This window comes from Microbulbifer maximicatervae (SeqCode) (assembly GCF_052467325.1).
The window spans coordinates 925,243-982,913 of the sequence record NZ_CP174310.1 but is presented as its reverse complement, the minus strand read 5'-3'; the positions used below and the strand labels follow the sequence as shown (position 1 = coordinate 982,913).

General features: G+C 45.7%; 52 protein-coding genes and 2 pseudogenes (2 of these 54 only partly in view). 15 read left to right on the top strand and 39 right to left on the bottom strand.

What is annotated here, in order from left to right:
- From ACJJIE_RS04770 to ACJJIE_RS04760, 3 genes are all read right to left on the bottom strand, one after another.
- Nucleotides 1-4,795 carry the 5' portion of an FG-GAP-like repeat-containing protein gene (locus tag ACJJIE_RS04770; protein WP_444893731.1) on the bottom strand. 2,570 nt of this gene lie to the left of the window's left edge, so only the first 4,795 of its 7,365 coding nucleotides appear in the window; its start codon is at nt 4,793-4,795; its stop codon lies beyond the left edge, outside the window.
- Nucleotides 4,796-5,236: 441 nt separating this feature from the next.
- On the bottom strand, nt 5,237-5,602 hold the full coding sequence (locus ACJJIE_RS04765; RefSeq protein WP_282932612.1) for a VOC family protein: 366 nt from the start codon (nt 5,600-5,602) through the stop codon (nt 5,237-5,239).
- A 65-nt stretch (nt 5,603-5,667) separates the two neighbouring features.
- On the bottom strand, nt 5,668-6,891 hold the full coding sequence (locus ACJJIE_RS04760) for a CaiB/BaiF CoA transferase family protein (RefSeq protein ID WP_444893730.1): 1,224 nt from the start codon (nt 6,889-6,891) through the stop codon (nt 5,668-5,670).
- A gap of 276 nt (nt 6,892-7,167) precedes the next feature.
- Here ACJJIE_RS04760 and ACJJIE_RS04755 point away from each other — a divergent pair, with 276 nt between their 5' ends.
- The gene (locus tag ACJJIE_RS04755) at nt 7,168-7,485 is read left to right on the top strand and encodes an Mpo1-like protein (RefSeq protein ID WP_282932610.1); all 318 of its coding nucleotides are present in this window, start codon (nt 7,168-7,170) and stop codon (nt 7,483-7,485) included.
- A 5-nt stretch (nt 7,486-7,490) separates the two neighbouring features.
- On the opposite strand, the gene ACJJIE_RS04750 is transcribed toward ACJJIE_RS04755, so the two are convergent.
- Nucleotides 7,491-8,918 carry a TyrR/PhhR family helix-turn-helix DNA-binding protein gene (locus tag ACJJIE_RS04750; protein WP_444893729.1) on the bottom strand — a complete coding sequence of 476 codons (1,428 nt, stop codon included), beginning with the start codon at nt 8,916-8,918 and terminating at the stop codon, nt 7,491-7,493.
- A gap of 196 nt (nt 8,919-9,114) precedes the next feature.
- On the opposite strand from ACJJIE_RS04750, the gene phhA reads away from it, so the two are divergent.
- The 3 genes from phhA (at nt 9,115) to ACJJIE_RS04735 (ending at nt 11,927) form a co-directional block, all read left to right on the top strand.
- Nucleotides 9,115-9,918, top strand: coding sequence for a phenylalanine 4-monooxygenase (gene phhA, locus ACJJIE_RS04745; RefSeq protein ID WP_444893728.1), 804 nt, complete (start codon nt 9,115-9,117; stop codon nt 9,916-9,918).
- 272 nt (nt 9,919-10,190) lie between these two features.
- Nucleotides 10,191-10,661, top strand: coding sequence for an Lrp/AsnC family transcriptional regulator (locus ACJJIE_RS04740; protein WP_108733441.1), 471 nt, complete (start codon nt 10,191-10,193; stop codon nt 10,659-10,661).
- Nucleotides 10,662-10,757: 96 nt separating this feature from the next.
- Nucleotides 10,758-11,927, top strand: coding sequence for a cation:proton antiporter domain-containing protein (locus tag ACJJIE_RS04735; RefSeq protein WP_282932607.1), 1,170 nt, complete (start codon nt 10,758-10,760; stop codon nt 11,925-11,927).
- Between the two features lie 69 nt (nt 11,928-11,996).
- On the opposite strand, the gene ACJJIE_RS04730 is transcribed toward ACJJIE_RS04735, so the two are convergent.
- Nucleotides 11,997-12,800 (bottom strand): amidohydrolase family protein, encoded by an 804-nt coding sequence (locus ACJJIE_RS04730; RefSeq protein WP_444893727.1) that lies wholly within the window; start codon nt 12,798-12,800, stop codon nt 11,997-11,999.
- Nucleotides 12,801-13,557: 757 nt separating this feature from the next.
- On the opposite strand from ACJJIE_RS04730, the gene ACJJIE_RS04725 reads away from it, so the two are divergent.
- Entirely contained in the window at nt 13,558-13,980 is a 423-nt protein-coding gene (locus ACJJIE_RS04725; protein ID WP_444893726.1) for a hypothetical protein, read from the top strand.
- A 306-nt stretch (nt 13,981-14,286) separates the two neighbouring features.
- Here ACJJIE_RS04725 and ACJJIE_RS04720 read toward each other — a convergent pair whose 3' ends face one another.
- From ACJJIE_RS04720 to ACJJIE_RS04690, 7 genes are all read right to left on the bottom strand, one after another.
- Nucleotides 14,287-14,607: a hypothetical protein gene (locus tag ACJJIE_RS04720; protein ID WP_282932604.1), complete on the bottom strand. Its 321-nt coding sequence runs from the start codon at nt 14,605-14,607 to the stop codon at nt 14,287-14,289.
- Nucleotides 14,608-14,675: 68 nt separating this feature from the next.
- Nucleotides 14,676-15,170 (bottom strand): hypothetical protein, encoded by a 495-nt coding sequence (locus ACJJIE_RS04715; RefSeq protein ID WP_282932603.1) that lies wholly within the window; start codon nt 15,168-15,170, stop codon nt 14,676-14,678.
- A gap of 111 nt (nt 15,171-15,281) precedes the next feature.
- On the bottom strand, nt 15,282-15,731 hold the full coding sequence (locus ACJJIE_RS04710; protein WP_282932602.1) for a hypothetical protein: 450 nt from the start codon (nt 15,729-15,731) through the stop codon (nt 15,282-15,284).
- A gap of 389 nt (nt 15,732-16,120) precedes the next feature.
- A complete protein-coding gene (locus ACJJIE_RS04705; protein WP_282932601.1) occupies nt 16,121-16,318 on the bottom strand; it encodes a hypothetical protein in 198 nt (65 codons plus the stop codon).
- Nucleotides 16,319-16,550: 232 nt separating this feature from the next.
- Entirely contained in the window at nt 16,551-17,015 is a 465-nt protein-coding gene (locus ACJJIE_RS04700; protein ID WP_282932600.1) for a DUF2489 domain-containing protein, read from the bottom strand.
- On the bottom strand, nt 17,015-17,944 hold the full coding sequence (locus ACJJIE_RS04695) for an AEC family transporter (RefSeq protein ID WP_282932599.1): 930 nt from the start codon (nt 17,942-17,944) through the stop codon (nt 17,015-17,017). The genes ACJJIE_RS04700 and ACJJIE_RS04695 overlap by 1 nt, the downstream gene beginning before the upstream one ends.
- A gap of 6 nt (nt 17,945-17,950) precedes the next feature.
- Nucleotides 17,951-19,327, bottom strand: a complete 1,377-nt coding sequence (locus tag ACJJIE_RS04690) for a DNA recombination protein RmuC (RefSeq protein ID WP_444893725.1) — start codon at nt 19,325-19,327, stop codon at nt 17,951-17,953.
- Nucleotides 19,328-19,584: 257 nt separating this feature from the next.
- On the opposite strand from ACJJIE_RS04690, the gene murI reads away from it, so the two are divergent.
- The 3 genes from murI (at nt 19,585) to ACJJIE_RS04675 (ending at nt 26,671) form a co-directional block, all read left to right on the top strand.
- Nucleotides 19,585-20,418 (top strand): glutamate racemase, encoded by an 834-nt coding sequence (gene murI, locus ACJJIE_RS04685; protein WP_444893724.1) that lies wholly within the window; start codon nt 19,585-19,587, stop codon nt 20,416-20,418.
- Nucleotides 20,419-20,516: 98 nt separating this feature from the next.
- Nucleotides 20,517-23,216, top strand: coding sequence for a PD-(D/E)XK nuclease family protein (locus ACJJIE_RS04680; protein WP_444893723.1), 2,700 nt, complete (start codon nt 20,517-20,519; stop codon nt 23,214-23,216).
- Complete coding sequence (locus ACJJIE_RS04675) at nt 23,213-26,671, top strand: UvrD-helicase domain-containing protein (RefSeq protein WP_444893722.1); 3,459 nt, start codon at nt 23,213-23,215, stop codon at nt 26,669-26,671. Before ACJJIE_RS04680 ends, ACJJIE_RS04675 begins: the two co-directional genes overlap by 4 nt.
- A gap of 140 nt (nt 26,672-26,811) precedes the next feature.
- On the opposite strand, the gene ACJJIE_RS04670 is transcribed toward ACJJIE_RS04675, so the two are convergent.
- The 4 genes from ACJJIE_RS04670 to ACJJIE_RS04655 all read right to left on the bottom strand — a co-directional run bounded on the left by ACJJIE_RS04670 (nt 26,812) and on the right by ACJJIE_RS04655 (nt 30,392).
- Nucleotides 26,812-27,744, bottom strand: coding sequence for a hypothetical protein (locus ACJJIE_RS04670; protein ID WP_444893721.1), 933 nt, complete (start codon nt 27,742-27,744; stop codon nt 26,812-26,814).
- Nucleotides 27,732-29,702, bottom strand: coding sequence for a Piwi domain-containing protein (locus ACJJIE_RS04665; RefSeq protein ID WP_444894749.1), 1,971 nt, complete (start codon nt 29,700-29,702; stop codon nt 27,732-27,734). The genes ACJJIE_RS04670 and ACJJIE_RS04665 overlap by 13 nt, the downstream gene beginning before the upstream one ends.
- A gap of 143 nt (nt 29,703-29,845) precedes the next feature.
- Nucleotides 29,846-30,094 carry a DUF2442 domain-containing protein gene (locus ACJJIE_RS04660; protein WP_444893720.1) on the bottom strand — a complete coding sequence of 83 codons (249 nt, stop codon included), beginning with the start codon at nt 30,092-30,094 and terminating at the stop codon, nt 29,846-29,848.
- Nucleotides 30,075-30,392, bottom strand: a complete 318-nt coding sequence (locus ACJJIE_RS04655) for a DUF4160 domain-containing protein (protein WP_444893719.1) — start codon at nt 30,390-30,392, stop codon at nt 30,075-30,077. Before ACJJIE_RS04655 ends, ACJJIE_RS04660 begins: the two co-directional genes overlap by 20 nt.
- 719 nt (nt 30,393-31,111) lie before the next feature.
- Here ACJJIE_RS04655 and csrA (ACJJIE_RS04650) point away from each other — a divergent pair.
- Nucleotides 31,112-31,273: a carbon storage regulator CsrA gene (gene csrA / locus ACJJIE_RS04650; RefSeq protein WP_444893718.1), complete on the top strand. Its 162-nt coding sequence runs from the start codon at nt 31,112-31,114 to the stop codon at nt 31,271-31,273.
- Nucleotides 31,274-31,471: 198 nt separating this feature from the next.
- Here the strand turns inward: csrA (ACJJIE_RS04650) and ACJJIE_RS04645 are convergent, their stop codons facing one another.
- Both ACJJIE_RS04645 and ACJJIE_RS04640 read right to left on the bottom strand, forming a co-directional pair.
- On the bottom strand, nt 31,472-31,993 hold the full coding sequence (locus tag ACJJIE_RS04645; protein ID WP_444893717.1) for a hypothetical protein: 522 nt from the start codon (nt 31,991-31,993) through the stop codon (nt 31,472-31,474).
- Nucleotides 31,994-32,489: 496 nt separating this feature from the next.
- Nucleotides 32,490-33,176, bottom strand: coding sequence for a hypothetical protein (locus tag ACJJIE_RS04640; RefSeq protein WP_444893716.1), 687 nt, complete (start codon nt 33,174-33,176; stop codon nt 32,490-32,492).
- Between the two features lie 396 nt (nt 33,177-33,572).
- Here ACJJIE_RS04640 and csrA (ACJJIE_RS04635) point away from each other — a divergent pair, with 396 nt between their 5' ends.
- The gene (gene csrA, locus ACJJIE_RS04635; RefSeq protein ID WP_444893715.1) at nt 33,573-33,752 is read left to right on the top strand and encodes a carbon storage regulator CsrA; all 180 of its coding nucleotides are present in this window, start codon (nt 33,573-33,575) and stop codon (nt 33,750-33,752) included.
- A gap of 175 nt (nt 33,753-33,927) precedes the next feature.
- Here the strand turns inward: csrA (ACJJIE_RS04635) and ACJJIE_RS04630 are convergent, their stop codons facing one another.
- Nucleotides 33,928-34,197 (bottom strand): hypothetical protein, encoded by a 270-nt coding sequence (locus tag ACJJIE_RS04630; protein WP_444893714.1) that lies wholly within the window; start codon nt 34,195-34,197, stop codon nt 33,928-33,930.
- On the bottom strand, nt 34,161-34,349 hold the full coding sequence (locus tag ACJJIE_RS04625; protein ID WP_444893713.1) for a Tse2 family ADP-ribosyltransferase toxin: 189 nt from the start codon (nt 34,347-34,349) through the stop codon (nt 34,161-34,163). The genes ACJJIE_RS04630 and ACJJIE_RS04625 overlap by 37 nt, the downstream gene beginning before the upstream one ends.
- A 157-nt stretch (nt 34,350-34,506) precedes the next feature.
- Here ACJJIE_RS04625 and ACJJIE_RS04620 point away from each other — a divergent pair.
- From ACJJIE_RS04620 to ACJJIE_RS04610, 3 genes and pseudogenes are all read left to right on the top strand, one after another.
- Nucleotides 34,507-34,785 (top strand): annotated as a pseudogene (locus tag ACJJIE_RS04620) (transposase); the annotation flags it as partial.
- 70 nt (nt 34,786-34,855) lie between these two features.
- A complete protein-coding gene (locus tag ACJJIE_RS04615) occupies nt 34,856-35,275 on the top strand; it encodes a hypothetical protein (protein WP_444893712.1) in 420 nt (139 codons plus the stop codon).
- A 593-nt stretch (nt 35,276-35,868) separates the two neighbouring features.
- Nucleotides 35,869-35,991 (top strand): annotated as a pseudogene (locus tag ACJJIE_RS04610) (carbon storage regulator); the annotation flags it as partial.
- A 163-nt stretch (nt 35,992-36,154) separates the two neighbouring features.
- On the opposite strand, the gene ACJJIE_RS04605 reads toward ACJJIE_RS04610, so the two are convergent.
- Nucleotides 36,155-36,730, bottom strand: a complete 576-nt coding sequence (locus ACJJIE_RS04605) for an imm11 family protein (RefSeq protein WP_444893711.1) — start codon at nt 36,728-36,730, stop codon at nt 36,155-36,157.
- 188 nt (nt 36,731-36,918) lie between these two features.
- Nucleotides 36,919-37,323: a hypothetical protein gene (locus ACJJIE_RS04600; RefSeq protein WP_444893710.1), complete on the bottom strand. Its 405-nt coding sequence runs from the start codon at nt 37,321-37,323 to the stop codon at nt 36,919-36,921.
- A gap of 415 nt (nt 37,324-37,738) precedes the next feature.
- On the opposite strand from ACJJIE_RS04600, the gene ACJJIE_RS04595 reads away from it, so the two are divergent.
- Both ACJJIE_RS04595 and ACJJIE_RS04590 read left to right on the top strand, forming a co-directional pair.
- Nucleotides 37,739-38,932 (top strand): hypothetical protein, encoded by a 1,194-nt coding sequence (locus ACJJIE_RS04595; protein WP_444893709.1) that lies wholly within the window; start codon nt 37,739-37,741, stop codon nt 38,930-38,932.
- 130 nt (nt 38,933-39,062) lie between these two features.
- Nucleotides 39,063-40,256, top strand: a complete 1,194-nt coding sequence (locus tag ACJJIE_RS04590) for a hypothetical protein (RefSeq protein ID WP_444893708.1) — start codon at nt 39,063-39,065, stop codon at nt 40,254-40,256.
- Between the two features lie 598 nt (nt 40,257-40,854).
- Here ACJJIE_RS04590 and ACJJIE_RS04585 read toward each other — a convergent pair.
- The 17 genes from ACJJIE_RS04585 to ACJJIE_RS04505 all read right to left on the bottom strand — a co-directional run.
- Nucleotides 40,855-41,103: a hypothetical protein gene (locus ACJJIE_RS04585; RefSeq protein ID WP_444893707.1), complete on the bottom strand. Its 249-nt coding sequence runs from the start codon at nt 41,101-41,103 to the stop codon at nt 40,855-40,857.
- Between the two features lie 91 nt (nt 41,104-41,194).
- Nucleotides 41,195-41,479, bottom strand: coding sequence for a YrhB domain-containing protein (locus tag ACJJIE_RS04580; protein ID WP_444893706.1), 285 nt, complete (start codon nt 41,477-41,479; stop codon nt 41,195-41,197).
- A 1,160-nt stretch (nt 41,480-42,639) separates the two neighbouring features.
- Complete coding sequence (locus ACJJIE_RS04575) at nt 42,640-42,834, bottom strand: hypothetical protein (protein ID WP_444893705.1); 195 nt, start codon at nt 42,832-42,834, stop codon at nt 42,640-42,642.
- A gap of 82 nt (nt 42,835-42,916) precedes the next feature.
- Nucleotides 42,917-43,222: a hypothetical protein gene (locus ACJJIE_RS04570; RefSeq protein WP_444893704.1), complete on the bottom strand. Its 306-nt coding sequence runs from the start codon at nt 43,220-43,222 to the stop codon at nt 42,917-42,919.
- Nucleotides 43,223-43,313: 91 nt separating this feature from the next.
- Nucleotides 43,314-44,324, bottom strand: a complete 1,011-nt coding sequence (locus ACJJIE_RS04565) for a hypothetical protein (RefSeq protein ID WP_444894748.1) — start codon at nt 44,322-44,324, stop codon at nt 43,314-43,316.
- Between the two features lie 140 nt (nt 44,325-44,464).
- Entirely contained in the window at nt 44,465-45,754 is a 1,290-nt protein-coding gene (ltrA, locus tag ACJJIE_RS04560) for a group II intron reverse transcriptase/maturase (RefSeq protein WP_444893703.1), read from the bottom strand.
- 597 nt (nt 45,755-46,351) lie between these two features.
- On the bottom strand, nt 46,352-46,993 hold the full coding sequence (locus tag ACJJIE_RS04555) for a hypothetical protein (RefSeq protein ID WP_444893702.1): 642 nt from the start codon (nt 46,991-46,993) through the stop codon (nt 46,352-46,354).
- A gap of 386 nt (nt 46,994-47,379) precedes the next feature.
- Nucleotides 47,380-47,940, bottom strand: coding sequence for a YbhB/YbcL family Raf kinase inhibitor-like protein (locus tag ACJJIE_RS04550; RefSeq protein WP_444893701.1), 561 nt, complete (start codon nt 47,938-47,940; stop codon nt 47,380-47,382).
- 86 nt (nt 47,941-48,026) lie between these two features.
- The gene (locus ACJJIE_RS04545) at nt 48,027-48,833 is read right to left on the bottom strand and encodes a helix-turn-helix transcriptional regulator (RefSeq protein WP_444893700.1); all 807 of its coding nucleotides are present in this window, start codon (nt 48,831-48,833) and stop codon (nt 48,027-48,029) included.
- A gap of 1,039 nt (nt 48,834-49,872) precedes the next feature.
- Nucleotides 49,873-50,670: a hypothetical protein gene (locus ACJJIE_RS04540; RefSeq protein WP_444893699.1), complete on the bottom strand. Its 798-nt coding sequence runs from the start codon at nt 50,668-50,670 to the stop codon at nt 49,873-49,875.
- A gap of 1,005 nt (nt 50,671-51,675) precedes the next feature.
- A complete protein-coding gene (locus ACJJIE_RS04535; protein WP_282932572.1) occupies nt 51,676-51,891 on the bottom strand; it encodes a hypothetical protein in 216 nt (71 codons plus the stop codon).
- A gap of 646 nt (nt 51,892-52,537) precedes the next feature.
- Nucleotides 52,538-53,032: a gamma-glutamylcyclotransferase family protein gene (locus ACJJIE_RS04530; RefSeq protein WP_444893698.1), complete on the bottom strand. Its 495-nt coding sequence runs from the start codon at nt 53,030-53,032 to the stop codon at nt 52,538-52,540.
- A gap of 492 nt (nt 53,033-53,524) precedes the next feature.
- Nucleotides 53,525-54,019 (bottom strand): hypothetical protein, encoded by a 495-nt coding sequence (locus tag ACJJIE_RS04525; RefSeq protein ID WP_282932570.1) that lies wholly within the window; start codon nt 54,017-54,019, stop codon nt 53,525-53,527.
- Between the two features lie 592 nt (nt 54,020-54,611).
- Nucleotides 54,612-54,944 carry a hypothetical protein gene (locus ACJJIE_RS04520; RefSeq protein ID WP_444893697.1) on the bottom strand — a complete coding sequence of 111 codons (333 nt, stop codon included), beginning with the start codon at nt 54,942-54,944 and terminating at the stop codon, nt 54,612-54,614.
- A gap of 722 nt (nt 54,945-55,666) precedes the next feature.
- A complete protein-coding gene (locus tag ACJJIE_RS04515; protein ID WP_444893696.1) occupies nt 55,667-56,266 on the bottom strand; it encodes a dihydrofolate reductase family protein in 600 nt (199 codons plus the stop codon).
- 534 nt (nt 56,267-56,800) lie between these two features.
- Complete coding sequence (locus ACJJIE_RS04510) at nt 56,801-57,022, bottom strand: hypothetical protein (RefSeq protein WP_444893695.1); 222 nt, start codon at nt 57,020-57,022, stop codon at nt 56,801-56,803.
- 250 nt (nt 57,023-57,272) lie between these two features.
- A protein-coding gene (locus tag ACJJIE_RS04505) for a hypothetical protein (RefSeq protein WP_444893694.1) crosses the window boundary here: on the bottom strand, nt 57,273-57,671 show its 3' portion. The gene runs 159 nt beyond the window's last position; the window shows 399 of its 558 coding nt (coding positions 160-558); the start codon falls outside the window, past its right edge; its stop codon occupies nt 57,273-57,275.

Below are 57,671 nucleotides of genomic sequence, written 5' to 3'. Positions count from 1 at the left end.
TTGTCTGTTTTTTAAGCTCCCCAAAGCCAGTGTATTTATAAGTCCAGCTTCCCTTATCTGGATCATCCATACTTTCTTTTCGGCCAAGATCGTCATAATTTATCGTAACGGTAATGGGGTAATTGAGGCCATCGCCCTCATCAATATGGCCACCTGAAGCATTTGTCTTACCCCAAGATTTAGCCTTGTGAAGATTGCCTTGACTATCATACTCGTACGTCAGACGACCATCCGCTGCATCAACTACTTCTATCAACTCACCGGCAATATTTTTGATTTCTGTTTTCTGCTGGCCTGCATCATTCGTAGTAACTGTAGTCAGCCCCAAATATTCAACGACAGAAGTAGAGTCATCTGGAGCTGATATCAGTATAGGGCGCCCTAACAAATCATACTCGGTCTCAGTCCACATACGTGTATCGCCAGAAAAATAGGGCTCACTGAAAAATTTAACTCTCCCGAGACTGTCATATTCTTTGTCAGTATAAATTGAGTTGTGTAATCCTTTCACCTCTGCACGAATCGATCTCCCAAGAGAATCGAAATATTCCCTACTCCAGCTACCCGTATTACTACTGGTCGTGACTTTATATTTTGCACCATTCGCACAGCTACTTACGCAGCGTTCATACTGAGTTTTTTTATCTGCTCCCGCATTGTTCCAGCTATACCCTTCACGCCCGAAAGCATCATATGAGAAATAGCTAATCAATCCATTGGCACTTTCCACAATAAGCGGAGCACCAAAGTGATTTCTTGAAACTACTTTTTGCTCCAAGTGACCAAGCGCGTTATAGCTTTCCAATAAGTAGCGGCCAGAGGGATCATAAACAGAACTGGCACTGCGGCTTACTTCACCGGCTGCACTAACAGTCTTCTTCTTGATATTGCCAAAGTCATCATATTCATATGATGTCGTTAGGGTAAATTCAGATTTCCCTGGTTCAATTACTTCAGTTTTTAGCAACCCTTTGTATATTCCCGAGGAGTAATAAGTGAAGGACGACTCTCGCACATGGCTGGACATACCCGGTCGGGAATTGGTGACCGTCGTATTGCTGAGCCGGCCCATTTCTTTATCCCAAGAACTACTGCCGTAAATATTGACTGTTTCTTTTATAAACCGGTCATTTGTCACGGCATCAGTAGTAACCACATCAATTGTCAGCGCATTGCCATATTCGTCATAGCTGCTAGTAGTACTTACAGTACGTAAAAGATCCCCGGGAGCAGTGCCATTATTTTTCAGGTCGTAAGTATCTTCTACGGCATTATAAATGTATGGCTTGTAAGGAACTGCAGGGGTACCACTCCCAGTCCACCCTTGTAAACGCCAGTTATTGGACGCACTCTTAAGAATCTCTCCGCTGGCAGTGCGAGTCTCTGTTAGCAGAGGCATCCCGGTAAATGGGAAGTCCTGCCGATAGGTAGTTTCTGTAACTACTCCTGTCTGGTCATCCGTTGTTCTGATCTTTTGAAATCCCAGCATACCACGACCAGCGGCCTGCAGCTTCATCTGGTGATAGTGATATGAAATTGAGCTAGTGGCCGACTGACTGACTGACCCAGGATTAATACCTGCGGCAGGTGCAGTACTGTCCACTTTGGAGATTAAGAACATTGGAGCAGCAATATCAAGCACTGGCTTGTCTCTGCCAAGAGTATGACTATCCGAGGGAAGTATCCAATCCCCATTCAATGCAGAGTAGAGAGAAGCGGGATCGCTGGTAGTTACGGGAAAACAGATAGTTTCCCTACTTATACTAGAGTACTTTGATATATATAAATCATCAATATAAGTTACACATTCCTCGCTTGTACTAGTAGACATCTCAAGCCGGGAATAAACATCTCCCCCCAACATATTGGCATAGGTAATTTCAGTAACGTTACCTATGCCGTTATCAATTTTTTGAATTACATTTCTGGGGGTATTCTTGTATTCTGGGTATAGGTCATTGGCCAGCTGCGTATATACCTTTCCACTCGAATGATCATATTTATGATAATCGATCTGGCTATCGCCATTTGTATCGACAAACCAAGAGAAGTCCCTATCGTCAGTACCTATATACTTCCAGTTTTTGGTCGTATTAACAAAATTATTTGTATTCTGATCAAAGTATCTAACTTTTACATATCCAGTATCAAAATCTGGCCAAACTAAATCTGGATATCCATCGTTATTAAGATCCGCAAAATTTGCCTTATCACCAACGGTAAACGATCCTAAACTTACGAACTCTGTTCCTGTGCTTAGTTTCACTACTAGCGAGTCTGAATCATCTGACAAGCCGTATATATATGCTATGTCTGTGAGTCCATCGCCATTAATATCCACAGCTATAGGGTCTTTGCTGTGACTACTGTATGACAGTAAACCCATAGAGTTAAAGGTTTGGTCACTATGATTCAGGGTCACCACATGATGCCCCTCATAAGTGGCGCCTAGATAGGTCCAAGTGTAGCCTGAACTACATGTAGAGATTTGCTGTGAAGTATCGTCAAAATTTTCTAATGAGAGTGGCTGATCTTCTCCTATCTCAGCCACAATAGGCTCAATACCACCATCATTTCGAACACAACCCCAACGGTCATCATACGTAGCAATTAATAAATCTATCGCCCCGTCGCCATTAAAATCTCCTAAGCTATTGGGCACTCTTTTATCTGGACTACCAGAGATAGTTCCATCCACATTTAAAGTATAATAATCCGGCGAATTACTGAACTTGTAGTAGTTGTCTGAAGTGATTGCTGCACCATAAGACTCCAAGATTCGAACTGTTATCTTCCCACTGCTAGCAGCAGAGATATAATCCGACAGCCCATCGCCATTAAAATCAGCAAAAATTGCATCTTTATCACCTAACCCAGTACTTATGGGATTTGAACTCAGCTGCCATTTGCTTCCACTATAGCGGCTTAGAAAAACATGCCATTTTTCTGCTGAAAGACCATATGCGCTACGTGAGTTATAGATTGCCAGATCCTGCCTTCCATCTCCGTTATAGTCCAATATACGAATAGCAAAGTCTTTACCTACATTAGTACCTGTAAAATAAGCCAAATCAAAATTTGACCCCGAGAAATATTCCCTTACAAACTTTGTCCCATTGGAAATAGCATATTTGACCCGTGTATCAGTATCATCATCATCCGCATCCCCTTCAATCCATATAATATCCTGCTTTCCGTCACCATTAACGTCCGCATACTTGTAATCGACTAGAAAGCGCGATGACGCAGGAGAAAAGTCAATAGCTTCGTAGGTAGTACCATCATGGTACATAGGTGGTTGTAACCAGTCGAAAGTGACAGCAGGTAAACAGCTCGAACCTACACACTCTTGAATAGTTGAAAGCAGAGAAGTTCTATCAGAGTAACTTTGAGCCGAACCAAACTCTAGTACGGGCTTATATCCCAAACTATATTCCCGAATAGTGTCACCATCAGACTTAGAAACCACTTTTTCTAACCGCTTTGTGGTTTTAAGCTCATAGCCACCGATATAACTACGTAAATACTCTGGCCGAGCGCCGTACTTAAATTCTATTTCAGCCTCATAACTCCCAGAACCATAGGCATATCGCACTTCTTGTATTCGATGTCCGGTAGTCTCATCCCCTTCATAGTGAAATTCAATGTGGTTGCCAACACTATCTTCGAAACGATTCTGTGCCCATGCCAGCGTATTGCCACCGGCTAAAAGCTTTGCATCGTCACTATTGCCGTAGTAACTAATTGAGCCATCTTTGCGCTCGACCGTGAAATATCCTGGCGCACCAAGACTACCCCCCACAGAAGTGATTTTGGCAAAAGAATCCAATTCGGTCTTATAAGTGGCCCCAACAGCACCATACGGATCTCCACCAGAAACTACTAACCGTTGGCCATCCAAGCAAAATCTATCTGACTCAGACCAACTTATAGGAGCTAAATTCTCATCACTCGCTAATGTTTGGCGGCAACGTGAAATCCCGGAGAGGCCGCCAATTGACCATCCACGGCCAAGCAGACCATTTCCACCATTTCCTGTATAGCTCAGGGACATCCCGGGAGTTACGCCCGCAGTGCCCGGCGCTGTTACAATAGGAACAGAATATGTAGCCGCACCAGATTCATTTACCCTAAATTGGCCAGCTGTCATTCCAGCCATATTTGGGTTGCCTGTAACAATAGGAGCATCATAACTATCGAATGTCCCATAAGCATTCGCTACTAAAGATGCATCAATCACCCCTTCTACCAAGATGTCATCACGTCCATCGCCATCGATATCTTCAATAATTACCAGATCTGGATTTGCTCCCGATAAGATAACAGCCACTTCCGTCGTATTACTTCCAATCGGAAAACTTTGTGCTAAATCTGGCAGGCCGTTGCCATCCGCATGTAGGATAAGGGGAATACTAGATAACACCAATAAATCTGATGCTCCATCCCCATTGAAGTCACCGGTCAGAGATATATTTTTATCAAGAAGCTCTAAAGTATTAATCTCAGAATCTGTCAACGTAGACTCAACGGGAGGTGTATAAGCTAGATCATATCCAATAAGGGCCCCAAACATAACAAAACTGGGAAGCTCTGCCATAGCTACAGGCAAGGTTACGTCACCATGAAGCATGATAATGGGACGATGGTATTCAAAATAGAGATCATCCTTACCATCTCCATTTATGTCCCCACTATAAATATGGTACCCATTATCCCAAATACCAGTAAAAGCATAAGTATTAGCCGATAAAAACCCGCTAACAAAAATAAGCAAGCAGATAGAAATAATGCGCATGAGGAGAGCCCCGGAAAGCAGCAATATATAGTTTTAGTTATGGCTATCACTGCTAAAAATCGATGCCACGCGCAAAGCTACAGGCATTTCAGCGAGCTTACAAGCATCGATAAATAAACTTTTCGAAAAAGACCAGCCTAATACTGAAAAAACTGACTAACTCTCACGAATCATTTCAACCGTGCATATTATTTTCAGGTATAGGGAAAGCTAAATGATACTGACGTATAAACTATGCGCAACTAACACTAGTAATATGCATAATATTAAAATCTAAAACCAACCCAAGAGCCCTTTCAGTTCTTATAGTTAACTTAGATAACTCAATCAAAAAAATGGCTAGATTGTTCATAGGAGTGAACTTCAAATAATTCGTACTTACAGGCCTCGACAATTACCAACCTAAATAGTATTGATCTATTTTCCCTCCAAGCTCCATTTTTAAATTAGCGCATTAACTTCAATTTTAGTTCCCACCGGATCAAAGAATACCAATTGCCGAAGATTGCGACCCGGAACATCCATTTGATGGCTAGCAACACCTAGCGCATCCAAACGTTGTTTTATAGGCTCCAAAGCTTCTGTACGAAACGCAATATGATCCAGGTAGGGCTTCTCAGGCTGGTCACCGCTCACCTCACCATCTATTAAATGCAAAATAGCCCTACCATTGCCATAGAGCCAAAAACCATCTCGCTTAAAGTTAGGCCTCTCACCCTCTGTCAGACCGAGAACCTGGACATAGAAGTCCCGTACCCGCTTTAGGGTTTCCATAGGAGCAGTAATATTGACGTGGTCGAGTTCCATCTGTTTTCCCTAAGTTACAAGGCACATCCTTGTGCCTGATTAGCAGTAAGTTATCTATCTATAACTTACACAATACTCTTGTTTCGCAACTCTTCTACTTGCTCGTCACTTTTGCCAAGCAAATCCCGCAATACTTCCTCAGTGTGCTCACCCAATACTGGCGGCGCCTGGGTGTAGTCGAGTGCGGACTCAGAGAAGATTACAGGGTTACGCACGGTCTTCACCTTTCCAGCTTCCGGATGATCCTGCTCAACCACCATACCCCGGGCCTGTACTTGAGGATCAGCAAAAACCTCCTCCAATGTATTAATAGGCCCACAGGGAACATGAGCATCACTAAGATGCTGGAGCCACCAAGCAGAATCGTGCTTACGAGTCGCCGCTTCAATCTGCGGCACCAATTCTTCACGGGCCATTACCCGCGCTGAGTTAGTCCCGTAGGCAGGATTTTCTGCCAGTTCTTCTACACCCGCGATTCCACAGAAGCGTTTAAACTGGTCATCATTACCCACTGCCAACATAAAATAGCCATCTTTTGAGGGGGCTGCCTGGTAGGGGACAATATTGGGATGGCCGGTACCCTGTCGCTCAGGGCTTTTACCAGAAGTAAGGTAATTTTGGGCTTGGTTAGCCAACCATGAAACCTGGGTATCCAATAAGGCGAGGTCGATATGCTGGCCAACACCCGTATGCTGCCGGTGAACAACAGCTGCCAATACAGAAGATACCGCGTACATCCCTGTCATCAGGTCGGCTACGGCCACCCCCACCTTTTGCGGGCCCGCGCCCGGTTGCCCTTCCGGCACACCGGTAATACTCATCAGGCCACCCATCCCCTGGATCATCGCATCATAGCCTGCTCGTTTTTTGTACGGGCCAGTTTGCCCAAAACCTGTAATCGAACAATAGATAACACCAGGATTGATCGCCTTGATGGATTCATAATCCAGGCCGTACTTTTTCAGCCCATCTACTTTGTAGTTTTCAAGGAGGATATCGCATCGGGCTGCCATCTCCTTGATCAGGGCCTGGCCATCTTCAGTAGTGATATCTACGGTTACTGATTTTTTTCCGCGATTGGCACTTAGGTAGTAAGCGGCATCAGCAGTATCATTTCCCTTCTCATCCTTTAGGTAGGGAGGGCCCCAGTGGCGAGTGTCATCCCCTCGCTCCGGGCGCTCTACTTTAATAACCTCAGCCCCAAAGTCAGCAAATACCTGCCCAGCCCAGGGTCCGGCGAGAATACGACTTAAATCGAGTACCTTTAAGTGTGCGAGTGGACCTGCCATAACTTCCTCATATCGCTTACTTGCGGGTTAACCGCATATTTTTGCGGCAGCCTAACAGATAATTTGTGCCCGCGCCCTGATTGGCGGCCGTAGCTATTCGTCTTAAACTTAGGAGTCTCTGAACAAACCCGCGATACGGCTAGCTTACGGAGCGATTCAAAGTTAAGGCGCTGCCTCGTAGCAACGCCTGGACCTTTCAAGAATTCGCAAGGCAGAGATATTACGGTTTTGTTCAGCGGCTCCCCTGATTGTGCAATAAAAATAAGGAGGCACAGCATGGCCGCAATAGAAGCGCAAAAATTTGAATCTTTTCGCGAGTTTTATCCATTCTACTTACAGGAACACAGCAACCTCACCTGTCGTAGGCTGCACTTTTTTGGTACCAGCCTGGTGTTCGCGACAATAATTGCGGCTGTAGTAACTTCCAATATGTTGTGGCTGGCAGTTACTCCTGTCGCAGGCTACGGGTTTGCATGGATCGGGCACTTTTTCTTTGAAAACAATCGCCCGGCAACCTTTAAGTATCCGTTCTACAGCTTTATCGGTGACTTTGTTATGTTTAAAGATATGCTGATCGGACGAATCGACCGCTAAGCAAACTATTTTTTATTGGCCGACAAGCCGTATTTCCGCAATTTGTTGGCCACAGCGGTATGAGAAATACCCAGCTCCTTAGCCAGCTCCCTGGTTGAGGAGTGACCTTTGATAATGTCCGCCAACAACGCCCTCTCCAACTGCTCCATCATTTCCTTATAGGTAAGTCCACGGCCCCAGTCCCGCCAGGGAAGTTCCGCTTTAACCATTAAATCCGGCACGTCCGCACAACTGATCGACGCCGCCCCTCTAATCAAGCATTGACTGGATGCGGCCATTAAATAGTCCCTGAGGCCGTTGAAGTTATCCGGCCAGTCGTGGAGTTTGATTAACTCCATCACCTCGCTATCAAAATTGAGCTCACTAGCCTCTGGGGACTCCTGGCGCATTAAAGTACTGGCATAGCGCGGCAGAGCCGTTCGCATATTTCGCAACGGGGGCAAGGACATCGCTAATGACGAAAAGAGCTGCGCAAGTGGCGGCGCAATAGATTCCCTATCAAGAGCGGTGGCCACCAATCTCAGCGATGCCGGCAAATTGCGGAGTTTTCTCAATAAATCAACTTGAGCTTCTGTTTTGAGAGTATGTATATCCTCAAGAATCAAAGTACCCGTTCGACGAAGATGTGAAGGCAGCTGCATAGTCCCATCACTGGGGATAATTCGATAGCAATCAGCCCTTGAGGCCGACGGGGAGAGGTAATGCACCGCACAGGCAAACGTTGTCTTTCCTGTGCCCCGCTCACCCAGTATCAACAGAGGTGCGCTGAGTTCAGATAAGTCCTGCAACTGGAGGCAACTCCTTCGACGCAAATCAAAATCCCACAACACCATCGGTCTTGGCAGCTCAGTGACAAACTCGCTGCTATCCCAAGGCTGTAAACGCAGTACCGCCCCAGCCAATGAGTCAACCGCTCCAGGATTTCCCTCCAGAGTGATCGGGGACCAGTCCACACGAAAACTCTGCCCCCTTACCACCAGAGGCAGTCCGTAGCGAGGTACTGCAAAATCCCGCAGTAATTCTGCGACCTGCATAAGCGGCAGGAATCTCTGCAGCTGTAGACCTGGCACCTTGTCCAGGCTCACACCGAAAGCCCTTGCCGCTGCCAGATTCGCAGCGACCACTCTGCCCTCGCGATCCACACTAAGAACCGGGTCAGTCACATGACTCAGCAAAGTGTCCAACTCGAAATGACGTCGCTCCAGAGGCAATAGAGAGATCCTCCGCACCCGCTTAACTCCAGGAACCTGGTGCAGGGACTTCTCGATAGTCTGGTATTGAGTGGCAAGCATCCCGGGCGCTATCAGATAGACCTTATCTCCACTGTCACCCCCGAGCTCACCAGAGGTCACATTTATTCGATATTTTCCGAAAATTTGCATTATTTCGTGCAAAATGCCGACACGATTTGCACAAGTAATCTCTACCCGCACAGCTTCACCTGTAAAGAAATGTTTACAGAAAGTGTAATTTGAACTCCCCGGAAGGCGCAATAGCTCGCCGCTACCTCTCCCCACTAAGGGCACGCCTGGCTAAAAATAGAGGTCGAAACATAACAACAACAGGTTCAGCGGCAGGTGCTGGGCACTGGGAATCAGCGAGAGCTACCGAGCCGCAGGAGAGACATTCATGAAGAAAGAAGCAAAGAAGGCAAGTAAGTACGTTGCCCGTGAGCCCAATGAAGACGGCTTTATCGAGTATACCGACCTTGAACACCAAACTTGGCAGCGTCTGATTGAACGTCAGCTGGATGTCTTACCCGGTCGCGCCTGCGACGAATATATGCACGGCCTGGAGTTGCTGGACCTACCGAAAGACCGCATCCCCCAGCTTGAGGAAATCTCCAGTGTGCTACGCAAAGAAACGGGCTGGGAAGTCGCCCGGGTTCCCGCACTGATCGGTTTTGAGACTTTTTTCGGTCTGTTGGCAGACCGAAAATTCCCGGTTGCAACCTTTATTCGCACCCCAGAAGAATTTGACTACCTGCAAGAGCCGGATATCTTCCACGAGATTTTTGGCCATTGCGCCATGCTTACCAACCCAGCATTTGCAAATTTCACCCATAAATACGGGCAACTAGGCCTTAAAGCCTCCCCCAAGGAGCGTGCCTATTTAGCCCGCCTGTACTGGTTTACAGTGGAGTTTGGCCTGCTGAACACAGACGATGGGCTACGTATTTACGGCGGCGGCATCCTGTCCTCACCGAAAGAGACTCTCTATGCATTGAGCCACCAGCCAGAACGCTATGATTTTGACGCAGTTACTGCACTCCGTACCCCATATCGTATCGATATCGTTCAGCCCATTTACTACGTACTGAATAGCTTACAGCAGCTGCAAGACCTTACCGAAATTGACCTGATGGCCAAGGTGCGCGAAGCCATTGAACTAGGCTTATTTGAGCCCCGCTTCCCCCCTAAAGACGCAGCCTAACTTACGGCACGAGATTGGGCAGCCAACATCCGCCCAATCTCAACTACCCAACTAAAAAGCTCCCCCAGAAGCGTTGCATATTTAGGGAAATTCCACTACCAGCACTCTCGCCCGGAGCCTATCGTATCTGCAGTAGGTGTGATGGGAGTTGATGACAACTCATCGAACGGCCCTCTCACCCACTCGCCCAAATACCGTCAGGGGTTGCCAAGGAGGCAACAAAATCAGAGCAAGGACACAGAACCCCTACCTTATAGGGAGCGGATAGCACTATGTCCTCACTTGACGCGATTGATAGAAAACTTCTTGCGATTCTGCAATCTGACGTCAGCCTTTCAATCGAGGAGCTGGCGGAGCGTGTGGGCCTGACAAAAACCCCATGCTGGCGCAGGGTGCAGAAACTGGAAAAGAGCGGCATCATTCGGCGCAAAGTCGCCCTGCTCAATGCAGAGATTCTAGGCCTCCCGGTCTCAGTGTTTGCCCAGGTCAAAACTGACCAGCACACACCGGAGTGGGCAGACAACTTTGCCGAGCATATGGCTCAACTGCCCGAGGTAGTGGCTTGCTACCGCATGGCAGGCGACTACGATTACCTGTTGCGAGTGGTAGTCAGCGATATCACAGCCTACGACCGCTTTTACAAAGAGTTAATCCGGCACGTTGGTATCAGCGATATTGTCTCCAACTTTGCCCTGGAACAGATCAAAAGTACTACCGAGTTACCGATTCCGTCTGGTGAATAAGGTCTCAACAGAAGCACTTGGTAGGCACATAGCTCTTTCAGCTGTTCGCACATCTATGGATAATGGTTAAATCTCGCTCACACATAAGGATGGCCTGTGGCGGACAGCTCCCTTTTCCAATCATTCTTCTTGATCTTTAGTGGCGCAGCAATCGTCGCCTCACTGGCTCTTTTTGGACGGCAACCACTTCTGGTCGCCTACATCGCTCTCGGTGTTCTACTCGGCCCTTCAGGATTCGCGGTAATCGATAACCTGCGGCTGCTATCCGACATGTCCAGTGTTGGAATTATCTTCCTGCTCTTCCTATTGGGGCTGGATATGCAACCACAGGCACTGGTATCTGTATTGCGCAAAGCTACTTTTGTGGGGGTTGTTAGTTGTGCAATCTTCCTCGGCCTCGGTTTTGCCATAGGCTTGCTATTTGGGTTCACTACCGTTGAGTCCTGGGTAATCGGCATGGCGCTGATGTTCTCTAGCACCATTATCGGTATCAAGCTCCTTCCCACGACGGTACTTCACCACAAGCACCTGGGTGAGCTTATGGTGGGGCTTCTTCTCTTTCAGGACTTTGTAGCAATAGTCTGCCTAATGGTACTGCTGAGTGATAACACCGGTGATGAACAGATCTGGCAATTGGCTCTCTCCTTTGGATCGCTGCCTCTGCTACTCCTTTTCGCCTGGCTTATCGTAAAATATATTTTATTGCCACTATTTACCCGCTTTGATCGCTTCCACGAATACGTATTCTTAATGGCACTTGGATGGTGCATGGGAATGGCAGAGCTGGCAGAAGTTGTCGGCCTTTCGAGGGAAATCGGTGCATTTATTGGTGGTATCACGCTGGCCGCCAGCCGGATTTCACAGTACATCGCCCTCAGTCTTAAACCATTGCGAGACTTCTTCTTGATCCTTTTCTTTTTCAGTCTGGGAGCGCAATTCGAACTTGCCATGCTCCCGGAAATCCTAGTTCCGGCACTGGTTACGGCCGCTGCCGTACTGGTGATAAAGCCCGTTGTATTTCACTTCCTACTTGGGAATCGTAGTGAACACAAAGTGCTCTCGTGGGATATTGGGTTTCGGCTCGGGCAGATTAGCGAATTTTCACTATTAATTGCCTTACTCGCTTATACACAAAACCTGATTGGCAGCGAAGCTTCACATCTAATCCAGGCGACAGCAATTCTGACCTTCCTGGTATCATCTTACATTGTGGTAATGAACTTCCCCAATCCCATTGCGATCAAGGATGAACTGCGAAGAGACTAAACCCCTTAGCCTCTTCCAGCAGAGGGGTTTAGCAGAGCGCAGCCATCAACTAACAATGGTGGCAACTCACTAAAGCTTAAACACCTTCTCAGCATTCTTATATAAGAAGAGTTCGGCAACCCCATCCTCCAACTCCAGAAGGTGCAACTCCTTTAAACACATCTCCGGTGTGAGCATCGGATAATTGGTCCCGAACATCACCTTATTTTTACCGTGAGACTTGATAAATGAAACCAACTCACGAGGGTATCGTTTCGGCTTATATGCAGAAGTATCTATATAAACATTGGGGAACTTGGTCGCAAAAGCGATCATTTCATTGTGCCAAGGATACCCAATATGGCCGCAGACAATCTTTAGATCGGGAAAATCGAGAGCAATCCTCTCAATATGAGCCGGTCGGCCAGAATCAGAGCTGCGCAACGGCCCGGTAAGACCCACTTGCAAACAAACTGGCACATCCAGCTCAACACATGCCGTATATAGCGGATAATACAAAGGGTGAGTACAAGGCAACTCCCAGAGCCACTGCACAATACGCAGCCCTTTAAAGTCATGCTCCAAAACATACTTGCGCAGGGTTTGCACAGCCTCTATCGGCTTTCGCAAGTCCACTGATACCAGACCGCAAAACCTGTCAGGATGAGTTAAAGTAAGATCCAGTACTTCATCATTGCTAATCAAGGCCCCGCTCGGTCCATGCCAAGCAGAGATCAATGCCTTGGATACGCCTGCCATATCCATAGCTGACAGGGTCCACTCAAGGGGAACTTCTTTAAAATCCTGCCCCATCCAACGTTTTAAAGTATCAAAGAAAGGTTCAGCAAGAAAACGCTCTGTAGGATGCTGGGCCCAAACATCAATCACCGTCATGTTAGCAACTCCCTGCTCTTAAAGTGCACTTCAAGTTAGAGTTAAGACAAAATGAAAGCCATTCGCTTGTAACCTTGGGACTGCCTCTAAGTGGAATGCAGTACCCGCCACGACCAATCCATTAAGCTAACACTATCAAGGTGCCCCCACTCTTCTTAAACATTATCTTTCAAAAAGCCTAACAAATTAGCTAACCCTGAAGTCACTTCGATATAGAGGGGAATTAAAAGCTCCTACAATCATCAATATTATTTATGCCTAACTCTCCCCAAACATCATGTATTCACACCAACAAAAAATAGACGGATTTATTCAGGCCCAATATCCACATAAAAAATTCGACAATAAAATCAAAAAATTGACCAATAGAACACTTTAATTATTTAATCGTAAACTCCTCTGGAATCTCTCTCGAATATTTAACCCCCCTCCCTTTGAGATCTTCTGAATTTCACTGAAACGCACCGCCCTAAGCTCTACAACATCCTTAATAAGAACGTCGACATAAACCATCAATACATTCCCATCAAATTTTGGAAATTGTAATAGCACCATCACAGCCACCACTAGCAACAAGCATACAGAAGCACTAAACAAAGAAAAACCTTAAGAATTTTACCGGCATAAAATACTGATTCAATAGTGAAAATATTCCCAATTAAAAACAACCGATACAAACAATAGATTGCGATTAGAGGCAAGCATCTACCTCTGCTGCAACAATTAATCTTCAACAGGAAATCAATCGAGTAATATTATGCCACTAGTAAGAATGAAACAAGAAACAGCGATAAAGCACTTTTACGCCATCCCAGCAAATAACAATATGATTGCTGGCGTTTTAAGCGATTCAGGTTTACGTAGAAGTATTGCAATTACACAACATAAAGAAAGACCAGATTCAACAGACAAGAACACCACACTTTTTATAAGACAGTCAACTTTTGATCAAATAGTCCGCGGCGAATATTGCGCTCAGCATGAACGCCCTATTGGTAACAACCCAAATCAAATTGAACGATATGTTTGCAATAGGGACATAGTTGCAAAAGTAACAACAAAAAAACACATAGACGCTTATGAAGTAGAAATTGACCTGATTGACGACGATACGGGTGATGCCACATTTAACTGTCAATTTCAAAATGATGAATGGCTTCTATGGCACATGAACAACTAACAATACCATTTAGATACTAATAAATTCATTTCCTCTAAAAATGTAGCTAAGTATTAAGCTGTTAACTTTAGCTACATTTTTATGATCCAAAGTATAAAGGGATTATAGTTGTTGCTAATAGCCAGGTTATTCATCAACCTATTGAGCACCAATAGGCGGACACAGTTTTTTCTTATGCTCCCTTCAACCCCAGAGCGCCCAAGATCATTCACCATATAAAGGACAAAAACATATCCATTATTATCTAAAACCATCCACGCTAAAGCCTATAGACGCTCATGGCAAAACTCACTTTCTCATGTCAATTTATTGACTTATAGTATTGAGCCGATCTTTCACCGCCGCAGAATCTACTGCAGTGTAACTCGAAATCAGCTTCTGTCGTTCACAGTCTTTACCAAGCATAATTCCTACACCTATCATTATCCCAGCCGGAACTGTAAAAACCGACACCCAGATCTCACCCAGCCCAAAAAATCTGACAGCAACCACCGAGACTACACAAAGAAAAAGTGCAGTAACTTTAAGAAGAACCTCACCTGACTTATAGATTTTCAGTCGCCCCTCAAGATCCTCTTCCCTTTTCAAAAGCTCCTGCAAGACCCCTATCTCATATTCTTTTTTCATCTTTGAATCCAACACTTGTTTAAATGATATACACCAATACAAAAATAAAAACGATACCCCGCCAATAGTTAGTCACTGCTTTTCCCTATAGCAATGAAGTGCCCCTCACTGACAAAATCGACAACCTCAAGTGAACTAAATTGCTTCGATAAGTTTTCACCTTCCAGGTTCCACTTCCAGCCTTCTTTCTGCCAATCATAAAGATCTTCATCTTCACAAGAAATCACTTGATCTTTGATCTGAAGCTTTTGGCAATAACCGGAAGCACTCCATAAGTGATGTTTTGACGGCATCAGATAACTATTTTCTCGTGTAAGTAAGAGAAACACTCTTACCTCACCCCTATCTTTTAAAATCAAATACGAGTGCCCCCAATAGCCATCAAAGCCACTATCTATAATTACAAAGCGCTTTTCTTTCAGCTCGCCCATGTCGAACCTTATCAAATGCTCACCAGCATTGGCAGGCATACTCCACGATTCTATTAGTGGCTTAAAACTGAAACCAATACCACCCAGAAGCAGAGATATCACTAAAGCAACTAACACCCTCTTTCTATACATGGAAGCTCCCTCTCCTAAGAACCAACGACACTACTTACAAAAGGCACGGCGATCATTCGAAGCTTCCCGACCAACTAACCCAGCCTTGTTAAGCAATTAGCAGAACCTGTGCTAGACCTCCCTGGCACGATCCACCCTATCGATTAAATCTTCAACAACAGGGCTTTTAGAGAAAAAATTAAGTCTCATAGGGGGGATAAAAGCCAACTCCTTTCCAATATCCCCCTCCGTGCGCACTTGCAAAACAATTCTCTCCGGCGCGTTCATTTGGGCATAGTTGATATTAATAACATCTTTAAGTTGAACTCTTTGCCGCTTCCTCCCTTTTTGAAAGAGCAATGATTCCCCCTCATCGTATACTTCATCAGCCAAACTCCACAGCAGCTTCTTAAAAAAGACAAAGCCAAATACAGCCATGAAAATCGGCATAACTAAAAGCATAAACGAATCTTTAACCGCGCCTCCAGATATGGAGGAAGCCATAAAAAACACCAAAAAACCAAACCACACACCTGGAAAAATTCTCTTAAAATAGAATGTAGATCCTGATATCTTCTTCATATTTGCATACAACTCTACGCGTATTTAACCCTAAACATTGCCTTTCAGTGCGGATTGCGCCACCGCTCAACGAACGGTGGCGCCCCACTTAACCACAGAAAACTCCCATTCAATAATGCCTGCCCGATATAGTTGATTTATCCACTCTCATACCTATGCAGTTATTGGCTATCTGGTGCCTGCGCATGCTCACTTAAACCACGTCGCACCTGCCATATCTATTTATAATTGTCACTTCAGTGACGATATCGATTAGGATCTTTTCAGGTCAAAATAACACCCACCAAAGTTAACCCTAAAATGATAAGCCTTGAATTTTTCACCGCTTGGTTTTAACTCGATATGAGCCTCCAAAGGCACCTGAAAAATATTATCGGCTCCCTCAGGACCTATCCATGCTGAGCCGCTGAAACGACAAGACTGGTCGCAAAGCACCAATCATCAAGTGATCTTTCCTTAACCAGCAGAAAACTAAGTCTTCTCGCTGCCAGCCGCTCCATTCGCAGCACTCGTCGCTTAATTCTCAGCTTGCTGGAATAAATATACTTCCAGTACCGATCCTCTCTCGATCCAACTTCTTCCGTCATAAGTCAGGCTTCTATTCGAAGCTAGCTGAAGGGGTAATGGTTAGGCAGGTAGCTAGCTCGACAAAAACAATACTATAAGTCGATACTTATAACATTCTAAAGGTGAGGAGGCGAGGGAGACGTGATATGAAGGGGCCTGGAGGAAGGCTGGCGATACGATACTCTTCAATCAGCAGGCAGCCCCCTACCCGCTGATCCAAAAAGCCACCCCCAAGCAGGAAATGACTCAGTTCTAAAAAGAACGCCCCAAAATACGCTTGGCAGCATCCATCGCAAAATCCTTATAATCCGCCTCTACTTGCGCCATCTCCAACTCATATTTGAACTGTTCTTTACGCGGCAGTTCTTTCCAGTCTTTGAGAATTGGGATATGACTGGTTTTCTCTGCAATGGTGTAAAAGGCCACAAACTCTTCACGCACTTTATCTTCCACCTGAAGTGCATCCAAAAGAACGCGAATACGAATCGAAGCTTCGGTAAGCCCTACCCCATCATCCAACAAGGTGCGGGCAATAATCTGGATGCTGTCGTTTACTCTTTCGCGCTGATCTTCAGCAGCTTGCTCTAGCTCCGCCAGTTGTTCGGCCTGTTTCTTTTGCGCTACTGATAGTTTGCGCAGATAGTAGCCAGCCACAATAGCGAGAGCAAAAATGATTACTGCTGCAAGAATAAGCAACCAGGTTGGGAAAACGGTCATTAAAAGTACACCTTAAGCAATGCCAGCCCGATACTGGCAGTAACAACAGAAAGCAATGTGCTGAGCCCCACAATATTCGCCGTAAGCTGGCTGTTCCCGCCCATCGCATGGGCCATTACAAAGGCCGAGATCGCACAGGGAGCACCCGTCATCAGGATCAAATATCCCAAGTACTCAGGGCTCATGCCCAATGCCAAACCAATCAACAGGCAGACAATCGGGGCAACAACCAGCTTAAGTAATGAGGCCGCCAGCGCCGTAGGGGAACTGCGCATCAGTGTTCGCATTTTCATGCTGGCACCAATACAAATAAGCCCCAATGGCAAGCCCACAGATGCAAGATACTGAATGGTATCGTGCAGCACCTCCGGCAACCTTACAGCCAACAAACGGCACACAATGGCTGCGATTACACCGAGGATAAGAGGATTCTTGACCAGCTCCCACAGCATCACCCGCCAGCCAAATTTTCTGTCTTTATTGTAAAGCACGAAAAGAGCGACGGCGATAACATTAAACTGAATCGTAAGTGCCGCCACCAACCCTGCGGAATTGGAAACACCCTCACTTCCGTAGGCTTTTTCGATCCAGGCAAGGCCGACAATCGCCACATTTCCACGAAAGGCTCCCTGGATAAATGCACTGCGATCCATTGGTGCTACCGGCCGCGCCAGCAACCATGCCAACGGGAGCATTACAAAAGTGCCGAGAACCCCTGCTACCAGTAGGTCTATTTCTTGCGCGGGGCTGGTATCCGAGGAATAGATATTAATAAAAAGCAGTGCCGGCAAGGCTACATGAAAAACAAGCCTTGAAGCATCATCAATAAAGCTGTCCCGAACTATCCCTTTATACTTGAGCAGGTATCCGCCAATAATCATCAGGAAAATCGGCCCTGTGACTGATAGCGCGAATACAAGATTTTCCATAAAAAGTTATTCTTCCGCAGCAGTTTCCTCAGCCTGTGGCAATCCCTTTACCTCAGGCTGATCCGCTCGCTCCCTTAAGTCCGCAGAGATCTGTTTACGGGTTTTAGCACCCAGCTTGCGCAAGCTGTCGATACGCTTCACCGCATTACCACGCCCTGTCGCCAGTCGCTTGTAGGTCTGCTGGTAAGCGTCATCCGCTTGGCGCAGGCGGTCACCAAGAACATCCAGTGACTCCAGCACCATAGCAAACTGATCGTGCAGCTTGCCGGCTTCGTCGGCGATTTTTTCCGCGTTCTTGTTTTGTTTCTCGTAGCGCCAGATATTCTCGACGGTGCGCAGGGTCGCCATCAGGCTAGTGGGGCTCACCAGGACAATTTGCTTCTCATACGCGAAACGGAACAGGTCCGGGTCGGCCTGCATAGCCAACATATACGCAGCTTCAATGGGCACGAAAATAAAGACGAAATCCAGGGTGCGCACACCCTCCAGCTGCTCGTAGGCTTTCTTGTTAAGGCCGGTGATATGGGCGCGCAGGGAATTCACATGCTGTTTCAGGGCTTGGGTGCGCTCCTCATCGGTTTCCGCCGAGCTGTAGCGCTCGTAATCCACCAGGGAGACCTTCGAATCGATAATCAGGTCTTTGTTTTCCGGTAGGCGCACAATCACATCCGGCTGGCGCCTGCGGCCATCACTCGTCAGCGTTACTTGCGTTTCGTATTCGCGACCCTTCTGCAAGCCGGATTCCTCCAGCAAGCGCTCCAGCACCACTTCACCCCAGTTACCCTGGATCTTGCGGTCCCCTTTCAGGGCCGAAGTCAGGTTCAAGGCCTCATCGCTGATGCGCTGGGTTTGCTCGCGCAGGGCTTTAATCTGTCCAAGCAGGCTGTTGCGCTCGGCATTTTCACGATCATAGACATGCTCCACCCGCTTACGGAAATCCCCCAGCTGGCGTTCCAGCGGGTCGAGACTTTTGCGCAGGCTGTCTTCACTGCGGCGCACGAAGCTCTGCTGCTTTTCTTCAAAAATCCGGTTGGCCAGATTCTCGAACTGCTCACCCATGGCAATACGCATTTGCTCCATCAGCTTGCGCTGCTCCGCCAGGGCCGCCTCCCCTTTTTCTACCAGCACCTGACTACGGGTGAGCTGCTGGAGCTTGTCCGCCAGCTCGGTACGCAGGGATTCCACCTCAACCCCAAGCTGGGATTCCCGCTCGCGGCTGCTATCAATACGCGCCTGAGCCACCTGCAAAGCGGCTTCGCTCTGTAATAAAGCGCGGCGGCTACTGGCTCGCGCCAACCAAAACACCAAGCCCAACAGAAACAAGATGGCAACAGCCGCCATCACCGCATGATCGGCATTCAATTGCAGCGGGAACGCTGGCATAGAGTGGTACTCCCAGACCTGGAAAGAGATGGATAAATCAGGATTTTGTCAGGGGCCTCGCCCACTGGCCTGCCCGGGAAATAGCCCAGGCGAAGGCGCCATTCTACCAGCTTGCCTCTGGAAAGTACCCCGCGCCAGCCCGGCCGATAACCTCAGTATCAAGGGATAGGTTTGCGCCCGAGAAGACCCAGCGGGAATTTTTACGGGGTTTTAGGTATTCTTGGAGGATTGGTTTCGATGTTGGTACTCCAGAACGCATGCACAAACACAGCGCCCACCCAGATAGCCCTGCCCCCAGCGCCCTGATCTTTGATTCCGGCGTGGGCGCAGTCAGCATTGCGCGGGAAATCCGCCGCCTGATGCCGGGCCTGACCTTGCACCTGGGTGTGGACAACGGCTTTTACCCCTACGGCAATAAAAGCGAAGAGGAGCTGCGCCCCCGCATCGTCCAGCAGGCCCAGGCCATGATGGAACACTGCGGGGCCGATATTTTAGTGGTGGGCTGCAACACCGCCAGCACCCTGGCCTTGCCCCAACTGCGCGAATCCCTGAAGAAACCCGTAGTGGGCGTTGTGCCCGCTGTGAAACCCGCCGCTGCCGCCAGCCGTTCCCGCACTATTGCCCTGATTGCCACCGAAGGCACCGTCAATCGCCGCTACACCCGCGAGCTGATCGAGCAGTTTGCCAACGGCAACCGGGTAATTAATGTGCCCGCACCGGAGTTGGTGCATCTGGCGGAAAGCAAATTGCGCGGCGAAGCCATCACCGCAGAGGATTTGGAGCCGGTCTTGCACCGCGTATTCCACACCGCCGGCGGTGACCAAGTGGATATTGCCGTATTGGCCTGCACTCACTTTCCCCTGCTGCGAGAAGAACTGGACCAGTTCGCCCCCCGCTCAATCCAATGGCTGGATTCCGGCGAAGCCATCGCCCGGCGCGTACGCTGGTGGCTGGAAGAACTTGAGCTGATGCTGCCGGATGCCCCAAACACTGGCCGCCTGATCACCAGCACGGTGGACCTAACCGGCAATATAGAACGGGCCTTCAGCGAGTTCGCCCCAGTTGCTGAACCCCTCGAACCCAACACCTAAGATCGCCAAAATGATGAGAACTGCGCACTTGGGTTGACAGCTCCGTCACAAACCGCGACCGTTCCCCGAATAACAAGCCCTAACCGGTACCCGAATTCATGCTGAAGCCGGCATTTCCCGCTCTCGAAATATTTGCGCAGCTGCCTCCCGGAGGACTGCTGCTCACCCCCAACAACCGTTTGCGCAACCGCTGCCAACAGGTGTTTGCCGCGCAGCAGTCGCCCGGTGCCTGCTGGATGCCGCCGCCGGTGGAATCCTTGCGCAGCTGGCTGGACAAGCTCTGGTTCCAACTGCAACAGCGCAACTGGCAGCCCGCCTTGCAACAGGTATTGAATCGCGAGCAACGGCAATTACTCTGGCAGCGCGCCCTGGATGAATCCCTGGACCGGCAACTGCTCAACAGCCAGCAGTTGTGCCGGGATACCGATAACGCCCTGGCGCAGCTACTCCAATGGCAACTGATCTCCGACCTCTCGCAAATAGATGAAGCGCTAACTCCCCTGCTGGAACAGTTCGCACTCTCTATGCGTAGCGATGAACTGCCGCTGTGCGCCATGATCAAGGCCTTTGCCACTGAACTTCAGGCCCACAGCGCCATCACGCCAGACCAGCGCGATCAATTGATCCTGCGCGCATTCCAAGAAGGCATTCTGGAACCCGTCGCGCAAATTGATACCGCCGGCTTTGCCCAGATTTCGCCCCTCGCCAATGCCCTGATTCACGCAGGTGCAACAGCTGTTAATGAAAGGCCAGGACTTACCCAGCAGAGCGAACTATCCGTAGCCGCCTGCGCCGATTTGGATGAAGAACTCTACCAGGCAGCCCTTTGGGCCGGGCAGAAATTGGCCGAAAACCCCGGCCACAGCGTCGGTATAGTGGTGAATAATTTGGGCCAATGCCGCGTCCAGGTGGAAGCGGTATTTTCCCGCGTGCTCGAGCCCCAATACCTGGACCCGCAGCAACCGCGCTACACACTGCCGTTTAACTTCTCTGCCGGTACGCCCCTGGCACAGACACCGGTCGGCAGCGCCGCTTTACAATTGCTATCGCTACTGCAAGACGAATGGGATTACCCCCAGTTGCAAAACATCCTGTTCAGCCCCTTCTGGGGTGACGACAGTGAAACCTGGCTGCGCAGCGCCCTGTTCCGTCGTTTACAAAAACTGGAACTTCGCCGCATCGACGGCGCAACCCTGCGCTACTGGGCCGAGCGCACCGCAGAAGTCCTCCACTTGGAATCACCGCAACTGCCCCGCCAACTGGAGCAAATGGCCGAACGCGCCCGGCGATGGCAGCGAGCCCCCGCAGAAATTTGGGCAGCGCGCTTTTCCGAAACACTTAGCGCATTAAATTGGCCCGGCAACCGCAACCCGGACAGCCAGGAATACCAGCAGCTGATGCAGTGGGAATCCATCCTGGAGGAGTTCGCCGCACTCAGTGCCTGCGGTGGCAACCTTACTCTCACCCAGGCCCTGCAATTGCTGCGTCAAATTGCCAGCCGCACCCCCTTCCAGGCGGAAACCCGCGATGGCCCTCTGCAAATACTCGGGGTACTGGAAGCCGGCGGCCTTGCCTTCGATCACCTGCGCCTGGTCGGCTTCGGCCAACAGCAATGGCCGCCGGCCCCAGCACCCAATCCGCTGCTGCCAATTCAATGGCAAAAACACTGGAAGATGCCCCGCGCCAGCGCCGAGCGGGAATTGGAACTGGCCCGCGAACTCACCGCCGACCTGCAGAATGCCAGCGGCGATATCGTCGTGAGTTACACCTGCGAAGAAGACGGTGTGCAGCAAGGCCTGAGCAGCTTGTTTGAAAGCCCGCAACAAGCCCAACACTTTGCCGAAGGCGCCCTGCACAATCACTACAGCCAACTGGCGCAAGCCTGTCAGCTGGAAAAAATCGAAGACAAAAAGCTACCGCCACTCACCCCCGCCGATTGCGAACGGGTGCGCGGCGGTGCCTCGGTGCTCAAGGCCCAGGCCCTGTCCCCGTTAAATGCGCAGTTGCGCTTCCGCCTCGGCGCCAGCAATTTTACCCAACCGGATATCGGCCTCGGCCCCGCCGAGCGCGGCAATGTGGTGCACCAGGTGTTGGCGGAATTCTGGCAACAGTGCGGCACCCTCACACAACTGCAAGCCATGGACGATGAGCAACGCCAAGCGCAAATCGAGCGCGCGGTGGAGCGCTCCCTCGGCAGTGTGCGCAAAAAATACAATCACCTGCCGATCGGATTTTGGGCCATGGAAAAGCAGCGCCTGGAGCGCCTGCTGCAACAATGGCTGTCCGTCGAACTGGACAGGCCCAATTTCTCCGTAGAAAAAGTCGAATGGGAACAAGCCGTGGAAATCGGCGGGCTGCACTTTAACCTGCGCCTGGACCGATTGGACCAACTCGCCAGCGGCGAACAATTGGTAATCGATTACAAAACTGGCGTCCCCAGTATTCGCGACTGGCTTACCCAGCGTATCCGCGAACCCCAGCTGCCGCTCTACGCCCTCTTCCAACCGAACGCCCATGCCATCGCCTTCGGCCAGGTTCGCAACGGCGACTGCAAATGGAATGGCTGCGGAGACCTGGAGCACCCCATAACCGGTATTAAAGCCGTGGGCGATACGGAAAAAGAATCCCCCTACGGCACCTGGAGCAATCTGGTGGAGCACTGGCGCTACAGCCTGGAATCCCTCGCCACCGAATATCGCAGTGGTGTAGCCACCCTCGCCTTTGATCGCCCCACCGATAACAACAGTGAACTCTGGCCCCTAAACCGCTGGCCGGAAAGGGAGCAAATAACCGAATGAACGAAGTCGTGACCACTCCCGCCCTGCGCCGCCCCATTGATGCCGACGCCCGCAGCCAAGCCCTGGATATCAACCGCAGCTTTGCTGTATCTGCCCCGGCGGGCTCCGGTAAAACCGGCCTGCTCACCCAGCGCGTATTAAAGTTGCTCGCCGCCTGCCAGCAGCCGGAAGAAGTGCTGGCCATTACCTTCACCCGCAAAGCTGCCGGTGAAATGCGCGAGCGCCTGATCGACGCCCTGCACAGCGCCCGCGACCAAGCCCGGCCAGATAACCCCCACGATGCCATCACCTGGGATTTAGCCCGCACCCTGCTGGAGCGGGATCGCGAACTGGAATGGGAACTGCTGCAAACACCCCAGCGCCTGCGTATTCAAACCATCGACGGCCTCTGCCGCAGCCTCGCCAGCCAACTGCCGATCGAAAGCGGCCTTGGCGCACCGGGTGAACCCCTGGAGCGCACCCAAATCGCCTTCGAACTGGCCGTGGTGAACCTGCTCAAACACCTCGATGGCGAAACCCCAGACGCAGACCTACAGCAACTACTGCTCCACCTGGACAACGACCTAGGCCAGCTCAATAAACTGCTGCGTATTTTGCTGGATAAGCGCGAGCAATGGCTCGGTCCACTTTTGAGCGTCAACTTCGACGGCGCCCAGGATTATTTCCATTTTGTTATCGACGAACTGGTGGCAGAAAAGCTGCAAGACCTCACCACAGCCCTCGGCAGTTACGCAGGGGAACTGCTGGAGCTGGCCAGTTATGCAGGCAGCAATTTACAAAAGGAAAACCCCAGCCACGGCCTGTGCCTCTTCGCCGAACTGGACGATTTCCCCAGCACAGATAGCAGCGGCCTGCCCACCTGGCTCGCCCTCGGCAGCCTGCTCCTCACCACCACCGGTGATCTGCGCAAAGGCGGCGGCATCAATAAAAAACTCGGTTTTGGCCTGCCAGATAAAAAAGATCCCGAGCGCCCCATCGCCGAAGAATACAAACAGCGCATGAAAGACCTGCTGGCAGAACTGGCCGGCAATGAACCACTGCTCTCCGCACTGAGGGAAGTGGGCAAGCTCCCCAGCGGACTGCAACAGAGCCAATGGCAACTGCTGCAAGGGCTCGCCCAGGTACTGCCCAAGTTAGTCGCCGAATTAAAGCTGGTCTTCCAGCAGCTGGGCGCCACCGACTATACCGAAGTGGCACAAGCCGCATTGATCGCCCTGGGCGATAGCGATAACCCCACAGACCTGGCCCTGAAACTGGACCTGCAAACCCAGCATATTCTGGTGGACGAGTTCCAGGACACCTCCCACACCCAGCTACAACTGCTGGAAAAACTCACTGCCGGCTGGCAGCAGGGAGACGGCCGCACCCTATTTATTGTCGGCGACGGCATGCAATCCTGTTACGGCTTCCGCAATGCCAACGTGGGTATTTTCCTGGATGCGCGCGAACGCGGTATCGGTGAAGTCCCCCTGGAAGCCCTCGACCTCCAGGTAAATTTCCGCTCCGAAAGTGCGGTGGTGAACTGGGTCAATGAGACTTTCCAAAGGGCTTTTCCGCAAGCGGACAATATCGGGCGCGGCGCCGTGCGCTATCTGCAATCCGAAGCGTTTAAAGGCAGCAAATGGGCCGAGCCCTCGGTAAATTTTTACGGCTGCATCGATGATGAAGACCGCAACCGCGAAGCCACCCAAGCGGTTGAACTGGTGCAGCAATTACAAGCGCAAGACCCAGAAAGCCGTATCGCTATTCTGGTGCGCAAGAAAAAGCATCTACAAAAGATTCTGCCGGCCCTAAGCGCCGCCAATATCGCCTTCCAGGCACCAGAGCTGGCGCCACTCGCCAGTAAAATGGTGGTGTTGGATTTACTCAGCCTCACCCGCGCCCTGCTCGACCCCAGCGATCGAATCAGCTGGCTGGCCGTACTCCGCGCCCCCTGGTGCGGACTGCAACTGCCGGACCTTTACACCCTGGCCAACTGGGGCAATGGAGATATCACCGTAACCGATACCAGCGCACGCCCACTATTAATGGCCTTGCAGGAAGTAGACGATATCGCCCTGCTCAGCGACGAAGGGCGCACGCGCCTGGCCCAAGTGGCCCCCAAACTGCTGCACGCCTGGCAACAGCGCGGCCGCAAACCCCTGCGCACCTGGATTGAAGGTCTCTGGCTGGAACTGGGCGGCCCCGCCACCGTTGCGCAAAAATCTGACCTGAATAATGTGCAGGATTTTCTGCAATTATTAGAAGCCTTCGATACCGGCGGCGCCATTACCGATTGGCAACAGTTCACCCTAGCCCTGGAACAGCTCTACGCCCGCCCCGCCCAGGATGCCAAAGTGCAGGTGATGACCATTCACAAATCCAAAGGGCTGGAGTTCGAACACGTACTGATCCCAGGCCTGGACCAGGGCGGAAAACCCGGCAGCGACCAACTACTGCGCTGGAGCGAATGGCTCAACCGCGAAGGCGAAAGCCGCTTCCTGCTCGCTCCCAAAAACGCGCGCGGCGGCCGCGACCCGGTTTTTGAATACCTGAAGCACGACAACAGCGAACGCGAACGTCTGGAAGGCACCCGCCTTCTGTATGTAGGCTGCACCCGCGCCATCCGCTCACTACACCTTTTGGCCTGCATCAACCGGGATGAAAAAAAGGGCCACCTAAAAGCCCCCGGCAGCGCCGCTCTACTCTCCGGCATCTGGCCCAGTGTTTTGCATCACCAGGAAAGCGGCTGGTGCCACTGGCTGGAAGCGGAAGAACCCCTGCTAAACCAGGACGAAGCCAGCAGAGATCACGACTACCTGCTGCGCTTGCCCGACCAATGGCAACCCCAGGCCATGCCCCGGCAGGAATGGCTGGCCCAATACCGCATGCCAGACTACCAACCCAAAACTGAGGAAGAAGACAATATTCCCGAACTGGGCCAGGTAGCCCTGCGCTGGTTAAAACACGCCGGCACCGTAGCCCACGAAACCCTCGCCACCATTGCCGAGACCAATATCAACGACTGGACACCCAGCAAACTGGAAGCCCAACGCCCCCTATGGCAACTGCGCCTGAAACAATTAGGGCTATCCGCCACCAGCCTGGACCGCGCCGCCGAGAAAGTGGAAATCGCCGTACGTAATAGCCTCAACTGCCCCACCGGCCGTTGGCTATTGGATGGCTCACTAAGGGAATCCGCCTGCGAACTGGAACTTCACAGCGGCGGCCGACAGTTACGGCGCTCCATTGTGGACCGCACCTTTATTGATAACGAAGGTACCCGCTGGATTGTCGATTACAAAACAGCCGAGCCCAGTGGCGAGGAAAGCCAGGAAGAGTTTATTGCGGCTCAGCTGGAGCAGTACCGGAATCAGCTGGAGAATTACCGCAAGCTCTTTTATGCGCGGGGGGAGCGGAATATACGGTGTGCGTTGTATTTTCCGTTGATGCAGAGATTGGTGGAGTTAGGTTAGGGTACGCTAGGCATGGTGCAGGGCTGGTACCTGCACTTTTTATAAAGTGGTAAGAGATAAGCTATCTCCTAAACTGCGTTTGTTGAGTTTACAGGGATTGTGCATAAGAGACGCCTAACATTTCATATCATATCATTATGTTACTCTATTCTTAAAGTTTTTTTTAAATTTACATAACTAGGGTAATCAACCCCTAACAACTTGTAAATCCCTTTAAGCACAAACTTCCTAAATCTAGATTTAATAGAATCCACCTTTGTTGCAATCACTACACCCGTAATCAAAACAATCCCTAAAGCCGTTTTATCTAGAAGATATGCATAGGGCTCCAAAGTATCCCAACTCTCAACAACCAAACTAACAATTGGTGGAAAAGTTAAATACATCAGATAACAAAGAGCCAAAAACAAAAACAAAAAAGAAGCAAATTCAACTCTGTTTAAAGCTATATTTTGCGCGCTCACCAGATCCACATAGGACTGAAAATTACTCTCTTCATTTGACTGAAGAATACTCTTAGCTATAGCTCTCTCCAGGACAAACAAATCATACAAATCACAAACAGAAGTTAAACACTGCTGTATTTCCTTTTCAGAAATAAATTCATTTTCTTGAATTAAATAGGCCAGATGGTCAACTGGTGTAAAAGTATTACATGACTCTATATAATTCGAACCTAGTGCCGAGTTAATTATCAACTGTTCCTTGTAACCTCTTACAGAAAGAAATCTTTTAATATTCGACTCTTCGCCCGCTATATCTATTAGCGCTGCGGCAGTAAGAAGAACAAGATTATTGCTATAGTGTAACCCCTTAAAAGGTTTAATTTTCTTCAATTTTAGTAAGATTGCCCCTCCATCTCCTCCACCTCCTCCATCTCCTCCATCTCCTCCATCTCCTCCTTCTCCTTCTCCTTCTCCTTCAACAAAAGCCTTAAAACACAGCTCAGCTTCAATATCATTTGGCGCCACTCGAATTGAGTGTTTTCTTCCATGTAAAAACCTATATAAAGATATATCTCTTTCCGAGGCCCCATTAAGCAACCTGTTTAACAAGTCATTTAGATAAACCACAGCTTCTCCTTCATTCCATGAAGCATATCAACATCCCAATGATTTACTGTTAACAAATCACTTGTCAGCTTCGCCAAACGTTGAGGATATATCGTTGTAACTGGGCTATTGGCTGGCATAAATGAACGATGGGATAGGTGAGCAAAAAATAGAATCTGCTTGCTTAATTCAAACAAGTCCTTATAAGTTGACCTAGCATCTAGCTTTATTTGCAAAGGTCGAGATCCTTTCCCTCCCATACAAAGTAGTGCATGACTATCTGACATTTTAACAAAGCAGCCTCGCACTAACTGCTCAGTCACATTGTTGAACATTTTAAAAGAGTGGTTGTAGCTAATATTCACTATCGCATATTCAATTTCATATTCAGAAAACTCCTCCAAACATTGATTAATAGCAGACAACTCATATTTCTTACTAGCATCTTTAAACAAATGAAAAACAAGTCTAATTTTTGAATGTTTAGCAATACTTCTAGAATCGATGATTTCATTCAAAATCGAAGATAGGTAACTTTGAAGACTATCCCTATAGTCTTCAATTTTACAGAGCGGGCTACAACTACCAACCATGTAAGAGCCAAAATGGTCAAATACACTTGCAAACCCTATATTCCTTACACCATTCTCATTTATTGTCGAACCAACCCCAATAATAAATTCATTCTCATCAATACCTTCCTTCTCAATGGACCATGGTGTACCACCAAGCTTAGAATATAAGTTCAGAGAAATGTTTCTAAGTGTAATTTCATTATTTACTCTAGCATTCTCTACAAGGATCGACTGAGATGGTATTTGCTTACTTATTAACTTTGCCTTTAAACGATTATAGGCCGACTCGCTTACCCTTTGATTCTTATCGACTCTAAACAAAAAAAGTAGCGCCAAATCAAATTGTTTATTTTCCAGCTGGGATATTATTTTAAGATGTTCCCTCCTATCATTACTAACATAGTATGGTTTAATGTCCACATCAAGCAAATGAAATATATCAGCCAAATTTTTACGAACTTTGATTATAAATCTTTCGCACTGCTTGGCATCAGATTTAGGTATAAACGCACAAATAGAAACTCTTCTTGCATTAAACACATCAAAGCTCAACGGCTTTAGCTGCTCCAAGGCTACGTTTATATAACCTCTAGTCGTATTTTTATTGTAGTAATAAAGGGTTGGCTTTTTAATAAATACACGTTCAAAGTTAGCATTCGGAAGAGATAGGAATGACACGGATTTAAATTTAATAGATGGCGAATTCAGTGATGCAAAGTTATTTTTCAAAAACCTAAAAGTTTTTTCAATAAAGTTGAATTCAGATTCTTTGCTTCGCAGGCGCTCAATTTCGGCATCATATTTAACTTGAAGGTTGGTTCTCTCCAAGTACTTCTTTACATTAGATCTTGTCGCTGAAATCCTTTCACCTTGAAAATCCCAATCTCGGATATCTATACCCTTATCCCTATATACACATAAAGATTGTTCAAATTTTGGCTTATACTCTTTGGACACACTTATTATAAAAAGTACTTTACTTGATTTTATAATATGATTAACCGAGTACTCACACTTAGGAACTAATTTCAATTCACCAACACTAAATGGCTCTTCGGAAGGTATATCAAAGCTCGATATAGAAGAATATTTTTTTCGGTAAACTCTCCTTCCTAAGGACTCAAAGAATAAATTAAATGCAATATCTATAAGCTTGGTGAAAACATAAGGTGATTCCTTACTGGTAACTATATTTTTTTCAAAGCCAGACGGCGGTGATAGACCATCCATTTCAGGAATGGCATATATTTCATTTGAGTTTCTGTAAAAAAAATATCCACTATCATTTTCCGAAATACATTTTTTGAAAAACTCATAGGAATAAGAAGCAGAATATAGCTCAACCTCATTGGAATCCAACTCAATCTCAGCAAAATTAGACCGTAGCTGGTTCTGGCTCATCATGTAACTCAAAGATCAACTCCCTTTGGAAGGCCCCCACTCAAATCACTAAAAATATAACTCTAAAATAACCGTCACCGGCACAAACCACTCAACGATCTGGACGAACCGTGATTTAAACCTTAGCCATCACTTTACCATACACTTCAAATTATCTTGTTTGCGTACAGATCCTCTACAGGAAAAATCATTGTGTAATCATCCCAATTTAAATTGCCATCAATGATTTCGTACTTAAGAAACTTTTCTTCAGACTTGTATTGCTCATAATCTGGATGCCCGACAGAATAGATAAAAGGAGCAAAGTCCACTATCTGCGTATGACCATCATTGAACTTTATCTCAAGAATATGAGATTTGATATGACGAACAGAATCAACCAAAATTTCTGACATTTTTAACTCTCTTCGTGATCACCTTTGGAGCGATTGGCTGCTTTTTCACAAAATATGAAACCCACTTTTCTACGATTTCATCAGCATATACGTTAACAAATTCTTCAAAGTCTTTCCTCTTCTTGGAGTCTAGGCCTTGACCCTTATCTTTAATTATGATCTTACTAATTTTACCATGAAAGAAGTGGATTTCTGCTTTACTTTCTTTACCTTCATATTTCGCATGAACATGGATTGGCTCATGCTCATTACTATAAAAGAAAAGAGTAATCCCAAGATATTGATACAGTTTCGGCATCACATCCTCCTTGTGAAGCTAGCCTATTGAGTCCAATAGCACCATAGCAATCTGCTTATGGCAAAAAATGTGGAATGTTTACCACAGCATTAAAGGTTGACAAGATCATACATGCCACACCAATCAAAAAGTATAACCCGCCATGCCCATTGACTAAAGAGAAAAATAGATAAACATCAGATACCTATTAGAAATTTGAGATTTCTCAGAATTAGAGCTTGTAGAAATATAGGCGCTAAAATTATCTTATTGGAATTTATTAGGTTTCTTCATACGTCAAAGCTGCGTAAAATCAACAAGCATCTACCAGTGTTGCTAGCTATTACTCACAACCTTCTTTGGGACCCACATCTTAAAGGGCTCCAAAAATTTTCTAAAAAATATACTCATTTAGCAGGAGAACGGTAGCGTGAAGTAAGAATAGAGAAAAGGCGCTGACCCAAGGTGCTGCAACACCAGGGGCCAGCTAACCAAATTGATAACAATCCTATCAAGATGGCTGTATGCATACTACGCTAGAAACCCGCTCGCCTTCAATAAAGTGGAGCACAACCAGCAGCTTGGGGCGACTCCCCAAGCTCTGGGAGCCTAGCGCCCGCCTTTTCCTATTCTGCGCCCACCGCCCCCGCGCGCCCCCCACTCTTCCACCAAGTATCACTTACCAAGCTTCCCCACCAAGGAATGCTCACCCACAGCTTGAGTATCGTTAGGAAGAAAACATGTTGATCCTAAAGCGCCGAACAGGCGAGAACCTAAGAATTGGAACGAATGTCTCGATCACAGTGTTGGAAGTGAAGGGAAATCAAGTAAAGATAGGCATCCGCGCCCCCAAATCCCTTCCCGTTCATCGAGAGGAGATATATATGCGCATAAAAAGATGAACAAAAAATAGTCATCGGGAGACGCAGAGTGTAAAACCTCCAAGGAAGGAGACCTCACAAGCCTGAGTCTAAATCGCGATTAACTCATATAAAGCAATGCTACGTCGAACTATAAATATCGGATCCACGCTACAGCTGGAGCGCAGTGCTAACCGTGTCAGCTGGGTATTTCGCAGCGGCAACAATCATTTGTTATGGTTACTTTTCAAAACGAATATGCATGGTTCCTCCAATAGATCTCTTCCCTAATTGGCAAAATTTTGACCAGACTTCCCCACATTTCAAGTTGGGCCATAACCAGCTTACATAGTGAATATGCTCACCGTATTCCCAATGATTACTATTAACTGCTATATCTTTTAAATCAAAGAAAAACATGTGCCAATATCGTTGATCTATACGATAAAACATGTGCGCTGTTGTTCGCTTAACAAATCGAGGAGACTGAAACAGCTTATTTACTGCCTTCTTTGCATCTAGACTCAGTTTTCCAACACCATTCCCCTTGATAGCTTGTATATTTCTATCCGTGAATCTTATATTTTCTGGAGTTTCTTCTAAATATTTGCAAGCATGCAAGTAAGGGAATTCAATAATTTTTGCCTCAGAAAGCTTGACTAAATATATCAAGTCGCTAGTTTTTAATGTCAGAGCAGAACAAATTTTATCAACTTCCTTTTTCGTATCAGCCTCGAAAAGATTAAAAACGTCAATTGTCATAAAAAGCCTGTAATTTAACATCTCAATAATGGGCCGGATAGTAGCGACGAAGTCGCAGAGTGGAGGTTCAACTCCGAAAGGGCACCGTTGATCGACACTCGTAGGGAGCTTGTTCACTCATAGACCTTCCCCCCACGTATGATTTGCCCAACCCTACCCCAAGGGTTATTTGAGTTTTAATAGTGCTCACTTGAGTGATTGCTATCTTCTGACCATGCTTTTGCACTCTTAAGAAGTCCTTCGATAAGGATATTTTTCCAACCAAGAGCAAGTGCACCGGCTTCTTAGGGAGGTGATGGATTCTCTTTTTCCAGAGAGACCTCTTTCTCCCTATCTATCATAAGTTCGATAAGTTCGCGCAGAAACTCCACGAATAATTCTTCATCCTGGACCTTCTCAGAAAAAGAAAATAGGTCTACGTTTATGTTCTCTCTGACTTATAATCTGTAGCGAGGATGCGAAATAAGTAGTGTATCCTATGCTTGCTTTGATAAGCTTATCCTCTGCGAAACTTAATGACATTACTTTTACCATTCGGGTGCCAGGCATTCCTTACATTTTTGGCAGGCCTATTTTCAAACCATGTAACCTGAACATCGAGCTCACCGATAGTATAATAGTAAGTGACAGATATTGGTTTTCCGTCCTTTTCCTTTCCATGTACATTAGATGGCCCAACATATAGTGTCTCTTTTGGACCAATCGTTCTAGCATTGAATGAAAGATAAAGACTTGGGTGGGCAACATTGTTTTCTACAGCGTATGAGAATAATTCTATAGGTATCGGAATATTTTCATCAACAATCCTACACGCTAGGTTCTTTACAAAGAATAGATGTAAATTCTTTGCCTCTTTCTTGCTTTTCCCTGGAAACACTTTTCCAAGCTTTACCTTTCCATTCTTTTTTATATGACCCCAGTTATCATGCATAAATCTAAGAAGTAATGACCAAGCCACATCATGTTTAGCGGTATCCTTATTGTTACAGCTTTGGCAGATCACATTTTTCTTAGTTTTTAAGTTTATGGATTTCGCACTTTTTATCTTTTGATTTTTCTTGCCCTCTGTGTGCTTGTAAAGAGGCCTATCTTCACTAACTTTGCCAAAGAATGCACGGATATCAGAGGCTTTAATAATATGCTCTTTAGAATCAGCAATATTTCCACATATCCAACAATTCATATCTTGATCTCTGGAGGGCCTATCAATTAATGCAAAAGTAACATCTATATATCACGCTTCCATACAATTACCAAGCTAGTCAACTTGACACTCCCCATTTGCAATAGTAATTCTGGACACCCACTAAATAGCAAGTATAAACCGCCAAAGCTATTGACTGAAGAGGAGGGTCAAACCAAATACTAAGTGTTAGCTAGTTTAAATGGCATAGACACTATGGAGATAAAGTACATTTATCGGCTTGGATCGACTCCCCAAGCTCTGGGAGCCTAGCGTCCGCCTATTCCTATTCTGCGCCCACCGGCCCCGCGCCCCACTCTACCTACAGGCATCACTTACCAAGCCTCCCTACAGAGTAAGGCCCACCCACAGCTTGAGTATCGCTAGGAAAAAAACATGCTGATCCTAAAGCGCCGAACAGGCGAGAACCTAAGAATTGGAACGAATGTATCGATCACAGTGTTGGAGGTGAAGGGAAACCAAGTAAAGATAGGCATCCGCGCCCCCAAATCCCTCCCCGTCCATCGTGAAGAGATTTATGTGCGCATTAAAGAAGAACACAAAGTAGGCAATTGAGGGTGTTGAGGGAAGGCTCACCAAGGAGGGAGGCTTCAGACGATCCTCCTTCCTTTAGTTAACAAATCTAGCTCTTTGCTGAGCCGTAACCTAATAGTTAGGGCCTGAGTTTTGCTAATGCTTGCTCAGGCAAGCAACATTGAGGGCAATACATCAGCACAATAACTTGTTAGAGCTAAAGTGGCTCCCTACTGAAATTGGTAATTTGTTGACCAAAAACTTCTATTGCTTGATTTTCTAAACGTTCCTTGAGGCCAATAACTTCTAGATAGTCATTCCCAGCATCTGCCACTTCATCTTCAGATGTTTCACAAATAGACTTTAAACGCTCAGCTTCATGAGTTATTGCTTCAAGTATTATCCGGGTTTCCCAATCACATAGTGATGAGTTCATTTCTTTTATATGTGTCATAACGCAATCTGCTTTTTGAATACCTTCTGACATTTCAATGCCAGTTTTGAAAGTAACCCCTTGAATTCATCGAGGGGCATATTTGCTGTTGGAGCGATACTATAATGCCCGGGCCTATCATTAAGTAATTTTAGACCCGGTGGAACTGGTGTCCCTTTAGAGATCTTCCATACCCAGCCCGACATCGGGAAGGACAATCCTGGACACCCACCAAATAGAGTAGCTAGTAGAGTAACAGTAGCCAGATGGGTAAACTGAAACTATAAAAACGTTTTAAATTCAATGGGTTATAGTGATTTGGCAACTCAGGGCACCTGTAGCCGCCCATCCCTATTCTGAAGGATGGTGATCAAGTCATGGCGTGGTAAATGGACAACTCTCTCGGCCTACTTTAAATACCCAGAATATATCCGTACTCCGATCTATACGACTAATGCGGTGGAAGCTGTACACAGGCAGTTCCGCAAGTTAACCCAGACCAAAGGTGGCTTCGCCAATGAGAATAGCTTAATGAAGCTTCTGTACACCGGTATACTAAAAGCCTCCGAGCGCTGGACGCACCCGATTCAAAACTGGAATCTGACGCTGTCACAGCTAACAATCGCAAGCGGAAGATCGTAATGAGCATCTACTGCAGAAGGCGGCAGAGCGCCAGGCCTCCCTGGAAAAACAAAGGCAGGAACTCACTGAGTTGAATGAGAGCAGGCTCCAGCAAATTGGCGACTTGAATGCCGGCTTCACGTCGAAAGTCGGTGAGGTCCACCAGTTAACCAAGCAGTTAGGCGCTATTTCCAGTGAACTCAACGAGGCAAAACAGGCCAAGAGGCGGCTGGAAGATACGAGTGCCGATGAGCGGCAGAAGCTACAGGCACAGCTGGATAGTGCAGAATCTGGCCGGAGGGCGGCTGAGAGCCAGGCGCAGAAGGGGGAGCAGCGAAACGCATTATTTAGGGAGCAGGCCCAGAATGAACTTCTACTGTTTGCCAGAGAGTTTGGGGAGCTGCGCAGCCAAGTGCAGAGTGAATCAATGCAGCGAAAACTGGATGAGCTAGAGACTCAGCGCCGAGTCCTAGAGGCCAAGCTGGCTACTGTAGAGGGTGGTGATTCGTAGTCCATCTATTTGGCGTCAACTCTGCGCGGTTTGTAGCAAAAGTGAGAGAGAGGGAGCACTGCCAGCGGCGCGGCCCCTGCTGGCTGCTGCCAGCCGTTTTTGAGTGCCTAGAAAACTTCGTGCTCCAGTGTGGCCAAGTTCAGTAGCAGGTAACCCACTACCGTACGCAATATATGTAAAATTCGATTTTTTCCTGCCAACCGCCTTGCTGATAGCTAAACGCCATGGATGTACTCTGAACAAACCCAATTCGGGCTTAACTAAATAAGAGGAAATGAAAATGGCTAAATCAAGTTCAAACAACAGTTCTGGACACCCACCAAATAGGGTGGCGAGCAGGGCAGCAGAAGCTAGATTAGAAAATTGGTATTGGTCCTACAAAAATGATTTAAATTCAACAGGTTATAGTGAAATACCAACTCAGGAAAACTACCCCCCACCCTTCCCAATCCTGTACCACTACGGCCGTTCCACACCCGCAAAGCATCACTTGCCAAACTCCCCCAACAAGGGATACCCACCCACGGCTTGAATACCACTAGGAAGCAAATAGGTTGGCCATAAAGCACTGAGCCGGCGAAAGCTCATAAGCTGGAACAAATGTCCCAGTTGCTGTACCGGAAGTGAAAAGCAAACAAGAAAAGATAGGCATCCACGCCCCCAAATCCCTCCCCATCCATCGTGAAGAGATTTATGAGCGCATCGGAAAAGAAAAAAACAGACAATTGAAGACGCTTAAGACAGATCCTTCGGAGAGAAGGGCTTCACCAGAGTCATGGATATCTTAATCACCAAACTAATTTTTCAGCAAATACGTGCCTAAGGTATCAGATAGACTTTCTTGTTAGCATTAACTCGCTTTAACTCAGACTTTATAGATTATGTCCTACTGGATAAATCTGTAGAAAAATGAAGACCTGTAAGCTCATTTGACTCAATAATGTCTTTAAATTTGTCAGTACAATAAAGATAACTGAAACGATCAAAGCTGGTTTTAAAAAGTATGTGTGTGCCTATTGTTTCAGGCTTAAATGAAAGAGAGGAGATACCAGCATAGATACCATCATTTAATAGAATTTTAGACTTAGATGGATCAGGCTCAATCACACTATAAACAGAAAATATGAAATACTCATCACCATTACACTCAAAAGGTAAGAACTCACCAAAAATATCCAGTAATGGGGAAAGCACATCTTTTGCTTTCTTAGATACCATTAAAAAAACATTCATCCATAAGTAGACGTCTGGAATTTTGGATAGTTCTCTAGCTTCCTCTGAAAACATCTCATAGAATCCGCCATGACTTTTTGGCCACTTATCCGATATCGACTGTTGGATAGAGCGAATTTTTCGATATTTAACAATACCAAATGCACTCATAAGCTCCTTTGTATTAAATGTTTCCACAGAGCCATATTTCGATGAATCCGAGGAGATTTTATATAACTTCATGCAATTTTCTCAAGGTACTTTTTCTCGGATCTTTTAGTGAGAAAGAACGTTTCCTCTCCATTTTCTAACAAACTGCTTATCAAACCAAGCTCCTTTCGCAAGAAAACAATTCTGGACACTCTCCAGCTAGAAAGCACAACCCGCCCACTCTCTCGACAATAGCGAGAAATAGTGGAAAGTACGGAGACTCAAAGAACAGCCTGAAATCCAGGGTTCCAGGGTTCCAGGGTTCCAGGGTTCCAGGGTTCCAGGGTTCCAGGGTTCCAGGGTTCCAGGGTTCCAGGGTTCCAGGGTTCCAGGGTTCCAGGGTTCCAGGGTTCCAGGGTTCCAGGGTTCCAGGGTTCCAGGGTTCCAGGGTTCCAGGGTTCCAGGGTTCCAGGGTTCCAGGGTAGAGTGTTGCAGTCGAACAGCGATAGCAACTCTTGATGATGGAAAAAGTATCTGGAAGGAAAAGCCCCTAAACTGAATGTGACCTGACAGAGCACCTCCTGAAAAACCGGTAACTGGCAGATCAAGTCTGAACTACTACAAGTGACGATTGATACGCCCAGTAAACTAGAGTAACTTCGCGACAGCACTTCCGCTAACCTCACGGCGGCTGAATAATTCCGTGATACCTCAGGCTTGCACAGTAACTCCCCGCACTGCTCAGCAACTAAAGAGCTTTACTGATGAACTTGCTGATGTTTTCCCCACAAACTAATTTCTCAGTTAAAACAAACTAATTTCTCAGTTAAAACAAACTAATTTCTCAGTTAAAACAAACTAATTTCTCATAGCTCAACCTACTACCGTCGAACAAACTGATCACGTTGATCAAGTAGCGGTGGTTTACCGGGATAAAACTAATTTTGTGGGCTGTTGCTTCCGTTTGCAGTAGAAAGAGTATAACCAAGAATTCGTTTGCTTATTCCTTGTAATCCCTGTCATTTAATAAGTCGGTATCCCTGGCATTTTCATTACATGCGGAATACTGCAGCGATTCATTAAAGGATATTAAGCGTAAATATGAGAACTTCAATCCCCCTTATCTCACTGGTTACTGCATTAAGCAGCCAATATTCTATTGCGGATAATAACTCGACGACAGTCATTCAGCAGGGCGTGGGCAACATGGTAACTATCGATCAATCAGACCCCACCGTCAACAATAGTGTGATAACACTTTCGCAATCCGGAAATAATAATCTTCAGGAGGCCACTCAAGACACCGATATTGACACAGGCATTATCACGCAAACCCAAATCGGTGATAACAACGAAGCCATCGCTGAGCAGGCCAGTCAAGTGACCAATGGGATAATAACCAATACCCAAGTTGGCGATGGCAACGAAATTCTTGCCAGGCAAGTTAATGATTTGACGGATAGCTCCATCACCCTCAGCCAGATTGGGGATGACAACTTAATTCAAACTACTCAGGGGAGCAGCACGGAACTCAGCGTTATTAATATCCAACAGCAAGGGGATTCTAACCTTGTAGATTTTGGTCAGGAGGGCTCACTATTAGCTTTCGCCACTATGGTCCAGCAGGGACAGATGAATAGTGTCAATTCCGATCAAGATAGTAATGTTGAGCTTAGTGAGATCGCCATCCAGCAAATAGGAGATATGAATTTTGCGCTTGCCGGCCAGTTGATCAGCAATATGTTCAGTACCATTAACACCACCCAGATAGGGGATGGTAATTCATCTAGTGTTCTCCAAGTGAATGATGTCGATTCATCCTACGCAACAACCTTTCAATTCGGCGATGACAATGTGGCGCGGATACGTCACTTCGATCAGGTAATTGGCCAGGAAGCTGAAATCAGCCAAGTTGGCGACAGCAACGATGCCACCATTAACCAAAGAGACCTAAGCACTTTTAATAGCGCAACTGCCAGCCAGACAGGCGAACAAAATAGGGGCGAAACAAGTCAGCTGCCACAAACCCATTTTAGTATGGTGACTACCAACCAGGCGGGAACTCTCAATGAAATCGATATTCTGCAGGAGAGCGCCACAAACGTAAGCGCTACATCAATCCAGGATGGCACGCAGAATGTAACAACTATCGACCAGATGTCAAATCTATTCAGCAATGCGGCAACAACACAGGTTGGCACACTCAATATGATAACCGTTTCGCAGAGTAATAACAGCCAAACGGCTACCGCGACTCAAACCGGTAGCGGAAATGTTGGCTCAATTATCCAGTAGTTTATAACCGGCAGGTGATAAAGTGGATGCAACTATTACCGGAAACCAAGATTTAATAAGTCGGTACCCCTGGCATTTTCATTACACGCAGGATACTGCAACGATTCATTAAAGGATATTAGGCGTCAATATGAGAACTTCAATCACCCTTATCTCACTCGTTACCGCATTAAGTGGTCAATATTCTGTTGCAGATAATAACTCGACGACAGTTATTCAGCAGGGTGTGGGCAACATGGTAACTACCGATCAATCAGACCCCACCGTGAACAACAGTGTGATAACACTTTCGCAATCTGGAAATAATAATATTCAGGAGGCCACCCAAGACACCAATGTTGACACAGGTATCATTGTGCAAACCCAAATCGGTGATAACAACGACGCCATCGCTGAGCAGACCAACCAGGTGACCAATGGGGTAATAACCAACAGCCAAGTTGGCGAAGGTAACGAAATATCCGCCAGGCAACTTAATGGTCTGCTGGATAGCTCCATCACCCAAAGCCAGCTTGGGGATGGCAACATTATTGACTCTTCCCAGGGCAACAACGCAGAACTGAGCGTTATTAGCATCCAGCAACAAGGGGACTCTAACCAAGCAGATTTTGGTCAGCAGGATTCGTTCTTAGCTTCGGGCTTTATCGAGCAGCAGGGGCAGATGAATGAAATAATTTCTGATCAGAATATCGGCATTGAATTTAGTGAGATTGCAATTCAGCAAATAGGAGATATGAATGAAGTGACTGCTGGTCAGTTGATCATCAATATCTTCAGCACCATTAACACCACCCAGATAGGGGATGGTAATTTCGCTAGTACTATCCAATTAGATGATGTCGATTCATCCTCTGCAACAACATTTCAACTCGGTGATAACAATGAGGCGCGGATACGTCAAACAGAGCAGGTTATTGAGCAGGTGGCGGAAATCAACCAACTTGGTGACTCCAACGATGCTGCTATTAACCAAGATGAGCAAAGCGCTTTTAATAGTGCAACTGCCGATCAGGCAGGGGACCAGAACAGGGTCGATATAGATCAGCTTACACAAACCCAGTTTAGTACGGTAACTACCAGTCAGACGGGAACTCTCAATGAAATCGATATTTTACAGCAGAGTGCCAGTACGGTAAGCGCCGTGTCAACCCAGGATGGCTCGCAGAATATAACAACTATCGACCAACTATCGAGTGTATTTAGCAATGCGACAACAACACAAGTTGGCACACTCAATATGATAACCGTTTCGCAGAGCAATAACAGCCAAACGGCTACTGCGACTCAAACCGGTAGCGGAAATGTTGGCTCAATTATCCAGTAGTTTGTGAGCGGCGGGTAAGGAGCCTCTGAACAACTCCGCTATATCTCTGTGGGTCTTGACTGCTACAGATCCCGCAAATGGTTGCAGCCTTTTGCAGCGCTGCAGCGCACTCCAGGACAGCAGTAAAAGGGCCTACAGCACGGGATATAGGCCCTTTTATCGGGGCGGTTAATATCCTACCTGCATATATCCTGCCTTTGTACTACATCATATTTTTCAACAATGCTTTGTATCGCCGACTAGGACGCAGCTTAGCCAAGCCGCGATCAAAATCATCCCGTACCTTTTGATCGTGAAAGCCAACACGAAAATTCGTCGTCGCTGGAAATATCTGGAACAGCTTCACCTGCGCCGTGGTGTGCCCCATTTTTTTGCCGTTAAAAGCAATTTTGAACAGCTACCAAACAGAGTGGCTAGCTAATTAACAGTAGTCAGGCTAGAAAATTAATATTGAAACGATAAAACGAAGTAAGCTCAACAACTTATAGTAATTCACCAACTCAGGTATACTAGCATTCGCATTTCTCTATTCTACACGCCTGTGAAAAAAACGAAGCAGCGACCTGGGTGTCGGGTGCCTTTAGTTGTAATTCGACGGCTATTTGTAAATCTTGGGATCAACCTCATATTCTCCCCCCATTTCCTTCGGTTTTAAACTTGGGTGCTGCTCGTAGATCGGATTCATGAAACCGACAAGCAACTCAGTCATCACCCTTCCCGTGGCTCTCTGATAAGCTTTAAACTCTTCTTCAGAGCATGCCGTTTTAATTAGAGCCAAATTACTATCGATTTGTGCTCCTAGTTTAAGGGCGAGTAAACTTGTCTTTTCAGCTAACTTTATATCCATATCTACTTTCCGTATAACGCCACATTTGCAGCAGCTAGAGCATGACATCACTCACCCAGCGGCGAGCAACACTCACTGACTATTTGCCAGGCTACAATGCATCTTCATATTCTTTTATGTAACACTCAATATCGTGAGCTGTTCCTGCATAACTAAGCTGTCCGGTATCTCGATTTACTATGATTGGAGCATTACCAGCAAGCATATTACGAAAGTCACCTGTCTCTACATACGTTTTGCTCTGGTAGAAAAACACCCAACCCCAAGCCTTTTCAATAGTCTCTTCGGCAAGGACAACACAATCAATTCGATTGTATTTATCTTTTACTCTCTCTAGTTCAGCTTCAACCAAACTTAGTGCTTCTTGTTTATTCATACTCGTGGTACATAACGGTTTATTCAAAAGCAACCTCTATATATCACGCTTTTCCATAATCCCAAAGCTCGCTAGTATGATCACACAAAGATACAGAGGATCAGTAAGCCTACCTTTTTATAGAGTAAGTATTCAAAGTATGGTGTGGTATTAAGTAGTCTTTATTGAATTCTAACATACAGACCATGCCTTACGGATTTAGTCATCTGGCCTTTCGTATTTACAGCAATGTAGATAGCAATATAGTCCGCATTGCACTGCCCCCCCAAAACCCAGCTACTTGGCCTCCAAAAGTTGCTTTCTTAGCTTCAATTCAAGGAGTGCCCCCACAAACATTCCATCGATAGAAAAAGAGGTAGACTTAAGAGTCCTGAGATTGCGAAACCCAAGCTATTGAATCAATCTATCAGCCAAACTACTATTAGCTGAGGGATATCAAGTAAAGACAGACATCCACACCCATCAAACGAATTGAACCCTCCGCGCACATCTGAATGAAGCTAATGGGAAGCGGCCTCACCAAAGGAGGCCTGCCAGGGCTTTTTCTTAAGCAGTTTAACTTTAGGAGGCAATTCTGGACACCCACCCAGTAGAATAGCGAGCAGAGCAACAGTAGCCGGATAAGAAAATTGGCATTGAAAATATAAAAAGTTGTAAATTCAATAAGTTATATTAGCTAATCAATTCAGGAACACTTACATCCACCCTTCCCTATTCTGCACTATTACGACTGCTCCCCATCCGCAAAGCATCACTCACCAAGCTCCCGCAGCAAGGAATCCCCCCACATCTTGAGTATTTTCACGAAGTATGTAGGTTGACCATAAAGCACCGAGCCGGCGAAAGCCCATAAGCTAGTAGAAGTGTGCCAGCTGCAGTACTGGAAGCGAAAAGTAATCAAGAAAAGATAGGCATCCACGCCCCAAATCCCCTCAGCCCATCGTAAAGGGATCTATGTGCGAATCGAAAGGTAAGCAATAGAAGGAATTCTCAAAGGAAGGAGACTCTACCCCAATAGGGCTCCAGAGAGGCGCTATTGATAGCTAGCTATCTTTCAGGTAACGGGCGGCATGCTCATAAAACCCTTTTCACACCTACAAGGAATTACCTCTCTACAAAGCGGGAAAGACAGCACAAGTTAGAGTGAACAAGTAGCCTAGCTACTTAGCAGAAGGCTTTGATCGTTTTTCAACCTGCTCCTCCTCATCAATACGATCTACTAGGTTTTCTGGTGAACCCAAGGTACTGTCTTTTTCAAGCTCTTTCTTGATATCTTCAGGAAGTGGCTTGAACAACGCTTTTGCTCTCCCTTCAGCATTCCTTTTTACTTTCTCGTATCTTGGTTGGCGCATCATGAGATTCCTATCAACAAATTAAGGTTAATATAGTTAACGAATGAACCTGAGGCGGAGCTTATAAATCAAGCAGGCAATGCAACTAGCGAGCGAGTGAAATATCGACTACCTGACAGTTTTCACTGTGTAGTTTCACAGCCGGCTGACCACCGCCACGTCCATACTTTGATTCTTCCTTCGGAATCACTAAATAGAAACTGCCATCAACAATCAACTTGTAGTCCCCAACTTTTGCGCTTTTGGCTGGAAACTTTGTAGCAATTTCGGAAACCCCTTTTTCAAGCGCAAGTTCATCTGAACACAAGCAGGCGCTTGCAATATGGGAACAAACTGCCAATGCCATGAAAACTATAATTTTTACATTAAAATTATAGAACACCTTAAACATAGCAAGTTACCTTGTATGTATGGCTACCCATTTAGTAATACAGCCTTATTGTTGGAGCGAAACTGAAAACGAGTCTATCAATATACGCTCGTTAACAGTCATTGACAGATGCCATTTCCTCTAATTTTCTTTTCGCAAACTTACCCCTTTCTGATACAGGGTGAGATTTATCTGAAGCAAACTTGTTAGCTAATTCCTTAGCAATAACTGGTTCAATTTTACCCAACTCTCGTATCAAAATCTCAGCTGAAACTCGTCTAACGATAGACGAGCAATCAGTAGATGATAATTCTAAAAAATCGAGTATAGGGATCTTGATGTCTAGTTTTCGTTCACCTACGATGGGCCTTACCCTACCTTCACAATAGCGTATATCTGTCCATTCCCATTTCCGGCCCTCCATCCATACAATACGGCCTTCAAATAAACTACGATATGCCTTAGCTCTAACCGAAGGTTGAATAGCTAATCTCGCTATTTCCTCTAAATTCTCATCAAGAATAGGTGTGCGCCCAAGCTGGGAAAAAAGTGATGACATAGACCCAGACGCTGACAAAATTAACTTACGCCGAAGCGACTCTGCTATATCTTTTTCACAAATGATTTGAAGAAGAATCTGCTTGTCTTCCTCCTTGATTCTACCCCATGAGTTCCAATTTGATAGTGCAATACATAGTGCTTCAACTACGCATTTTGGATCAGTTAATTTTGCTATCTCAGGAAGCTTTTCCCTTGCAGCCTCACGCACTTGAGGCACCCAATCATTCAGCCTACGAACGGCAAGCGAGAAAAAGAATGTATTTGGCGCTCCTCCCGAAAGAGCTCGTAGAGCTTTCTCTCTTTTGTAACCATCCCAACTTATTAGGTCAAGCCAAGTTGTCAGCTCCTTAGGTTTTGACCAAAGTTTCCACTTGGGAGGCGTGGATTCTCTTAATGCTGAAGAGAACTCAGTGCGTATAAACCGTTCCCAGTAGTCAAAACTGGAAAGAGATAACTGACTCGTCACATCAACTAATGCAGACATATCAGCTACAACCTTGCTCCCCGAATTTATCGAGTTCGCAAAGTCCTTAACTGCTAAAATAACTTTCTCTTCCATCATCTTCAACTGTTGCACCTATTTCACGGCTTGAGTAGTGGTAGGACAGCCGGTTACCCTAACTGCCCCCACGCAGATCCGGACGTGCGGAACTACCGCATCCGGCTCTTCAATAATATATTCGCTCGTGTAAAGCACGAACCCTAATACCAGTCCACAAGTATACTGCGTTTGTATACTCGCGGTGGCTTTAGCCCAAAATATCCCAGCATTTCCTTTAGACTATTCCAGTTATAACTCTTGCGCTGACTCCGTCGATTGAGCCATTTGTGTATGCTGTGTAGAACATAGCTGTACAAACGGGACAAGCTTCGACTGTTGTCTGGCAGACCGAAGTAGTTCTGGAACCCCTGTAGCTTGCGCTTCAGTGTGGGCAGCCATTCTCTCAGACGCTCACTGCGCTTGGCTTTGATCCAGTGGTAGAGCGCTTCCATTGCGCCCTTCTGTTTCTGTGCGGCAGTCCGGCGCCTGAGCCTGGGGCGTTTGTTGACGTCCAAGCTCCAGTAGAACCCAAAACCCAGAAACTGGAACCGCCGTTTTCGGCCCGGATGGAAGCGGCTAAAGCGCTTCAGGTGCGTTTTCTCGGGGGCTAACTGCAGGCCAAACTTGTTCAGCCGTTGCGGTAGTACCCGGTAAAAGCGCTCTGCATCCGTTTTCAATTGGAAAGCCACTACATAATCATCGGCGTACCGGATTAGCATGGCTCTGCCACGCATACGCGGCTTAACCTTCTTCTCGAACCACAAATCCAGGACGTAGTGCAGATAGATGTTCGCCAGTACCGGACTGATCACGCCACCTTGCGGGGTGCCTGCTGCCGCTTTACTGAACTTACCATCTCGAGTTTGCACGCGTACTTTCAGCCACTGCTTAATCAGTGTCAGCAGGGCTTTGTCGTCGACACGAAGGGCTAGCATACGCAGTAACCAGTCGTGATCCAGCTGATCAAAGAAGCCTTTAATATCGGCTTCAACGATGTAGCCGTAGCCTTTGAATTGCAGATTTAAGCCAAGACTGTGTACGGCTTGGTGGGCGCTTTTCCTGGGACGGTAACCGTAGCTGAAGGGCAGAAAATCCTGCTCCCAGATACTTTGCAGTAGCTGCGCTACGCTTTGCTGCACCAGCTTGTCTTCCACCGTGGGCAGCCCCAGTGGACGTTGCTTGCCGTTGCCTTTGGGAATCGATACCCGCTTAATCGCCTGGGTACGGTAGTGTTTGTCACACAGCCGTTGATGTAGGCAATGGATATTTTGCGACAGACTTTGCCGGTAAACTTCGGTCGTTACTCCGTCGATACCGGGGCGGGCCTGCTTATTGAGCTGGCCCCAACTTTGATACAGCAGGTAGGAATTTAGTAATCCGTATAAATTCTGAAACCTGTGCCTGGGGTGGCTCCATGCTTTAAATGCGATGGCATGCAAGGCGGTTGTCATAGTATCTCCAGCCCTACTTTGTCCAGACTATGTTTCTGTTGCAAACCGATATTACTGTCAGCCCCTTCGCCATGTAAGCGGCTTTCCCGCTCTCGGACTACTATGAGCTGATCCGACTTCCGAGTGGTCTTCGTTAGTTTCACCATTAGGCTTAACGTCCCTACCTGTTCCTTCAGGAACCTGCTCGGATCTCTCAAGTTCTCAATACCTCTCTTTCTACATGCCACGGCTTGATAACCCCGCCGATCCACCACAACCTCACCAATGCGGTTGCTTTGCCTGGACTTCGATGGCGTTACACATCTCGTCAATCGGAGCTCACTTTATTATCGGAGCGATACCAGCACTTCAGGATCACGATAATCCCTATGGCCTATAGAATTCTCTGTGTACGCTTCACATAGTTTGTTCACAGTGAAAAAAAAGATTTATTTTTTTTCTTTCTGTTCCGCCCTTCACGCAACACTCGATACAGGTGGCTGGTTAGGCCTTACCCGACAGGGACTTCCACCCTGCAAGAAGCATCAAGCTTAGCTTGACGTACTAACGCCCAAATCAGCGGAGTTTCAGTTCCGCTGTATTTTCTTATTACATGCCCTACGCCATCTCTCTTAGCAAGTGAATAGGTGTATTTTTTGGCAACCCCATTGAGCTTGCCAAACCATCTATACGATTTGCCACCATGATAATCTCTGACTCGGCCACCCCTATCGCCTCACACAAAGCAGGATAATCAACCTCAATTTTTCTATCTGTGGCCGGGATGAATGGCTCGTCATCAATGCACTCAATTATTACTTTATCGCCCTTTCTAAACGCACGCGGACTTGGATGCCCCTCAATGGCTATGTAGAGATCGGATTCCGACTTCAATCGCATCCAGGACTCAAGATCAGCTATAGTCCCACAACATTGGGGAAATAATTTATTAACTCCATTTATGACTAGAGCAAAGCCGCCAAAGAAGGCGCAACAATCTTTGACTTCAAAATCTGATATATGCAGTTCAATTGCGCGCGCCAAATTGTTGTCATTAAGCTTACTTAACGAATGAAATTGATGATCAGCTGAATATCCGACCAAGTCTCGATATCCACTTACTGTAAGTAGCTCGTCTCTTGCAGTCGAGCTACATTCTTTCCTAAGATCGTAAGCCTGATCTGATATTGGCAACTCTATTAATGCTTCTATTTTTACTTCCATATTTATGAAATTCTGGCCCACCACTTCCTCAGCCATCCGATTCCTCTACAAGACATCACTTACCAAGCTTCTCCGCCAAGGAATGCCCACCCACGGCTTGAAAATCAAGCACGAAGTAAGCACTTTGACCATAAACCACTAAACCGGCGAGAACCTAGGAGTCGGTACGAATGCCTCAATTATCGAGCTAAAAGTAAACCAGAATCAAGTAAAGGCAGACATCCACACCCATCAAACGAAATGAACCCTCCGCGCACATCTGAATGAAGCTAATGAGAAGCGGCCTCACCAAAGGAGGCCTGCCAGGGCTTTTTCTTAAGCAGTTTAACTTTAGTGAATGGCAAGAAACACAAAACTTCAACTATCTCGCTCCCGGTCACATTAGATGCGCCATGGCCTCATCTGAATTTGCTCATCGGCGGTCACTCCCGTACGTATAAAGCTTCGATAGTACTTGCGCCCAGAGAGTTAGCCTTAACCATATAACCAGTTAGTGCTCCTGATGCATCGCTTGGTAAATCTAATTTCTTTGATAATGCATAAACCGTAAACTGGTACCGGTGCGCGCCATGGCCTTTAGGTGGACAAGCACCACCAAAGCCCCTTAAACCATAATCATTTACTATTTGTATACTACCCTGAGGGATACGGTTTTTTTCTGAGCTTCCTGCATCAGCCTGCAGTGAAGTAGTATCTTGGGGAATATTTACAAGTTGCCAATGCCACCAACCACTACCTGTTGGTGCATCAGGGTCATATGCAAAAACAGCAAAAGCTTCTGTCCCTTCTGGCGCATTAGACCAAGATAACTGTGGTGAAATATTACTACCAGTACAGCCGAACCCTTGGAATTCCTGCTCTTTGCTCATAAATTTTCCAGCATGTATATCTTTACTCGATAGCAAAAATGACTCTGCAGAAACCGCACCGGACAAGAGCACTGTAAAGACAACAAAACTGAACCTGCTTATTACACTTGACATTTTTTCTCCAAATATATTCCGAATGAATACTTATGATAGGAGTTTCATATTCAGAGTAATAGATCAAAAACAGTCAAAGTTTTGCCTCAAACGTTCACTCTTGTTTTTCTCAGTTCTATAGGGGTTATACCAAAAGCTCGCTTAAACCTATCTGCAAATCGAGACTGTGACTTATAGCCACACCTTTCTGATATACGGCCTACAGGCTCAAATGTCGTTTGAAGCAAGTGCAGTCCAAAGCCAAGCCTGACATCATCTATAATAACTTTAACACTTGTACCTTCACCATTTAACTTCCTTCTTAGTGTTGACTCACTCATTGCTAATTTTGACGCCAGCATATCTACCCTTAAGTCCGCTGCTGGATTTTCACTGATAATTCTATATAACTTTTGACTCACACTCGCTGACTCCAATACAGAAGCTACTTCTTGGTACCCCAAATAAAATAATGTTTGTAATATTTCTTGTCTTCGAATATGCCATAGATCTGAAGAAACGGATGAACCCCATTCCATAAACTGATGGAGGGTTATCTCCAAAGTAGAACCTACCTCACCGGTAAAATAGCTTTTTTCAATACTCTTCTCAAAAATTAATCTATCGAAATCCTTATATTCAAATTCAATAAGCAGCGCAAAATATTCCGAATCGACTGGGATATTTCGCATATCAACTTTAGGGCTATTAGATAGAAATATAAACTCCCCAGCTGAGCAGCTCTTTTGGCTATCCCCACCTAGTTCCTTGCATCCGTCAAGTACACATATCAAGGTAGGATTAACAATTGGAACATTAAAAATATTTTGTTCCTTATATGAGGAATAAACTGAAAAAGGTAAGCTCTTACCCTCCTCCAGTAACTGTTTTGCTAATTGCTTAAGTTTTAACATAAGTTGATTGAGCGCCTAACAGTAAATTCAAAAGCAGGGTCTATATAGCATAACCATCAATAATTACAAAATGTTCCAACCCAATCACGCACAATCAGATTCTACCCACTAGCGACGGACACTCTCTTAAGCGATAAAATATGCAGCAGAGGAGCTCTATGGCCAGACCAAGCAATCTAACCAAAACCACTCGTAAACAATGCTCAGAGAAGTATTGAAAGTACTGGCGTTCAAAATCGGTGTTAGCGTTGCCGCTAAACAGCTTGGGTTGCATCCCTCCCAGTAATGATTTAAATTCAATAGGTTATAGTGAAATCCCAATTCAGGAAGGCTCGTCCCCGCCCTTCCCTATTCTACACCACTGCGGCCATTCCCCACTCCCAAACATCTTAGTTCTCCCTATAAGCGATACCCACCCACGGCTTGGGTATCAGCCTGAAGTAAGTAGATTAACTATAAAGTAATGAACCAACGAATACCTCATTCACAGTACTGAGAACGAAAAGAAATCAAGTAGAGATAAACACCCACTCCCCAAGCTCCTGCCCTTTCATCACGTAGAGATCTATATACACATCGAAAATGAACAAAAATTAGACACAAGCGGAGAGTTAATAGCGAATTTCTCATTGTGGAGGCCATAACCAGGCTTCCTCCATGAGAGTTAAACGTTATTTGAGTCAAGGATACGGTAATTACATGTAATAGTTCAAATACAGCTATATCATGACTTAGAGTTTGCTTTGGTAAAAAAATAATCAATCACTTAAATCCGATAATTTGGATATACTTCAAATTTTGATAAATCCACTTGTATCTTAAAAATTACAATACGATGACCTATAAACTCTCATAGAAAAAGGCCTTGAACGAGGCAGGCTTTATTTTTTACTAAAAAGAGGAGAGATTATTATCCCTATACACTCTAGATTTTCAATTTACACTGATATACCACAGAAATATTTTGAGACCTCATGAAAGTTGGGTTTCGCCATAACTTCAAAAGAACCTCAAAACATACGTTGTTGCCATATAAAATCTATAAGAGAGCAGCTTCACCTAAATATTGCTCGAGAGGCATTCGACTAGACATCAAATCCTTCAAAGGGCTAATATTAAAATTTATTTTTGCCAAATGCAGATTAGTACGATGCTCGAACTCTTTTTCTCCATTGTTACTTCCTGAATTAACGCTATGCTTCTCCTTGCTCGAAAAAGCTATACTGGCCCCACCAGCCCTCATTGCAGAGCGTAAATCTTTTTGCTTTATTTTAAAATTTTCTTTGTGACTAAACACCCAGAAATTCACTGAGCTACTCTTTATTTTTGAGACCCGATGAATTGCTTCACATGTCTTTGCGTACAACCTCTTGTTTCTTCTGACAAGTGTTTCATTAGTCTCTTTTTTATTAGTATCTACATTTAGGTTTTTTACGTAAATATCACTCAAGAAAAATTCTGGCCTAACGCCAAACCATTCCGCAGCTATATCTAGCGCTTTATAAATATCTCTTGAGCTAGTGGCATCAACACCAAAAACCCATAACTCGCCACCTAACCAAGCTGCATATCCTTTCGACTCAGGATCTTGCTTTTTAGCTCCCTCCAATCCATACGCATAGCTAGTTATAAATGGAGATCCAGCTGCACTTCCTCCATAGGTTGATTTCCATGCTGCATAAGTTAGATAGCAAGTTCGCAAAACAAAATGCCTATCAACTTCCCTGTTATTAAAAATAACACCGACATCAACTGTCTTATCGCCTATATCTCCCTCAGCTAAAGCCATTGCGAAAGGGCGACTTTCACCAATATTTCCGCTATCTTTTATTCCCATCACTTTATCTCTAAATCAAATTCACAACTATTAAATTTTACACAAATAGCAAGACAAGAAAATAAATGAAGAATTACGGATGATTACACCCAAATGTAATCAAGAACAAACCATATCTTTTGTAAGCGATCTTACGAGGTCGCAGGTGAAAGCTGTGTTTAGAGTATAGGAATAGCGCCGCTGAACACCAGCGGGCAAACATTCTGGCCCGCCACCAAATAGAGTGGTTAGCAGGGCAATAGTAGTCGTATAGGGAAATTGAACCTGTAAAAATTTGTATACTCAATAAGCTATAGTGCATCGTAAACTCAGAAAGAATATCACTCATCCTCTGCTACCCTGCACCGCTACGGCCCTTCCCCACTCGTAAAGTATCAATCACCAAGGAATACCAACCCTCAACTTGAGCATCTTCAGGAAGCAAGTAGGTTGACCATAAACAAAAGCTCTGCAGTAGGCACAGGTGTTACAGTTACAGTGCGGAAAGCGAAAGCCAATTAAGTAAAAATATGCATTCACACCTCCAAAACTCTCCATTCATCCCTAAGAAGTCTATGTACCCACCAAAAGAGTACGAAAAGTAAGCAGCGCAAGTTATTGAGAGCAGATTTTTCAAGAATTGAGCAAATACCCATCTTGCATTCCTTTACGTGGCTAATTCTGCAGGGTACTAAATGTATTGCTTGTTTAAGTAACCGCTATAACATCATATCCTTAGTACGAAAGCGGCAATATATTAGTTCTTTGTGTTGAGGTACTGCCTACTCATCAGTTAAAACTAAATCAGAATTCATGTAGAAGCACAATAGTTGGTTAAATTTCAGTCGCGCCTGAAAGATCATAGATATACGCTAGTTTCTACAGTCTGAACGTCCAGCTAATGCGCTACGTACTGAAGTATTACTTTTAAATTGGATTTCGAACCTATCGAGCAACACAAAAATAAAGCCAGGATTTTGCCATCCTCTCTCATTTTTTGTTATTTAAGGTCTTGTGATACTATAATCACATATCTACCTCTTTTGGAAAGCCAGCCATCCCCAGTTTCTTAAAGGCTGAATACAGAGCCTCTCGGTCTTTTTTCTTTAGAACCACCTGCGCTGAAACAAAGCGATTCATACCGTGTAATATGCCCACTTCTCCAGTACGCTTCTTCACTACGAGCTGTTTGGTGGCTGCACTTAGCGTAGAAACCTCTTCATCAGATAGTTTTATTTTCAAGTGATTTAGTCCTTGCTTAATACGTCATATAACACTCGCCGCACACACGAGTAACTTGTCACAGTTTCAACGTATAAAGTACACGCTTATGCCAATATTGTTAGAAGCATTTCTCAACTCAAGAACCAATTTCCTTGGATAGCACCGGCTCCACTACTCGAAAATACCAAAACGAGGTTGAGGTAAACAATAAGATTACAGTTAGGCCCTCAGTGTGCGTAGCGGAAGCGCTATCCAAACCGAAAAGAAACTCAATAAACAATACTGGCGGAAGAAGAATAAACAACACAATCACCATATTGTGAGGTACTAGTGCCAGCGACAAAAAGGCTGGCCTTCGATAATCAGTACGATGACGATGAGCATGCCTGTGAAGCTTATGGCCTAAAATCCAGCTTCTAAATATTAGTGTGATTATGTATGGCGTTATACAAAGGAGCACAACAGCTGACAATCTTAAAGATGCAGGGCTATCTACCATTCGAAGTAAAATTTGGACTAGTAACAGTGTGGAAAGCAATAATTCCCAGACATTCTTACCCTTTATCAATGAAAAAATCATCGTTGAATTCGAACTCCTTCTGCATAGGCAGCCTTGTAGTGAAGATGAATCCACAACAGAAAAGCTGCCTCTGTATCAGCTTTATTAGCTATATATTGCACGTTCTCTTGCATCCCTTTCTCTATCCGGGTCTTCTATACTTTTGGTAGCTTCCAGCTTCTTTAGGTAGTCAGCCGGAACCCCAATTTCTTTCGCTCCATATATCACGTGATATAGATACCAAGAATAAGGCTGCAAAGAAGGATCCGTATTCGTTGCATAATATGTAAATGCTTCGAGCGAATACCCCTTAGCGTCAGTCACCCAAACTCTCTTTTCCTGATAGCCGTATCCTAAGCCCTCCACTCTATCAAGAGTATCTTTTTCGCTATCTGATATTTCAAACAGGGCACCAATAACATAATCCCCTGGGTCTCGAGTAAATAGTGCATCGCACTTACCAGATCCGTCTTTTTTACTCACTTTATGAAAATAGAGACAATGTTCAGTTAAAGTAAATACTCCTATCCGCACGGCACTTGGAACTCTTTCCTTCAATCTTGGAAGGGACATATTTGACCCGTAAGCAAAATACCTCACGCTGGCCCCATACTGTTAACCGTTAATCAAAATTAGTTGTTGGTTCTTTCAAAAGAATAGAGGAAATAGCTCTACTATTCAGGCATGCAGAATAGAACATAAATGCCAATACTGCCTTAATTCGCATCTTGCGAATAGTCTAGTTAGAAGTCCACTTCTTATTACGAACCAGCCATACCCCCGAAAACTAACGCCTTCCCGAAAGCTACTTGCTAGTCTTCTCCATCCTCGGGAAATACCCATGTCTACAACTCACCTATTCCGTTTCTAAGGGTAGAACCTGGGATTACGTCGTAAAATTCTTTCGCACAATTTGAAGAAACCTTGTGGGTATTAAAAATAGGTAATGGAAAATACTGGGCGCAGTATCTCCTTCCTATAGGGGAGTGAGATACTCTCAGATAACAAGACACACTAAATCTCAATTATCGCATTAACTCCAATACAAATTTTCGAGTGACACAATACGCAACGAAGTGAATCTGATATTTTTTAGTGTTCTAGGGGGTTTATTTTACATTCACTAGGTAGCTTTTCAATATTTTCATATACAATGCTGGCTGCTGTAAATAAATTAGTATCAATAAAGAAGTCATTACATCGAGGGATCATGCTCATTCTTCTCTCAAAACCTACAATTCCATCTCGTGTCGGCTTATGACTTACAGCAATAGAAACTCTTGTTTCATCGTCACAGGAAAAGGATTCATCTCCTAGATTTGGAGCAAGCTTCAGGTCTCTTATCGCTTTATTTAAACTATAAATTACCTTCACTTTTTCAATCTTCGGAAACTTAAATTGGCAAGGAAGTGTACCTGAATGGCCTAAATTGGCGTAACCAGCGCTCCCATCTGATGTTACCCAGATAACTTCATACTGTCCCCAACCGTTTGTAAAGCTAAACTGGGTAACCCAAGGTTCGATTGGGCTATCAGTGAGTGCTATACGGGGAATAATCAACAGTAAAAATAAGTATATGTACTGCACTTTAAATATGTTCTCTAAATTAGCTTGACATCTGTAGGCGCGTAGTCTGTCAGTGTTCAGGGGTTAGTAACCAGGCTATAAGCCGAGTATTTGAACCTATTAAAGCCTTAGTGCTCCAAGGTGGCTTTATCTGCTTCCACAAAGTACTTCCTTTCAATTGCACCACTTGGCTCTTACCAGAATTTCTCCCAGCTAACAAAATACTACTTGGCCATATCTATACTGCCAGAGTTGTGAGTATACGTATAGTAGCCCTGGACACCCGTCAAATAGAACGCTTGCTCAACAAGAACACCTGCTACACCTTTCCGCCAAGAATTACCCACTCGTGGTTTGAGTAGCGCTAGATAAAATCATATTGATCCTGTATATGCTATACCGACCAAAGCCTAAAAACTTGTACTACTGCTTCATTTGGCACACTAAAAGTGAAGAACAGCTGCGTAACCAAAAGGCATTCACCTCCACCAAGCCCCTCTACCAACCTTGAAGAGATCTATTCGCGACTATAGTGAACAAAAAATAGGCTATGGGAGGCGTCACGGATAGATTCGCCTAGGCGGAAGGTTTGATAACAACCATTTGTTAATATTTACATGGACCAATAGCCAACAATATGATGCTTACCTTCTTGATCGGCTTTTAGGCGTACACCAAGATCCCTATAGCCTGGGCAAGATATGTAAGCATGATTTGTCGCAGTACCATCGCCAATAGGTGGCTGGGCATCACCAAGCACTACCCGAATAGTACACAAAGAGAAAACTCTTCGCCGTGCAGAAAGTTTAGATCTTATATTGTTACCGACATGAACAAAACTACTCGTTTCACCAGTTTCTAGTAAGATACTCAATGCACCACTGATCGATTCATCCGCCAAACTGTCAAGTGAAGCTAATAGTAATAGTATTGAAATACTCTTCATAATTTTTGACATCTTATATATACGGGTGAGCGAAGCATGGTGTAACCCGGCAGTCCACGTTTTTTGGATAGTTTTCTATTGATTGTTATGAGTTTTTACCATTGGGGTTTGAAAGTGTTGTATACAGCCAGGTATATACTCTTGCCCTAGCAACATAAATTTTACGCTAGCTAAGCTACTCAATAGAAATTTTCATACTAAGGCAACCAACATCCATCTATTGACACGCATAGAAACTTAACTCTCTGCTCCGGCCAAGCTATGAGTAGCGTAATTAGTATGAGTTTCTTCATTAGAGCTAACAACTTAAAGGACTGGAGAATTCTGTAGATCGCCTAATTGGGAAGACTCTGCTTCAGTACCATATTTGAGTTCAATGGTATAAACTCAATCCATACATCCCTCAGTGGCAGGGTATGAATCTTGACCAGGGGCTGCATCAGGTCTTCTATAATTTGAGCTTGTATCCATTGGCTCAACAAAGTATACAGTAATTAGGCCGCCAACTAATGGAAATAACCAAATTAAGATGCATTGGATTCCCTTTTGAACCCTATTAGAGTAGTCAGAACGTATACACCCTATGTTGCGTAAAGCTTGAAATAAGCCAATACAGATAGTGAAAATACCAAAATATGTTCTTGCTTCATAAAAACTTGCACCTCATCCTAACAGCCTGATAAGAGCCGCTTCGAGAGCAATTTATTTGTCTAAAAGCTACCTTATACGGCCTTGCCATCTAATGGTTGATAGAAGTGCATGAAGGCTCCTGAAGGACATGCCGAAAATTTAATGAGTTTGTATTTTGATGAGATCTTGCCATTTTCAAACAAACGTTTTCCTTCTCCAACAACTACGGGAAACGTCCACAGTCTAAGCTCATCTACCAAACTATGCTTTAGAAGTGACTGTACCAATTGCCAACTTCCATGAAGCTGCAACAGCGGCCCTTCCATTTCTTTAACTTTGCCGACTTCTAAAGCCGCATTCGAGCTCCTGAGCTTGAATGAATTATTCCACATGAGATCATCAGTGCCTGATGTCACAACGTATTTTTTTGCCTGATTAAGTTTATCTGTGATTGGATTGCCAGGTTCCGCATTCGAGAAATTTGAGGCAAATAAGTTGTATGTATTGCGCCCTAATAGCAGATCATACGGTTCTGCCATTGCTTCCTTTCCCACTTGCTCCATGACTTCATCCCAACAATCTTTAGCCCAACCTCCATGACTAAAGCCACCTGAAAAATCTTCCTCAGGTACACTCGGAGCTTGCATTACACCGTCAAGCGTTTGAAATATCAATATGGCTAATTTTCTCATTGGTTGATTCTCGCGAAGAGCCGAATCCTTTGTGCGGTATAAGTCCAAACATACCCTTATGTCCCGAAATTGAATTCAGTACCGATTTATAAAGTCAGCGAACAAGTATAAGTGTGATAGACACTGACTACGCATAACTCGAGTAACTAATTGGGCCTATGCCTGAGTTGCGAGGCGAATACAGCTTATCTTATGAAGCCTCAGGAGATCAATGTCGACATCTATGCCAACCAGAAAGAATTCCATATCTATGTGGAACTTGCTAGACCACTCTTTTGTGTCACTAATAACCAAATCTTCTATTAGACAACTGCAACCCCTTAAACCCGAATGGGCGCTAATAGAAACTACGGAAATACTTGAATTAAACTCTATTTTCGTCGTGCCCCAAGCGTTCAGTCGACGCAGCTAAATCCAATAAATCATACTCACTCCATGATCTAGAAAGACGATCACACTCTGAACACAATGAAAAACAGCCTATATCGGGTGTAAGTAATGTCCACCAGCTTTACAAACACCCATAAATACTTTTTAAGAAGCCCCATCAGATAAACGATTAATACCATAGATAACTGACGGAATACCTACTAAAGCACAAGCAAATGACATTCCTAAATAAGGCAGCATCTCCATTGTGTATTCCACATCCTTATAGTCAAATCCCCGGATGAACTCATGAAGTAAGAAGACAAATGCCACTGTGAAAAATATTCCTATCGTAAAAGGCAAGCTTTTAATGGTTAACTTTTTCATGATCAGGTATTTCCTCTACCAAAATGCCCAGACAGACCCCACTGGTCCTACTCAAAATTTCTACTATCACAGCAAAACAGAGAATTGAAGCAAATACGAGATATAAATTTCTTTTTTTCATACTACTCCTAATAGCTCATATACTGGGCTTATATACCCCGATTCCTATTAGAGGGCCACATCGAAATAAGCAGTCTCGTGTATAAATATGAGTAGCTTTAGGTACCGACTCGTACTCATTGCTATGTATTTACTCCATCAAGGTGACCTTACCCGCGTCTACGCTCCAAAGGCCAGCAGAAGTGCTTACATAAATTTTCTTCTCATGATACAGACTCAAAAATACATGAAATTCAGTTGGTACATTTGAGATCAAGTGAGTAGAGAACGGGATACCATCCCCCTCAGCCGGAACCAATAGACAGGTCTTTGTTGATGGAGATACATCCACAATATCATTACTACCTAACCTGAGTCTGAACTTCAGATGACGGCCAAATTGAATACTAGAATCATTCTCAGGGCTTAATAGGAGATATATATTTTCAGTTTCAAACTTTTCATCCACTACCGATACAGCTTTGTACCTCCCCTTACATACAAGGTCTTTAGACATTTCTAAGATATCCTGCTCTCTGCTTGTATAGGG

What these genes read in the sequence shown, in the direction of transcription:
- ACJJIE_RS04765 (WP_282932612.1), bottom strand. Translation starts at nt 5,602, where the DNA reads ATGGAACTCGACCACGTCAATATTACTGCTCCTATGGAAACCCTAAAG.
- ACJJIE_RS04760 (WP_444893730.1), bottom strand. Translation starts at nt 6,891, where the DNA reads ATGGCAGGTCCACTCGCACACTTAAAGGTACTCGATTTAAGTCGTATT.
- ACJJIE_RS04755 (WP_282932610.1), top strand. Translation starts at nt 7,168, where the DNA reads ATGGCCGCAATAGAAGCGCAAAAATTTGAATCTTTTCGCGAGTTTTAT.
- phhA (WP_444893728.1), top strand. Translation starts at nt 9,115, where the DNA reads ATGAAGAAAGAAGCAAAGAAGGCAAGTAAGTACGTTGCCCGTGAGCCC.
- ACJJIE_RS04740 (WP_108733441.1), top strand. Translation starts at nt 10,191, where the DNA reads ATGTCCTCACTTGACGCGATTGATAGAAAACTTCTTGCGATTCTGCAA.
- ACJJIE_RS04730 (WP_444893727.1), bottom strand. Translation starts at nt 12,800, where the DNA reads ATGACGGTGATTGATGTTTGGGCCCAGCATCCTACAGAGCGTTTTCTT.
- ACJJIE_RS04725 (WP_444893726.1), top strand. Translation starts at nt 13,558, where the DNA reads ATGCCACTAGTAAGAATGAAACAAGAAACAGCGATAAAGCACTTTTAC.
- ACJJIE_RS04720 (WP_282932604.1), bottom strand. Translation starts at nt 14,607, where the DNA reads ATGAAAAAAGAATATGAGATAGGGGTCTTGCAGGAGCTTTTGAAAAGG.
- ACJJIE_RS04715 (WP_282932603.1), bottom strand. Translation starts at nt 15,170, where the DNA reads ATGTATAGAAAGAGGGTGTTAGTTGCTTTAGTGATATCTCTGCTTCTG.
- ACJJIE_RS04710 (WP_282932602.1), bottom strand. Translation starts at nt 15,731, where the DNA reads ATGAAGAAGATATCAGGATCTACATTCTATTTTAAGAGAATTTTTCCA.
- ACJJIE_RS04705 (WP_282932601.1), bottom strand. Translation starts at nt 16,318, where the DNA reads ATGACGGAAGAAGTTGGATCGAGAGAGGATCGGTACTGGAAGTATATT.
- ACJJIE_RS04700 (WP_282932600.1), bottom strand. Translation starts at nt 17,015, where the DNA reads ATGACCGTTTTCCCAACCTGGTTGCTTATTCTTGCAGCAGTAATCATT.
- ACJJIE_RS04695 (WP_282932599.1), bottom strand. Translation starts at nt 17,944, where the DNA reads ATGGAAAATCTTGTATTCGCGCTATCAGTCACAGGGCCGATTTTCCTG.
- ACJJIE_RS04690 (WP_444893725.1), bottom strand. Translation starts at nt 19,327, where the DNA reads ATGCCAGCGTTCCCGCTGCAATTGAATGCCGATCATGCGGTGATGGCG.
- murI (WP_444893724.1), top strand. Translation starts at nt 19,585, where the DNA reads ATGCACAAACACAGCGCCCACCCAGATAGCCCTGCCCCCAGCGCCCTG.
- ACJJIE_RS04680 (WP_444893723.1), top strand. Translation starts at nt 20,517, where the DNA reads ATGCTGAAGCCGGCATTTCCCGCTCTCGAAATATTTGCGCAGCTGCCT.
- ACJJIE_RS04675 (WP_444893722.1), top strand. Translation starts at nt 23,213, where the DNA reads ATGAACGAAGTCGTGACCACTCCCGCCCTGCGCCGCCCCATTGATGCC.
- ACJJIE_RS04665 (WP_444894749.1), bottom strand. Translation starts at nt 29,702, where the DNA reads ATGATGAGCCAGAACCAGCTACGGTCTAATTTTGCTGAGATTGAGTTG.
- ACJJIE_RS04660 (WP_444893720.1), bottom strand. Translation starts at nt 30,094, where the DNA reads ATGTCAGAAATTTTGGTTGATTCTGTTCGTCATATCAAATCTCATATT.
- ACJJIE_RS04655 (WP_444893719.1), bottom strand. Translation starts at nt 30,392, where the DNA reads ATGCCGAAACTGTATCAATATCTTGGGATTACTCTTTTCTTTTATAGT.
- csrA (WP_444893718.1), top strand. Translation starts at nt 31,112, where the DNA reads ATGTTGATCCTAAAGCGCCGAACAGGCGAGAACCTAAGAATTGGAACG.
- ACJJIE_RS04645 (WP_444893717.1), bottom strand. Translation starts at nt 31,993, where the DNA reads ATGACAATTGACGTTTTTAATCTTTTCGAGGCTGATACGAAAAAGGAA.
- ACJJIE_RS04640 (WP_444893716.1), bottom strand. Translation starts at nt 33,176, where the DNA reads ATGAATTGTTGGATATGTGGAAATATTGCTGATTCTAAAGAGCATATT.
- csrA (WP_444893715.1), top strand. Translation starts at nt 33,573, where the DNA reads ATGCTGATCCTAAAGCGCCGAACAGGCGAGAACCTAAGAATTGGAACG.
- ACJJIE_RS04630 (WP_444893714.1), bottom strand. Translation starts at nt 34,197, where the DNA reads ATGTCAGAAGGTATTCAAAAAGCAGATTGCGTTATGACACATATAAAA.
- ACJJIE_RS04625 (WP_444893713.1), bottom strand. Translation starts at nt 34,349, where the DNA reads ATGTCGGGCTGGGTATGGAAGATCTCTAAAGGGACACCAGTTCCACCG.
- ACJJIE_RS04605 (WP_444893711.1), bottom strand. Translation starts at nt 36,730, where the DNA reads ATGAAGTTATATAAAATCTCCTCGGATTCATCGAAATATGGCTCTGTG.
- ACJJIE_RS04595 (WP_444893709.1), top strand. Translation starts at nt 37,739, where the DNA reads ATGAGAACTTCAATCCCCCTTATCTCACTGGTTACTGCATTAAGCAGC.
- ACJJIE_RS04590 (WP_444893708.1), top strand. Translation starts at nt 39,063, where the DNA reads ATGAGAACTTCAATCACCCTTATCTCACTCGTTACCGCATTAAGTGGT.
- ACJJIE_RS04585 (WP_444893707.1), bottom strand. Translation starts at nt 41,103, where the DNA reads ATGGATATAAAGTTAGCTGAAAAGACAAGTTTACTCGCCCTTAAACTA.
- ACJJIE_RS04580 (WP_444893706.1), bottom strand. Translation starts at nt 41,479, where the DNA reads ATGAATAAACAAGAAGCACTAAGTTTGGTTGAAGCTGAACTAGAGAGA.
- ACJJIE_RS04575 (WP_444893705.1), bottom strand. Translation starts at nt 42,834, where the DNA reads ATGATGCGCCAACCAAGATACGAGAAAGTAAAAAGGAATGCTGAAGGG.
- ACJJIE_RS04570 (WP_444893704.1), bottom strand. Translation starts at nt 43,222, where the DNA reads ATGTTTAAGGTGTTCTATAATTTTAATGTAAAAATTATAGTTTTCATG.
- ACJJIE_RS04565 (WP_444894748.1), bottom strand. Translation starts at nt 44,324, where the DNA reads ATGATGGAAGAGAAAGTTATTTTAGCAGTTAAGGACTTTGCGAACTCG.
- ltrA (WP_444893703.1), bottom strand. Translation starts at nt 45,754, where the DNA reads ATGACAACCGCCTTGCATGCCATCGCATTTAAAGCATGGAGCCACCCC.
- ACJJIE_RS04555 (WP_444893702.1), bottom strand. Translation starts at nt 46,993, where the DNA reads ATGGCTGAGGAAGTGGTGGGCCAGAATTTCATAAATATGGAAGTAAAA.
- ACJJIE_RS04550 (WP_444893701.1), bottom strand. Translation starts at nt 47,940, where the DNA reads ATGTCAAGTGTAATAAGCAGGTTCAGTTTTGTTGTCTTTACAGTGCTC.
- ACJJIE_RS04545 (WP_444893700.1), bottom strand. Translation starts at nt 48,833, where the DNA reads ATGTTAAAACTTAAGCAATTAGCAAAACAGTTACTGGAGGAGGGTAAG.
- ACJJIE_RS04540 (WP_444893699.1), bottom strand. Translation starts at nt 50,670, where the DNA reads ATGGGAATAAAAGATAGCGGAAATATTGGTGAAAGTCGCCCTTTCGCA.
- ACJJIE_RS04520 (WP_444893697.1), bottom strand. Translation starts at nt 54,944, where the DNA reads ATGAAGAGTATTTCAATACTATTACTATTAGCTTCACTTGACAGTTTG.
- ACJJIE_RS04515 (WP_444893696.1), bottom strand. Translation starts at nt 56,266, where the DNA reads ATGAGAAAATTAGCCATATTGATATTTCAAACGCTTGACGGTGTAATG.
- ACJJIE_RS04510 (WP_444893695.1), bottom strand. Translation starts at nt 57,022, where the DNA reads ATGAAAAAGTTAACCATTAAAAGCTTGCCTTTTACGATAGGAATATTT.